A 57,671-nucleotide genomic window follows, 5' to 3' on the forward strand; every position below is an offset into this window, starting at 1 on the left:
ACACGTCGCGTGTCGCGGGGGTCGATGACGCCATGATCGATACACCGGCCCGAGGTGTAAAATGCATTCTCCTGTCGTGTGAAATGTGCTGTGATCGCTGCCTTTTGCGCAGTCAGTTTGGCTTCGTCGGGGTCGATCCCTTTGCGTTTAAGCCCTGCGCGCGCAACCAGTTCCATCGTCCCGGCGGCTTGCTCACCTCCCATCACGCCCGTTGCCGCATTGGGCCAGGCGAACAGGAAGTCCGGGTCATAGGCGTAGCCGCACATCCCGTAATTGCCGGCCCCGAAACTTGCCCCGACATAGAGCGTGATCTTGGGCACATCGACCGACGTAACGGCCTGGATCATCTTGGCCCCATGTTTGATCATGCCGCTTTGTTCATATAGGGTGCCGACCATGAACCCTGTGATATTATTGAGAAAGATAAGGGGAATATCGGCCTGACCACATAACTGTATAAATTGTGCGGCTTTGTTTGCGCCTGCAGGGTCCAGTGGCCCGTTGTTTCCAAGAATACCCACTGCGATACCATTGATTGCGGCCTGCAAACAGACAGTCGCCGAGCCATAGTCGGGTTTGAAATCCTCAAAGTCCGAGCCATCCACAATGCGGGCCACGACCTCGCGGACGTCATAGGGAACGCGATAATCGGTTGGAACAATGCCTGCGATCTCATCCACATCACAATTCGGTGGCTGCACTTCTTTGCTGCGACGCACAGGCAAGGATTTGTTCCAATCCAGCCGGGCCATCACGTTCCGCGCCATTTCGATACCGTGCGCATCATCCTCGGCCAGATAGTCGACCAGCCCGGATGTGGTGGCATGCATCTCGGACCCGCCCAGATCACGGTCATTGGCCTTTTCGCCCGTCGCCGCGTGAACCAAGGCGGCACCGGCCAAGGCGGCCATGCCGTTGTTCTTCACGCCAACGACATAGTCTGCAAGGCCGGGCATATAGGCCCCGCCGGCGGTTGACGGGCCGTGCAGCACTGCAATGTTGGGCAGTCCTGCGGCCGAATGGCGGGCCAGATTGCGGAACAGTTTGCCGCCATTGGCCCAGAATTCGACCTTGTATTCCATCAGGTTTGCACCGGCGCTTTCGACAAGATGCACAAAAGGCAGGTTCTGTTTCAATGCCATGTCTTGCGCGCTCAGGAAGGCCGCAGCTGACATCTCGACCATCGCGCCGGCCTTAATCCCTGAATCGTCGACGATGATCATGCAGCGCACGCCCGAGATGAAGCCGATGCCGATGACCAATGACGCGCCCGGAACCGATTGATCAGGATCGCATGTATCGACGCAGTAGCCCGCCAACCCGTGCAGTTGCAAAAAAGGCATTCCGGGATCCAACAGTTGGGCCAAACGGTCACGGGGTGTGATCTGCCCCCGGGCCTCCATCCGTTCGCGCCGTTTCTCTGACAGGGCGACAGGACGCGCTTCAAGCGCGCGCATCTCGTCGACAAGAGCCAGCATATCGCCCCGGTTCTTGGCAAAGCTGTCAGAATCGCGGACGACTTTACTGACAAAACCCATCAGCTTTCTCCTCGCTCGGGATATGAGGATAACTCTGCAGGAATCCTGATCGGTGTGGCCAGCAATATCTGGGCATAACTCTTGCCTTGCGCGTCGTTGCGCAACGAGGCTACGCCACCGCCACCCAGCGCATTGTGCAGCAGAATGTTCATGGAATGCGTTCCTGGAAGATAGAACCGTTCGACCCTGCCAGATAGGTGGTTAGAAAAAACATCTGCCAGCGTCGCTTCGGTCAGCGCCGCCCAAATGTAGGGCAAAAAGTTAGCATGACGTGCAATGACCCCAATGTTTGCGGCGTCGCCTTTGTCTCCAGATCTAGCCCAGGCCAAATCTTCCAAGGGGCATGTGATCCACTCGGTCACCTTTTCATCGGCTATTTCCGGGGCTTTTGCCGGGACAGGTTCCGGGTCTTGTGGGGACGTTTTCGGCGGATTGTATGCGATATCGTCCCCATCCATCGTTACGCAATAGGTCAGCGTGTTGTTTGGCACCAAGAAGGAAAACAGGGCAACGACTGGCGAGGGCTTTGGACGCCCTCCTCCGGTAAAGATGTGCAACCCCGGCGGTGCGGCCAGTGCGCACCCGGTCATTTCACGCAGGAATACGCCAACCGCGCGAGGGTCATCGTGTTTCACGGCTACCTTGAACGAGATCTCTTCGTAATCGCCGTCGCCAGGCCGACCTCCGAAGGTTTCAAACGACACCTCGCGATAGTCGGGGGTGCCCATCCGTTGCAGGACAGCGCGCGCGCGATCCAACCCCGCTTGGGCAAAAGTCTTCGCCTTTTGTCGTGCCTCACGCCCGTTGATCAGAATCGTCACGCCCGCGCGATAGCCATCCGCCCAGGTGGCGGACACTTTGAGTTGCCCGGTCGGCGCGCGGCCTTTTGCACCCGAAACGGTTACATGGTCTGGCTCGGATTGCTCAATCCTGACATTGGAAAAGTCGCAAATCACGTCAGGCAGAAAATAGGACTGCGGGTCGCCGATCTCATACAGCATCTGCTCGCAGGCCGAAGCTGGGGCCACACATCCCGTCGTGCCCTTCGGCTTGGTCAGAACCAACCCGCCATCTGCGCTTACCTCGACAATCGGATAGCCAATTTGGGCGATATCCCCCGCCATTTCCCAATCCGTGAAATTCCCGCCAGTGGCTTGGGGTCCACATTCCAGCAGATGCCCCGCAAGCGACCCGGCAGCCAGTAAGTTGTGGTCCTCGTGCCGCCATCCAAAATGATACATGCACGCGGCCAACGTAAGTGCGCTGTCGACGCAGCGGCCTGTGATGACGATGTCAGCCCCGGCGTGCAGCGCCGCCAATATCGGCCCTGCCCCAATATAAGCATTCACCGAGGCGATCTTTTCGGTCGGTGGCATCGGCGCACCGGAAAACATCTCAGTCCGATCGACAAACTCAGCAACACGTGGCAGCAGGTCGTCGCCTTCGACCACTGCGACTTTCACGTTCAATCCCAATTCAGCAGATTTGCGACGCAAAGCAACAGCACAGGCCACTGGGTTGACCCCACCCGCATTTGACAACACCTTGACGCCCTGCTCGGCGATCTGGGTTAAATTGTTGGCTATAACGTCAGAGACGAAATCCACCGCATATCCCTTTTGGGGGTCTTTAAGGCGGGCGCGGGCCATGATCGACATGGTGATTTCGGCCAGGTAGTCGTAGACCAGAAAGTCAATCTTTGGGGCCCGCAGCAATTGCTGTGTCGCATGAGGGGCATCCCCCCAAAAACCACTTGCTCCTCCGATCCGCAGAGAATGTGTCACGCCACGTCTCTCCCGCTTGGGAACGATCTGCAGTTTACAGACCAACTGTTCTGTTTTTATGATCCACTGACTGCATTGGTCAACGAAGATTTACCACTGCGACGCGACGGAAGATGATAGATAAGATGCCAAAGAAATCCTCGGTCCAGGATCAAAGGTCCCGGGATATGCAGGTCAAAATCTGCAATGCGACGGTCACCTGTCTGGATCAGCTCGGGTATGCCGAGACTACTTTTGCCAAGGTGCAGGCCAAGGCGGGCATTTCACGCGGGGCAATTACGCATCACTTCCCCACGAAACAGGCCCTGGTCGCAGCTACCGCGATGCGACTGCTGGGCAATGCGCAAAACCCGCTCTGGCCACATAATCGCGCCCCTCAGCCCGTCTATGATCTGATTATGTCCGCCTGGGCCAATATCGTAAATTCCGCAGGCGGACGTGCCATAGTCGAGATTCTGGTTGCTTGCCGAACCGACCCAGCACTGTTCGGAATGCTTGAACAGAGCCTAAGAGAATGGGACAAATCGAACCTGAGCCTGATCTCAGCCCGGTATGTCAGCGCAACAGGCAACCGTGACGACACTGAATTGTTGTGGAGCATCGCCCGGAATTTCCTGCGTGGTTTGTTGTTGCATGAGAAATTTGTTTCGTCGCCAGAATACCTTACGCAGATGATGGATCGCTTTGCTCGCATGATGGAAAGCCAGCTTCAGGTATTGCCCGAAAATGACGTCGAGGAGGTCGAATGACCCTGCCATCCCCTTTCATGACCCCTGAACGCGAAGCTTTCCGCGGGAATTTCCAGCGGTTTGTCGATGCCGAAATCAAACCTAATATTGAGCAATGGGAGGCGGATCGCAACGTCCCATGGGAACTGCATGCAGCAATTGCTGAGTTCGGAGTATATGGCTTTGGGATCGATGAGGAATATGGCGGCCTGGGTTTCGACAACGCCTTTATGCGCCATGATTATAGTGAAATCCTGTTTGGCTGTGGGGCATCTGGTATCGGAGCCGCCGTAGGGGGACGCACGATTTCAATCAGCCCAATTGCGAAATTCGCTTCCGAGGAGTTCAAACAGAAAGTGCTGCCCGAGATCATCTCGGGGCGCATGATGTCGGCCCTTGGGATCACCGAACCGGGCGCAGGGTCAGACGTTGCCAATATTCAAACAAGGGCCGAGTGCAAAGGCGGCAAATGGATTCTGAACGGGGAAAAGACCTATATCACTGGGGGGATGGATGCCGAATGGTTTGTGGTTGGTGCCCGCACTGGCGGCCCAGGATTGACCGGCATTTCGTTGTTCTTGGTCCCTCATGACGCGCCCGGATTCAACCGTACACCTTTGGGTGGCAAGATGGGCTGGCACAGTTCACAGCAAGCGACGCTGCATTTAGATGATTGCGAGCTGGATTCTACTGCGCTGTTGGGGCCTGAGAACAGGGGCTTCATCGCAATCATGAACAATTTCAACTTTGAACGGCTCGGCCTGACATCCGCTTCGTTGGGAATGATGAAACTATGCTACGATAGTGCGCTGGACTGGGCACGGGAACGCGAGACATTCGGCAAGCGACTGGTCGAACATCAGGTCATTGGCCACAAATTTGCAGAAATGTCCGCCCGGATTGATATGAATGAGGCATATATCGAGCGGATCTGCTGGGCGATCGAGCAGGGCCTGATGCCTGTCGCCGAAATTGCCAAGGCCAAAGTTCAGGCCACGACGTCGCTGCAATTTGTTGCTTCCGAGGCGATGCAGATCTTTGGCGGTGCCGCGTACATGCTGGGTAACCCTGTCGAGCGTGCCTGGCGCGAAATCAAAATAATGGCAATTGGCGGCGGATCCGAAGAGATATTGCGCGATCTGGCCGTGCGCCAGATGGGATTGGCCGGGCAATAGCGGCGACGTTACGGGTCCGCATGCGCGTACTATGAACGTGAAGAGGTCGCCGACAGGCCAGCCTTAGACAAATCCTTTTCCTGGCAATTGTCCGTAAATGATCAATGCACAATTGCGCCATCATTTATGACAATCTAAGTTGCGCCAAACTCAACACGCGAGGGAATTATGGATATTTGGTTCTATGTGGGGCTTGGCTTGTTGATATGGGCTATCAGAGATTTGGTATTTGGTTCGACCTACTTGTGGGAACGGGTTACCCGTGCCGAAAATCCGGGAACCTACTGGGTTTGTGTTTTGGTTTGGCTTGTCGTTGCGTTGGCTATTTTGGCCACGTCCCCAACGACCTACTACCTGTTCTCCTGACAACACGTTCCGAAAAGAAGGCCATGCAACCCGCCGTTCCTAGACATGGAGACCGGTGTTTTCACTATGGATGCAGTCACCTTATCGTTCGCTTCGCGAACGCACCCGACTGTTCGGGTGTCAAAATCCAGTCGGCTGTCCAGTATAGAACTTTATCGATTGCCTGAAAGCCCGCAAAGGCGATCCGGAATGGAAAATTCTCTAGAACGATATGGTGCGGGTGGAGGGACTTGAACCCCCACGCCTTGCGGCGCCAGAACCTAAATCTGGTGCGTCTACCAATTTCGCCACACCCGCAACCCAAGCACTCAGTGCCAGAATGTCGGCGTGAATAGCAAAGCTTGCTGCGGAGTGCGAGAGGTAAAATTGAGTTGTGCACAAGATTATTGATGACATCGGCGGAACATGCTTCTGAACTGACCGCCGTGCACATATGATGTGTGCTGGACGCCGCTGCCAAGCAGGATGCGGGTTATTCTCATATGTTGCTGTTCGCGACAGGAAAGCAGTCTGATTATTGGCGTTTTCCGAGCAGATAAAAAAGATTCCCAGGTCAAAATTTTTCAATTTCATTGTTTTGCATTTAGCAACATTCAGGTCCTTTTGGTGATAATTTGAAAACTATCTAACGTTGAGTAAGGTACCTCTCATTTAAGATTCTGCAATGGTGAGAATCCAAAGACAATTCCAACAAACACAAATTTTACAGACGTCCTCTGCGTAAATTATGTTGGGCTGGGTTCAAAAGAGATGGCTAATTTTCTTTTATTAACAATTTACTAAATCCGACCTCAAAAGTATCGCACATTTGCGCCGTTGCAAGTTTTGTCCTCTTGAATGCTGCAAACGGCAAATGGCGCTGTCTACATCGATGCCGAAAATACGCTCGTAAGTTGTGGTTGAAAAATACCACCGACCACAATTGCGACACAATTCAAACGCCAAAAAATCTTATTCGCGTCAAAATAAGACCGCCTTGAAAGTCACTTATGAGCAGAAGGAGTTAATGAGTCTTTTTTGCCTTCGGGCGCTGTACGAGTTTTTTCGCTCAACTCCAGTACAAGGGTCTGAAACGTGACCAATATGATGAACTCCGCTGCTGCCGAGCAAGAAGCCGTTGGCCTTGCGCGTGAAAGTTTTCTTGGTGAACTCAAATCCCTGAACCGCGACCATCCAAACACCGGGTTTGGCGTTTCATTGCGCACGCGCTCGGGGCGGCGATACTTGCTAGCCAACTCGCGTATGCCGCTGCCCGAAACCAAATCCGAGGGCTTTCCGACCGGGCGTCGTCTTGCCCGCCTTGAAAATAGCGAGCGCTTCAGCTCGATCGAAGTTTTGGCGGATTGCCACACCTTCGAGTCGATTTCGCCGGGCGCCGAAGCCGCTATCTTGGGCAATGCCCTGAATCTGATCGCCCGAATCGACACCATGACCAGCACGCCAACAGACACGTTGGCCGCGACCGGAACCGGAGGCTGAACATGGCGCGCAACGACCATCTTTTGTCAGTTGGCAATGAGGCACTGACGCCCATGACGTCAGCGATGAACTCGCTGACCGCACAGATTGATCAATTGACAGAGGTGGCGGATGCACGTTCGTCCGCGCGTCTTGCCACGCTCAAGACGCGGATGGAGAATTTCTCGGCCAGCGTTACGATGGTCGGGCAGGTCAAGGCTGGTAAGTCCTCGATCGTGAACATCCTGGCCGGGCGCCCTGCCCTGCTGCCGTCGGATGTAAACCCGTGGACATCGGTGGTGACCACACTGAACATCAACACCCGCACCGAAGGCGACAAACGCGCCAAATTTACCTTCTTTGAACAGGAAGAATGGGACAACCTGATGGTCGGCGGCGGCCGTCTGGGTGAGCTGGCAAACCGCGCTGGCGCCGATGACGAGATGGATGACATTCGCCGCCAGATCGGCGAGATGAAGGCTAAATCCGAATCCAGATTGGGCCAGCATTTCGACCTGATTCTGGGGCAGAGCCATCAATATGATTACTTCGACGAAGAGCTGATCCAGCGCTATGTCTGTCTGGGTGACGAAGATGACCCGGACATCAACCCCAAGACCGGGCGGTTCGCCGATGTGACGAAGTCGGCAGAACTGTATATGGACATTCCGCAATACCCGATTGCGTTGAAGCTGTGTGACACGCCGGGTGTCAACGATACTTTCATGGTCCGCGAGCAGATCACCCTGCGCAGCTTGCGCGGATCTGAGGTCTGCGTTGTTGTTCTGGCTGCCAGCCAGGCGCTTACAACCATGGACATGGCGCTGATGAGGATTATTGCCCAGTTTGAGAACCGGCAGATCATCCTGTTTGTGAACCGAATTGACGAACTGGCTGATCCGGTCAATCAGGTCCCGGAAATCCGTGACCGTATCCAGGACACGCTCAAGCAGAACAATATCGATGCCAGTACCAGCGTTGTCTTTGGCAGCGCATTGTGGGCTGAGGCCGCGTTGACGGGCAACCCCGAGATTCTGTCCGATGAATCCCGCGAGGCGTTGAACACGTTCTATCTGGCTGCCGGTTTTGGTGATCAGGCACCCTCGCTCGACAAAATCTGGGCGCTGTCCGGCCTGCCCGATTTGCTGTTGGCCATGAACGAACGCATCGCAGAAGGCGCAGGCACCCGTTTGCTAGATCGCGTCCGCCACCGCGCCCGCAATATCGCCAGCCAAATCCGCGCCACGGCCGTTGCCAAGACCCTTTCGGGCGGTGAAGGTCTTGTGCGTGATCTGGATGGTGTATCGCCAGAGGACGCGATCGCCACACTCTCGGATCAATACGATAAGAAAGTAGCTGAACTGACCGCATCCTTACGTGCGAAGGTGTTGGAGAGACTGAATTCGGCGGAAACCAACTTTGTCAAACGTGCAACGGATTCGCTGATTGCCCATCTTGAGCGGAACGGCGAACAAGGCACGTGGCAGTATGACCCGGCGGGTCTGCGGACCTTGCAAAAGGCCGCGTATTTCAGCTTTGCGCGGTCGATGCGCAAAGAAGCAGGTGCGCTGTACAATACGGCGGCCGCAGATATTGAGACACTGTATCAGAAGATACTGGGCAACCACCTGGGTGAGTTCAGTATCGAAGCACCCATTGTTCCGCGTGTCCCACCCCCACTCGGAATTGGACGAACAATCGCATTGGACTTGCAAAGCACCTGGTGGCGTCGCTGGTGGCAGCGCCGCAAAGGGTTCGAAGCCTATGCAGCCGACTATACGCGCCTGATCGCGTCCGAGGCGAATTCGATCACCAAGGACATCGAGGAAAATCAGGTTGCAGCCGTGTTGGAAAACGTTCGCGCGATCCTGTCGGATTTCATGCGCGAGCAGAAAGAGACGTTGCTTAGCATTTCGGCATCGGCCGAGAGTGACCCAAGCCGCAACGCAGCTCTGATGGCAGGACTGACACCACAGAAATCGCGTGACGATATTCTGGGCGACATCCTGAAAGATCTTAGTAACGAGGCAGCATAAGTAGCGATATGGCAAAAGACTCACAAACCCGTTTCGTCTCGCCCAAGGCATGGGAACGCATTGAGCAGTGGTCCCGCCGCAAGCCGATCTTTGCGCTTATGGGAGAGTTCAGCGCTGGCAAATCGACGCTGATTAACTTTCTGCTTCGGTCGCACACGCTGCCGACTCAGGTGACTGCCACGCAGTTGCCGCCCGTCTGGTTCAGCTGGGGCAAGCAATCTGCATATGTACAACGCCATGACGGCAAACGCGAAAACATCGAGCTAGATGCGTTGGAATCCGTCGGCGTCAATGACGCTCAATTCGTTCGTATTTTCCTTGAATCCGACATTCTCGAGGCGGTCGATCTGATAGACACGCCCGGCATTTCGGACCCCAAGATTTCAACCGATGTCTGGCGTCGCGCCGTGGGTCAAGCCAATGGGGTGCTGTGGTGCACACACGCCACCCAGGCCTGGCGTGAGACCGAACGGGCGACATGGGTCGCGCTGCCGGAACGGTTGCAACACAACTCGCTGTTGTTGGTCACCCGCGCGGATACCCTGGGCACGAAGGACCGTCAGAAGGTGTTGCGCCGTGTAAACCGCGAGGCCGGGCATCTGTTCAATCGATCGATTTTGTTCTCGGCCCGCGATGCTATTACCGCGCGCGACAAGAGTGGCGACGCCGAAATGTGGGGACGCAGTGGCGGCGGCAAGATGGTGGACAGCTTTCTTGAGATCACCGAACAGATCATGGACAACCGAGCAGACATGCTGGCGCGTTACCAGATCGACAACAGCCTTGCCCATATGCCCAGTGTGCAACCTATCCGCCCACGCAAACACGGCGAGAGCGCAGAGCAGCCTGCCCCGCTAAAGCTGGTCAATCCTGTTCAGGACGAAAATCTGCAGGACGAAGTCGTTACGAGCTTTCCGGTCCGTCCTGCTCGGGTCGAGGCACGCTCAGGCGACACTGAACGCGCACCCCGCATTGACGCGGATGAGGCCGAACGGTTGCGAGCTGAAATGACCGCGATCTCGGAAGAGACCACGCCCGAAACAGATCAGGACGAGCTACGCTCTTTCTTCCGGGAAACGCCAAGTCAGCCTCTGAATTTGGCGGATGTTGTCGAGATCCCTTCCGAAGAAAACGCGTTTCTTGAACTGGATGACGAGGATCTCGACGAAGAAGAGCCCCTGGAACTGGAAGCCGAAGTCGAAGCAGATCAATCGGACGTTGGCGCCGATGGTCAGGATCCTATTGTGGCGTCGCTTGGAGACAAGCTGGCCGACGTACCTGAAACTGTTGAGACCGACAAACCCGGCGCAGACGCGCAAAGCGCTGATGTGTCAGTGTCCTCCATCGCCGCCTTGCTCGCCGAGCAATCGAATGGTGCGGCGGATGAATTCGAACCGGAACCTGAAACCAGCGGCCTGATGGAAACACAGATCGTGCATATGCCGAACGGCACGTCGTCCGAGGCGGAGGCCGAGTCTGGATCGCTTGAGCAATTACTGAATGTGGAGGCCGGATCAACACTCAGCGCCTCGGCGATGTGGCGCGAGATCACAGCTGGTGAGGATCTTCCCGACGACTCGGAAGGCCTGAAAAAGGTTTTCATGGCCTTCCTGGAAGAGTTCGACAAGATCGCCGCTGAACACGGCGCCCGCGACGAAAAAAAAGACGTTTCAACGCTTCCGAAAGCCGGGAACAAGGGCGGGGCTGAATGGCATGTTTTATAACGTGAAACCAAGGTAGAAGGACGGGAAGCCCGATGTCTATCGAAGCCGCACTGAAATCTGCGATGGAAACGATACCCGACTGCGTCGCAGCCGGGTATGTCGACATGGAAACAGGGATGTTATTGGGGACCAGTGTCCGCGATCAAGAGGACGCCGAAGTGCTGGACAGTCTTGCGCTTGCAGTGGCGAACCTGTTTCAGGGCGGCGGCGTGGGTGCTTTTGAAGCCTTGCTGCGGAAATCGGGTAATGCTGATACCGAATATCCGGGATTTGGGGAAATCGCGGTGTTTTCAAAGGATCGGTTGAACATTTTCTTGCGGACGCAGGCCTATCCGGATCATGTGGTCTGCTACATCTGTCGCAACAGCGCGAATGTAGGATTGGCACTGACAAAATCGCATCTCAGTCTGGGGCCCGTCGCGGCCGCAGTTTAGACGGGACCAGAGGGGGTCACGGCATGATGGATACAAACATACTCGATTTGCTCGAGGACATTGGGCGATCATCGGTTGCCCGGCTGGAGCCAGCCGTCGCGCTTGCTGGTGACACTGCGCTTGAGCGTCGCGAAAAGGTGTTGCAGTCCATCCGTGGCACTGTTTTGCCGCGCCGGTTAGAGTTTACAGCTGCCAATGGCGATTGTCTCGCGATCGAGGTCAACAGCTCTCGGGTTACTGATGTCTTTCGTGTCCGATCCGGCGTTGCGCCTGATTTTGAGACCGAAGGACGCGATACGCTGGCGGGTCAATTGGCGCAACTGGTAACCGATATTGCTGCCGCGCCTGCACCGCTTAGCCTGATATCATTGCGGCCGGACGCCACGCTGGAAGCGGACGATGTCGGAATCACTTTTAGCGAAATCGCTAGTGCTTGCACGATGATCGAATTGCCAGCTGAACCCGTCATAGCGGTCGTTCCGGACACTGCCGAACCCGCAATTAATGTGGAACTAACAGACGAAGCCAGCGATTTGGCCAACCAGTTCTATTACGGCAGCCAACGTTTGGCCGTTGGTCGCATCCAGATCAAAGCCGAAGACGGGGAAGTGGTTCAGACTGACGGCGACTGTAGTAAAGATCAGCCATTTCATGCAGATCAAACTTTGCTGGCGCAGTTCGCGCGTGACCTGTCGGGCTGGGATGATGACGCGGCCGCTGCGCTGGATCATCCGCAACTGATCGTCATGCGTCCGTCCGGCGGTAAAGGTTCTGGTTTGGCCGTCCTGAATGACGGCAAGGAATTCTCCATGGTCGTTCACGAGGCGCGAAAGCTAGGCGCCATTGTGAATCTGTGGACATCTCTGACGGAGCGTTCCGAATGATAGCGCCCGTAATATTCAATTTTTCGACTAATTCAATCTGTGATTGCAAGTACCCAGGGTAACAGTATGAGTGAAAATAACCGTCGTGAGTTAATTCGAATCGCCGAAGACATGAACGGGGTCAGCAACGACGAGACCCGCCAGTTTATTTCGCGCATTGTAGGCGATCTTTCAAATCTGAAACCGTCAATTGCATTTGTCGGGCAGATCAAGGCTGGCAAGTCCCGCCTAATCAACGGGTTTACGGGACAGGCCGAATACCTGCCCTCGGATGTTAATCCGTGGACGACCGTGATCACCGACATGCATTTCGGTCACCCCTCGGGTCGGACCCAAGGGGCCGAATTTCATTTCTTCGATAACCGCCAGTGGCAGGCGCTGATCGCCGAGGGCGAAGAGCTGCGCAACATGTTCCCCGACGACGAGGACAGCTATAAGCGCGAGATGATCGAAGAGCAGGTCGACGCGATGAAAACCCGCGCCCAACTGCGATTAGGCGACAGCTATGAGCAGTTGCTGGGTCAGCATCACGATCTGGAACATCTGAACTCGGACGATCTGGCCCGTTATGTTTGTGCAGGTGACGATCCGACCGACAGCGAAGAATACGACCCCGGTTCAGATCGGGGACTGTACAGTGACATCACGCGCAAGGCCGAGGTCTACTTTGACATTGGCCATTTTCCGTTCCCGCTGACGGTCACGGATACGCCCGGCGTCAACGACCCGCTGCTGATCCGCGAAGAAATCTCGCGCCAATACCTCAAGGAATCCGATTTCTTTGTTGTTGTATTGTCCGCACATCAGGCGCTGTCCCGTGCGGATCTTAAGTTGTTCCGCCTGATGCAGGCGCTGGAACTGGGGCAGATCGTCGTCTTCATCAATCGCGTGGACGAACTGGGCGGCGGCGCTGAAGACGCTGGAAAAGTCCGGACGGACGTGTTGGATGGCCTGGAAAAAGCCCTGGGCAACTCGGACATTGATGTTCTGATGGGCAGCGCCCAATGGGCCCATTATGCCTTGACTGGTGACGATACCGGCGTGAACCACGATCACGTTCTGGCTTGGCTGCGCGCCCACCCCGAGCAGATGAAGCAATATCTGGACGGTGTAGAAGAGATCAAACAGGGCCCCGGCCCAATCAGCCGTGAGGGCGTTTTGCGCTTTGCCGCAATGATCGCCTCTGGTCTACCCGATCTGCGCCGCCACGTTACGCACGCCTTGACCCAAGGGCCCCGTGACGAACAGCTCAAGATGGCCTGGCAGCACCTTAACAGTTTTGCGCAAGGTGAGCTGGAACGGTCTAAGGCCCATCTGCGCGTAATTGACGACGAAAACTCCGCCGACATTACCGACGGCGACGAAAACGACAAAACATTGGCCGAGCTGCGCTCGCTGGTTTCGCAAAAAACCACACAGATCATTGACGATATGGATGATGTGTTGGCCAATCTTCGCGGCGTCATGGATGACACTGTATCCGAAGCCGTCTCCGCCGTTGTCCGCGGACCGAATGGCGATTCCCCTTTGTTGGCCAAGGGCGGTGACACTGAATTGAACTTTTCGCCGCTGCGGGATCGCATGCGCGAGCTGGTTCAGGGTGCAACACAGGTGGTGCGGCAGCGAATGCTCAGCGAACTTTACGCCGTCGACATGAACAGCAATGCCGCGCTTCGCGCCCTGCCCGGCTGGCAGGACCCGGCCGATAGTCGGATGAACACAAGTGCAGTTCGATGGTTCCGTCCGGATACCACTGCACTGACCCGGGGCATCACCGTGGAATTGCGCGTCAGCTGGTTGTCCCGGCTGATTTCGCGCAAAAGTGTGGTCGCTCGGGCCGAGCGGATGATCGTTCAGGAATTCGAAATGATCGGGGACGATCTGGTGGACACGGCGCGCGCCGATCTGCTTGAGCGTCTGAACACCGTTCTAGACCATTATATGGCATTGTTAGCCGGACATCTTGAACAACGGGTCGGAACCGGCCAAACCAATGTTCGTGCAGAAGCACAGGCAGCATTCGATCAGGCGCAACGTGTCGCAGATGATCTGGATGCGGTATTCGGCGGCAATAGCGCGGACAAGAAATTAGCAGAGGCTGCGGAATGATTGAATTTCCCGGAACCGAACAGGAAGTACGCAAGCTTGAACGCTTCCTGACCGCCACCGAAAACCTGCCGTCAGAGGCCGGTCTGGACAAGATGCGCGAGCGCGCCTTGTTCCATGCCGAACGGCTTTCGAATGCGGTCAATATCGGTTTTGCCGGGGAATTCGGGGCCGGGAAATCCAGCCTCGCAAACATGCTGGCCGGGGCGGACATTCTGCCCACGGGTCCGCAGCATCTGAAGCTGCCATTGGTTATCGTGGCCTATGCGGACGCACCGGAAACCACGGTTGGCTGGTGGGACAAAGAGCCCAAAGTCTATTCCGGCATTGCGCTGGAAAAAGCCGCGGCTGATAACCCTGATTTTATCTCGGTTGGGTTGAATACCCCTGCCCTGCAAGAGATCTCATTATTCGATCTGCCGGGAACCGGCGCCCTGGATGACACCTACAAGTCCACTCTGGACCTATTGTCCTATGTCGATTGTGCCATCTGGTGCACGAACGGAACCAATGCCTGGCGTGAGACTGAGCGCCACCTGTGGGCACAAGTTCCGCAAGAGTTGCGCTCGAACAGTTTGCTGGCCGTAACCCACGCGGATCTCCCTCCGGTTCGGGACGCGCTGGACCGTGTTCTGCACCGGTTGGAAAAAGAAAAAGGTAAATTCTTCCGGTCTGTCGTGCCCATTGGCACACCGGTCGCCGTCAAGGCTATGGCGCAAGAACCCGAGCCTGATTTTGATCTGTGGGAGACCTGTGGCGGTCAAAATCTGGCCGAACAGGTCCTGCAAGTCGCATCCGAGCGGCGTTTGAAGGATTTGGAAGCTGCCCAAAATGACATCGAGCAGGAGTTTCTTCCGTTTCTGGCCAGCCTGAACATCGCAGAAGCTGAACCAGCGCAGGTCGAAGCACCCTCAATTCATGCGACGCTGGAATCCGCCCTTCCCCCGCTTGAAAACCCGATCCTTGAAGACTGGCTGGCGGCAATTGCCAGCATCTATGACGACTTGCGCGAGACATCGGATATTGAACCCGCCGCATTCCTGAACAGTTGTCAGGAAATCGTCGAAGATTTTGCAGAGCGTCTGGAGCAAGGGGGCGAAATCGCCACTGAAGCCGACTGGATTCCCGGTGAGTTTGAAAAGGCCACTGATCTTCTTTTGCTGCTGCAATTCGAAAGCGGTGACGCGCCACTGAAGGATGCAATTAGCATCCTCGCCCAGCTCAGCGACAACCTCGCCTGGGCCGGCAGCCGCGTCGATTCCGTTCAGGCAAAAACCGGAACCTGACGCCTACCCGTTTTAATTGAGCCGCAATGCAGCGATTCGAAGCCCTCAGAATCGCGCGTTTATTGTTTCGGATTTAGTGACCAATCCGCAAAAAACAGGCACTCAGTCCGCAAGTATTGCCGCTAGAAAATCAACATTTAGATTTTCGTATGGGAAAGAGCACGATATATAGATTTTCTTTGCGCTGGGTTCTTAGTGAAGCCATCGGGCGGCCCCAATAAAGTCAAATTTGAAACGTCTAACGTACATGAGTGTCCTGCGGTTGTGTTTGGTTGTGAGTTCGCGGGCTGAAAGCCCAGTTAAGTAAGCCGCAAAACGATTAGAACGGGCGGAAAGAAATGAGCCACAACCAGGCCGTCGGCGCGACGCACGACGAACCGAAAATCGAAGGTCTTCAACCAGGCGCCAAGCTGTTGCGCGGGCAGTACGAGATCCTGCGTTTTATCAGCAATGGCGGATTTGGGATCACCTATCTCGCGCGGGACAGTCTGGAACGCGAAGTTGTGATAAAAGAGTGCTATCCCGGTGCCCTTTGCCGTCGTAACGGCGATATGGTTGAACCGGTCGAGCCGGACTACAAGGACGATCTGCGCGCAATCATCGACTTGTTTATCCTCGAAGCACGCAATCACGCTCGCTTGGTACACCCCAATATCGTCGACGTTCATCAGGTGTTCGAAGACAACGAGACCGCTTATATCGCGATGGATTTTATCCGTGGCTGCGATCTGCTGGACTACGTTGAAGATTCCAAAAACAAAGCTGGCCCGGACTTTATCGTTCAGGTCACTGAAAAAATGCTGTCGGCGGTGTCTTTCATCCACCAAAGCGGCATGCTGCACCGCGATATTTCGCCCGACAACATCCTGATCGACGAAAATGGTGATCCGGTACTGATCGACTTTGGCGCCGCGCGCGAACAGGCTGCGCACCAGTCCGCCGCGCTGATGACCCTCCGGGTTATCAAGGATGGTTATTCGCCGCATGAGTTTTATGTACGCGGCGCGGAACAAGGGCCAAGCAGTGACCTCTATGTTCTTGCGGCGACCCTGTATCACGCCATCAGCGGCGAACGTCCGATCGACGGTCAGACTCGCCTGAACGCATTCAACAACGGTCAGACGGACCCCTACACACCGCTGGCGGGGCGTATCGAAGGCTACCCCGACGGGTTCCTGGAAGCCATTGACAAGGCGATGGAAGTTCACGCGACGGATCGCCTGCAGACCGCATTAGATTGGCTACGCATGTTCCGCGGCCCCGGCGTGATGTTCGACAGCTTTGACTATCGGCCGGTGTCGGTGATCGTGGCGATGGACCAAAAAGACGAAGAAGAAGAGAAAGCCAGGATCAAGGCTGAAAGCGAAAACGCCGAAGCCGTTGTCACCGCATTGCTTGCCGGAAACACTGACATTGCACTGGGCAATGAGGACAAGAACGACGACGGGCTAGCCACGTTCACATCGAAGGATGAAGTTCCGGTCGCGGTGGATACCGTGGTCAAAAGCGGGTCCAGTGGTGCAGGCAAAATTGTTGCGGGTGTGGCCGTGGTCGCCGCTTTGGCGGCGGGCGGGTTCTTTCTGATGTCCGGAGAGGAAACTCCGGCCGAAGACACCGCATCGACGCAAACGCCCGTAGTAACGGAAACGGTGGAGGAAACCGCCGCAGTCGAAACATCCGAGCAGGAACCGGTCGAGCAAGTGACCGCAGCCGAAGTGGAGCCGGCATCAGAACCAACTGAGACCACGCAGGCCGAGGTCGCATCCACTCCAGAGCCTATCGAGCAGGCGCAAGAAGATCCGGTTGCCACGGAGCAGGAAGAAGCTGCGGCGACGGAAACGGCTGAAGCCGGGACCGTCGAGCCGACACCGCCTGTTCCGGCGGAACCGGTGAACCTCGCAGAACAGCAGATCGCATTCTCTCACTGGGACGTAGACATCCCGTTTCAGACATCACGCCGCCGGGCTTCGACCGGCAACGTGATTGCGATAACTGGTGTTGACCAGGATATGGACGCGTCAATTGTGGGTGAGTGGGTCACGCGCGGCGCCACGATCTTCACTCTGAACGGCAAGCCAGTGCAGGCAGATACGACTTTTGCTGCTCAGGTGTTGAACGATCTGAATGTGGACCCGGACGGCTACATCCGCGTTTCTGCCCGCTATCGCACATTGGGTGAAACCCGCCCTCAGAACGGATTGTTGGCACTGCCCGCAATGCACGTGATCGGCTTGGAAAATGGCTACGTTTTCACAATTCTGAACAAAGACGGTGCGGGTTGGACAACAGTTCTAAGCTCGGTTCCGCCAGAGGCAGCAGGCAGCTTGCAGGAAGGGGATGTCCTGGTCTCAGAGACAATTTCTGGCATTGGCATTGATGGCTCGGACAGCCTTGATGTTTTGTTGGCCAAACTCGTTTCCGAAGACCAGCCGCAGGCCCGTTTCAGCGTTTTGCGCAGTGGCGTCGAGACGGATGCTGACATGCCATTAGCGCAGGAGTGATCTGACCGGTTCGTATGTGATCTGCCAGTATGTATTTGCTGAGGGTAGCGCCAAATTCGGCAACCCTGACGGGAACCGGCCCGTCGCGGAAATAGAAAGTGACATTGTTGTCACAAATATCCGTGCCGTTGTGCAACCGCGCACAGAGGTAAGAAGCAGCCCCATAGGACCGTTGTCCTGTGCCAAGGAATAAAGGTGTCGACACCATGTTCAAATACAAAAGCCCTCTTAGCCGGCTTCTCGAAGGTGCCGGCAAACCGAAAGAGAACGAAGCCGAAGAAGCGGTAGCGCCCGAGGCGGAAAAGGCCGAACCAATCGCCGATTTCAATGCCCTGCGCGAAGCGCTGGCAGGCGGCAATATGTCCTCGGACAGCTACGAAGAAACCGATGAGTTGGTGCCCGAAGAGAAAATGCCGGAATTCTCTGAGGAAGACGTAGCAGATGCAACTGAGGCTGAAGATGATGTCGTCGTCGCTGAAGTTATCGCAGAAGTTCAGGACGTGGCAGACGAAGTACCCGCGCTCGAAGAAGAAACCGTGTTGACGCTGCACTCGGCAGTTGAGGAAGAAGTCGAAGAGATTGTCGAGCACGAGGTACTTGAAGTCGAGGAACCCGAGCCGGAACAGATCATCGAGGTAATCGCTGACGAACCCGCCGCAGAACCGGTGCCAGAACCACCGGTCGCCGAAGAACCACTGGCTGAAGTTGCACCGGTTCCGCAGCCCGCGGCTGCCGAAGATCGTCGTGGTCGCGTCAAGACAACCTTCCTGGGTTTCGAACGCGCCGACACGCATGTGCAGGACCTGATCGAGACAGCAGAACCTGCAGCCAAGACAGACAATGCCGAACAGTCTTTCCCGGTTGGTTGGCTGGTCATCACTGGTGGTCCGGGCCGGGGTGCGAGCGTAACACTGACCGAGGGCTTGATGCAGATTGGCCGCAACGACGATCAGGCCATTCAGCTCGACTTTGGAGACACTGGTATTTCCCGCAGCAACCATGCGGTGATTGCTTATGACCCCGAAGACCGCAAATGTTATCTGGGACACGGCGGCAAGGCCAACCTTGTGCGTCTGAACGGGAAGCCGGTTCTCAGCACCGTCCCACTGTCCAGCGGGGATCTGATCCGCATCAGCGAAACATCAGTCCGCTTTGCCGCCTTCTGTGACGATGGCTTTGACTGGCGGGATTCCTAATAGATGCTGGCGACACCGGCATATGATATTGCGCTGATCCTGGACAAGGGCCAGCGTGACACGCAGGAGGACGCGGTTGCTTCGCGCATGTTCGATGCGACGAATGCAAGCTATGTCGTCGTCGCTGACGGCATGGGCGGGCATGCGGCAGGTGAAGTCGCCTCGGACCTTGTGATCCAGGCCTGGCGTGACGCGTTAGATGCCGAGCTTGAAGGTTCAACGACACCCGAGTCCGCTTTGATCGACGCGTTGCCCCTTGCGGCAATGCAAGCCAATGCGTCCATTGCCGGTTATTCCGAGGAACAAGGTACTGGATTCAACATGGGCTCAACCATGTTGGGCACTTTGTTGTTGGGCCAGCGGCTGTTCTGGATTTCGATCGGCGACAGCCCGCTTTACCTGTTCCGGGACGGAGAGCTGTCGCAGATCAACGAAGATCACTCGATGGCTCCTATGATTGATGCACAATTGGCCGAAGGGACTTTGACCGAGGCCGAAGCTCTGGCGCATCCTGACCGTAACCAACTGACTTCGGTCATCATGGGTGCGGCAATTCCAAAGGTCGATTGCCCGGAAACCCCGCTGGACCTGACACCTTCGGATGTTTTGGTTCTGGGAAGCGACGGCCTCCAATATCTCAGCAACGCTGAAATTCGGTCCATTCTTCAATCCAATGCCAGCGGGCTTGCACAAGACATAGCCGGGGCGCTGCAGGCCGCGCTGAACGCTAAGGGCGACCCAGATCAGGACAACATCTCAATCGGTGTTGTCAAACTTACAAAAAACTAAACAAGGCAAAGCAACAGGACCCATGAGAAACCATCTGATCATATCAAGCCTGGCACTTGCTGCCGCTGCGGGTACCGCCTCGGCACAACAGGCATGCTCAACCTACGAAATTCAACGAGGCGACAGCCTGCGCGAGTTATCCATCGAAGTTTATTCGACCGAAGACTTTCGTATCATTTACGATGCAAACCGGGACTTGATCGGGAACAATCCGAACATCATTCGGGTAGGCGACGTTCTGACCATGCCTTGTTTGGAAGAGATCGGGCGTGCACCGGCCGCGCCGCAGACTGAAGCCGAAGCCATGGCCGCCGAAATGGCCGCCGAGCTGGTCAAGGCAGCCGAGAATCGCGCGGCGAAAGCCATCGCAGAGGCTGAAGCCCGCGTTGCCGAAGCCGAAGCTGAAGCCAAAAAGGCAAGCGAAGATGCAGTGATCGATGCAAAATCGGCTGCCAAGGATGAGATCGAATCCGCGCGGGCAGAAGCCGCAGCGCTGATCCGTAATGCAGACGCCGGCGAACGCCCAGAGATCCGCGACCGTCAGTTGTTGCTTATCACTGGCGGTAACTATGCGCCTTTCACCGACGAGGCCCTGCCCAATCGCGGGCTCTACACCTACCTTGTCGAGACAGCGATGCTGCGTGCCGCACCCGAGCAGGCTTATAAGATCCAGTTCGTCAATGACTGGTCATCGCATCTGGACCTGCTGATGCCGACACTGGCGTTCGATGCCACCTTCCCATGGTCGCGTCCGAACTGCGAGGCAGCAGAGACTTTGTCGGAAAAGGACCGTACGCGGTGCGAAACGTACGACTTCTCTAACCCGTTCTACGAAGTTGTGGACACGTTCTTTGCCCGCGAAGGATCGGGCTATGAGCAAACACTGACCTATGCTGACTTCGCCGGGACAACCATCTGTCGGCCGGAAGGCTGGTCGTTGTCACACATGGATGAGGTCGGGTTGTATGAACCGGCAATCTCGCTTGTGCGCCCGGTTTCACCTGATGACTGCTTTCACGCCGTTATGGACGGGACAGCCGACATCGTTGCAATCGAAGCTCATCTGGCGATCGAAGCTATCGGACGGCTGGGATACGAACACCGTATTATTGAAAACCCCAATCTGGCGGCGATCAAATCCCTTAACGTCATGACCCATAAAGATAATCCAGATGGCGAAGCGATCCTGGAGACGCTGAATCAAGGTCTGGCAATCATGCAGCAATCCGGCGAATGGCGCGACATCGTGTCAACCGCCCTACGCCATCAAATGGAAAACGGCTGAAACACTTTTAAGCCTTCTCAATTACTATCTCTGGAGAAAACAACTAATGCCTAAACTACCGCTCCATAACGTTGCGATGACCTCTGCTGCCGTCATCGCGTTAAGCGCCGGAGCCGCCGCCGCCCAGCAAGCCTGTACGAATTATACGGTACAGGATGGTGACACGATGGCCACCATTGCGATTGCTGCTTACGGTACGTCAAACTACCAGCCAATTTTCAACGCAAACCGGAACTCGATTAGCAACCCCAACGATCTGGCACCTGGTCTGGCGCTTGTGCTTCCGTGTGAGGACGGCAGCTTGCCGAACGGCCAAAGCGCACGCGAGATTATTGCTGAACAGCAAGAACGTTTTGCGAGCTCGACCCAAACAAGTTCGTTCAAAGCCCCAATCAAACTGGTTACGGGCAACGGCTGGGCTCCGTTCGCGGATGAGACCCTGAACGGCGGTGGTTTCATCACTCGATTGGGAACAACGGCTCTGCAACGGGCAGGCAATGCGCACGAGTATTCGATCAGCTTTGTCGATGACTGGAACTCGCATATCGAAACCCTGCTTCCGCTGGGCGCGTTTGACGTGTCGATGGCGTGGAACATGCCCGATTGCACCAACCGTAGTTACGAATGGTCCTGGGAAACAGAAATCCGCTGTACGCAATTCCACGCGTCAGCACCTGTGTACGACATCGTCTTGGGTTTCTACACACTTCCCCAAAGCGATTACGCCAGTGCTACAAGCTTTGAAAATCTGAAAGGTGCAACCGTCTGCCGTATGGAAGGTTGGTTCATCCACGACCTCGAACAAGAAGGTCTGCAACCAGAAAAAACCATCGATCTGCTGCAACCCGTTACCGCGCGGGAATGCTTGGATGCCGTCCTAACTGGCTCCGCGGATGTCGCGACCTTCGAAGTTCAGCTTTTTGCCGACGCAATGGCTGAAATGGGTCTCAACGAGAACGATCTCGTCGAAAACCCGTATGTCACGACACTTTCAGCCCTGCGGTTCATTACTCACCGGTCCAACCCAATGGGTAAACAATACTTGGCGATGCTGAACAAAGGCCTGAACGAAATGCGGGAGTCTGGCGAATGGTACGCCATCATCTCGGACACACTGAATGAGCACAATGAACGACTAATAGCCTCATCCGGCTAAGGATCCACTTTCCAAATTCCAACCCACGGGAGGAAAAACAATGCACAAACAAAAATTTAACACCAAGGTGATGACGGCGACTGCCGTCCTCACACTCACCGCAGGCGCAGCGGCAGCGCAGGAAGCCTGTTCAAACTACACGGTCTCGGACGGTGACACGATGGCCACCATCGCGATCGCTGCCTACGGAACGTCGAACTATCAGCCCATCTTCAACGCAAACCGTAACATCATCACCAACCCGAACGACCTTGCGCCAGGTCTGGTTCTGGCCCTGCCCTGTGAAGATGGCAGCCTGCCAAACGGTCAATCCGCGCAGGAGCTGATCGCTGCGGAAGAGCAACGTGCAGCAAGCGTCAAGCGTTCGAATGTCTATGCCCCGCCGATCAAAATGGTTGCGGGTAACGGCTGGGAACCCTTTACCAGTGAAGCACTGGGCGGCGGCGGCATCATGACCCGTCTGGCTACGACCAGTCTTCAACGTGCCGGCAACAGCCGCGACTACTCGGTCAGTTTTGTCGATGACTGGAGCTCGCATCTGGACACATTGTTGCCGCTTGGCGCGTTCGATATTTCGATCGCATGGACCGTTCCGGATTGTACGAACCGCACATACGAATGGTCGTCAGAAACCGAAGCGCGTTGTACGCAATTTGTGGCTTCTGTCCCTGTATACGACATCGTAGGCGGCTTCTTCACATTGCCGGAAAGCGACTACGCCAGCGCGACCAAATTCGAGGACTTCGTAGGTTCTACCATTTGCCGCATGTCAGGCTGGAGCATGGTTGTTCTGGAAGAAGTCGGATTGAACCGCGAAAACACAACTGTGGTCCAACCCAACTCGGCCCGCGAATGTCTTGATGCTGTTTTGACCGGCACGGCGGATGTCGCCGCGTTTGAGGTCGATCTGTTCGCTTCGACCATGAACGACATGGGACTGACTTCGTCTGATCTGGTTGAAAACCCATATGTTTCGACCTTGTCCTCGATGAGCTTCCTTGCGCACCGCACCAACCCGTTTGCTCGCGAATATATCGCGATGATGAACAAGGGCCTGAACGAAATGCGTGAGTCGGGCGAATGGTACGCGATTATCTCGGACACCCTTCGCGAACAAAACGAAAAGCTGAACGCAGCATCTAACTGATCATTCGACTTTTCACGCGAATTGGGCCGGTCATTTGACCGGCCCTTTTTCGTTTAAAACAGGCGGTTTAGCTATAGGTTGAACCCAAATTTCCCAAAAGTACGGGAATCCCCTAATTTCCAAAACTCGTGGATTAGTTAACGTGAATTCAACTACACCGGTGAGGCTTCGGCCTGACCACTCACTCAAAAAAGGGCCGACTTTGGGGGTCGGCCCTTTTTTCTATTGATCTCATCAATCCGAAAATACCCACGCCGCAAAACGTGGGTACTGTTTATCAGCCGATGATTGCGTTCAGTGTCGCGCTGGGGCGCATTACCGCTGCGGTCTTGGCAGGATCGGTGTGATAATATCCACCAAGATCCGCGGCAGCACCCTGAGCGGTCGCCAGCTCAGACAGGATCTGATCTTCTTTATCCGCCAGCTCTTTTGCAATCGGCGTGAATTCTGCTGCCAATTCAGCATCACCCGATTGCGCGGCCAGAGCCTCAGCCCAATAGCGTGCGAACCAATAGTGGCTGTCACGGTTATCTGGCTGCCCAACTTTACGGCTGGGCGATTTATTGTTGTCCAGGATGCCTTGCGTGGCCGCTTCGGCCGCGGCACCCAGAACACCCGCTTTGGCGTTGCCATTATTGTCGGCTAGGAAGTTCAGCGATTCACCCAAGGCACAGAACTCACCCATCGAGTCCCAGCGCAGGTGGTTTTCCTCAACCAATTGCTGCACGTGTTTCGGAGCGGACCCACCCGCGCCGGTTTCGAACAGACCACCGCCATTCATCAGCTTCACAATCGACAGCATCTTGGCCGATGTTCCCAGTTCCAGGATCGGGAACAGGTCAGTCAGGTAGTCGCGCAACACGTTGCCCGTGATAGCGATGCTGTCCTTACCTGCCGTGATGGTTTCCAACGACTGGCGGGTCGCCTCGCGCGGAGCCATGATCAGGAACTTGTCGGCTACGCCAGCTGCCTCGAGTGCCGGTTTGACGTATTTGATCAGCTCCGCGTCATGGGCGCGGTTTGCGTCCAGCCAGAAGATCGCTTCGGATCCAGTCAAACGCTGCCGGTCCATGGCCAGCTGGATCCAGTTTTCGATAGGAGCTTTCTTCACAGTGCAGGCACGCCAAATGTCGCCCTTTTCAACGTCATGCGAATGCAGCGTCTCGCCATTGGCCAAAACGATACGGATGGCACCGTCGGCCGGCGCTTGGAACGTTGTTGGGTGCGAACCGTATTCTTCCGCTTTTTGCGCCATCAGGCCGACGTTGGCTACAGCACCGACAGTTGCAGGGTTCAGCGCGCCATTGGCTTTGAAAAACTTGATGCTCTCATCATAAACTGATGCATAGCAACGGTCGGGAATCACACAATTGGCGTCGCCCTTGGCACCGGCCTCGTTCCAGCCTTTTCCGCCCGCCCGGATTATGGCGGGCATCGAGGCGTCGATGATCACGTCTGACGGCACGTGCAGGTTAGTAATGCCTTTGTCACTGTCGACCATATACATGGACGGGCGATCACCTTTGATCGCTTCGATGGCAGCCACAATATCGGCATTGCCCTGAACACGTTCCAGCAAATCGCCCAGACCAGAATTAGGGTTCACACCCAATGCGTCCAGTTCAGCGCTGAACTTTTCGAATACCGGGGCTAGCCAGGCTTTGACAGCAAAGCCAAAGATGATCGGGTCCGAGACCTTCATCATCGTGGCTTTCATGTGCAGTGAGAACATGGTGCCGTCTTTCTTGGTGTCCTCAATCGCATCTGTCAGGAAGGATGACAGCGCCTTGACGGACATGAAAGTGGCGTCAGCAACTGTGCCCTCGGCCAGCGGCCAGGCGTCTTTCAGGATAGTGACGCTGCCGTCTTTGCCGACGAACTCGATCTTGGCATCACCCGCCTGAGTGGCGGTAATGGTGGCTGACTTCTCGTTAGCGTAGAAATCATTGCCAGACATCGACGACACTTTGGTTTTACTGTCCGACGCCCACTCCCCCATCGAATGCGGGTTCTTCTGAGCATAGTTCTTCACCGCACGCGCCGCGCGACGATCCGAGTTACCTTCGCGCAGTACCGGGTTCACAGCCGAGCCTTTGATCGCGTCGTAACGCGCACGGATCGCCTTTTCCTCGTCAGTCGAGGGTTCTTCGGGGTAGTTCGGAATGTCATAGCCTTGCGACTGCAACTCTTCGATTGCCGCCACCAACTGCGGGACCGACGCCGAGATGTTGGGAAGTTTGATGACGTTCGCATCCGGAGTTTTCACTAACTCGCCCAGAGCTGCGAGATCATCGGTGATGCGTTGCGCGTCAGTCAGGTTCTCGGGGAACGTTGCCAGAATACGACCCGCCAGTGAAATGTCCTTGGTTCCGACACTGACACCCGCCGCAGAGGCGAATTTGCGAATGATGGGCAGAAACGATGCGCTGGCCAGTTCGGGCGCTTCGTCTACAATGGTATACAATATGTCGAAGTTTGAGTTATCTGCCATATTCTTTTACCTTTTTTAAGCCTTTCGGGGCGTGCGATCCTAGAGTGTGCCACAAACGGGTGGCTAATGATGGGCGTGTTCAACCTACCGCCCAACGGTGACTCTGTGTTGACAAGGTCTCCCATAAATCACGATTGGCTTGGGATCAATCGTCTAAACGGGGCGCAAATTGCCACGGGTATGAGAATGTGGATAGAGGTTTTAGCTAAAACTACTGAGCACCGGTTGTGAGGGTCATTACTGGCGCTACTTTTTCCGGCAGCCCGTACGCCATGAAGCCGCTTTGTTTTTCAAGTTGACCGAGGTAATCTGCGATTGCGGCGTTCAAATGCTCAACAGAACCGGCGTCCGCCTCGCGCGGAACCGAGATTCCGAATCCTCGCATAACTAGTATCAAAATGTAGCGCCCATTCTCTCCGGTTTCCTCAAGGAAACCTTGGAGTACGGACATGGCGAGGTCCGGCCTGCCAAAGGCAGCAAGCAACGTGTAGCGGTGCAACCACTCTTCATCTTGACCCAAGGCATACCAATTCGAAACTTTGCGAAACCATCGCTTAGGGAAAACCAACTTAGCAAAGTCTCGCTGTACAGCGTAATCTGCATATTCGTTCACAAATTCAATGCCTTTGTCTTCGTCGCCGATTTTCAGATGTATCATGGCTGGCATAAACAACTCGTATTTTTCGCCAGGCTCCAGCCGAGCGAGCGTCGCAGATGCCGTAAGAGCGCTTTCATGATCTCCTGCGACATTCAGATCGTAGAGCAAACGAGCACTATACACCCATGTTTGATCGGGCCAACGCTGTTCGGCTTGTGCAAGAAACTGTTCGACCGCGTCATGTCCATTTACGTCGTAGTGAGCATTGATCAGTACTGTTCCCGCATCCCCATTGCTCGGGTCGAGTTCCAGAACCTTCTCCAACCCATGAATGGCGGCTAGAGTGTTTCCCTGGCCCCTGTCGAACTGAGCTTTGTGAAACAAAGCGTCAGTGCTGCTTGGGGCAAGCAACAAAGCTTTTTCATACGCTGCTTCAGCAGATTGGACATCGCCTGCCGCGTAATAGGCAATAGCACGCCACAAAGTCGACTGCGGGTCGTTCGGAAATAGAGCCAATGCGCTGGTATAATCCAGAATTGCCTTTTCGTACTGTTTGCCGCTGTAGTACGCCCAACCACGAGATCTCAGCAATGTGTTCCGGTTTTCTGGGGTAACGTCTTCGCCATTCATCAAAGTTGTGCAGGCCGCAATCACATGTGCCGTGCCGCCTTTGTTGCCAAGGCATGACTGGGCCAGCTGCGTGTAATTTGGTCCGGATTTTGATGGTGAATTGAAGGACAGCAACAACGTGGCGATCACAATAACCAGGGCGGCAAGACGAATGTGCATTACACCTCCAATCTGTTCAAATCACTCACCTTAAAGTGGCAATCCAGAACCTATACTCAAGGAAACGGGTCGCCAAATTTGCGTAATGAAACGGAAAAGACACAAGCGCAATCGCAGAAGTTGATCAAACGCCCCAAGTGTCACTCAACCGATACCCACCCGGCCAAGGGTCGTCTGGATCAAGCATGTGCTGATGGGTTCCGGTGATCCATCCGCGCCCGCTGATTTCTGGAATGATAGCGGGTTGGGCACCAACTTGCGTTTCCCGAACAATTCTCCCGGTAAAGCGCGAGCCAATGATCGAGACGGCCTCGAGGGTTTGCCCAACCGTCATCTGCCCTTTGGCCGCCATTAACGCCATGCGCGCAGATACTGCTGTGCCAGTGGGCGAGCGATCCACCTTCCCGGGCTGGATGGCAACGGCAGATTTACCGCGCCAACCAGTCGGCGTCTTTTCAAGCGGGCCACAAAAAGCGCAAAAGGAAATGTGGGTCCAATCTGGGTTCTCGGGATGCGAGAACCCCAGTTGGGCATTGGCGGCATTCGTAATTGTAACGCCGGTCCGGGCGATTTCACGCGCTTCGTCTTGGGTTATATCAAACCCCAGCTTAGCGGCATCTACAACCACGAAACTGTCGCCTCCAAAAGCCGTATCAACAGTCAGCGTGCCCAAACCCGGAACCTCTAACGGGACAGAGAGCTTACCCGCAAAACTGGGGAGGTTCTGCACGTGGATCCGTTCTGCCTTACCGCCCCGGCATTCAGCGCGCACGCGAACCAGGCCTCCGGGCGCTTCAAGCGTCAGAATTGTCTCGGGTTCTTGCATTGCTATGATCCCGCTATCCAGCAAAACCGTCGCAACACAGATTGAGTTTGAGCCGGACATGGGTGGAGTGTCCTCGGGCTCCATAATGATAAAGGCGGCATCGGCATCCGGATGTTTGGGCGGAACCAGAAGATTGATATGACGAAACACACCGCCTCGCGGTTCGTTCAGTACGAAATTTCGTAACGTTTGATTGTTGGCGATATGCGTCCGTTGCTCCCAGATCGTGTCACCGGGCGGCGGAGAGACCCCGCCAACGATGACGTCGCCAACCTCGCCTTCGGCATGGGCCGACACAACATGAATGGTCTTAGTGCTGCGCATATCCCCTCCTCAAAATCGGGTGGCGGCGTAAGGCGACAATGATATTGGTGGGTCTTGCCCATCGACCAGCGCCCCGACGAGTTCCGCAGTTCCCGCAGATTGGGTCAGGCCCAAATGCCCGTGCCCGAATGCGTAAACGACATCCGCCGATTTACGAGACGGGCCGATCACCGGAATGCCGTCCGGCAACGATGGACGATACCCCATCCATTGCGTGCCACTTTCGGTTTTTAGTCCAGGCAGGAACGCCGCCGCCTTTTCCAACAAAATATCGGCGCGCTTGTAGTTTGGCGGTAAGGTTAACCCGCCCAGTTCGACGGCCCCCCCTACACGCACGCCACCATTTATTTTGCTGGCAACAAAGCCGTGGCGCGAGAATGTTAGGTGCATACGCAAATCAAATGCGCCTTCCGGCAAAGTCGTATTGTATCCACGCTCGGTTTCCAGTGGAATGCGATCGCCCAATGTTTGCACGATGTGATGAGACCAAGCACCTGCGGCAACCACCACCCTGCTCGCTTCGATTGTTCCGTCCGCGCATGCGACCCGCACACCATTTTCCTGCGGTGACAGGGTTCGGATATCTTTCCGTTCAATCCGACCGCCGCGACCCTGAAAGACCTCAGCAAGGTGTTCGACCCATCGTTTTGGATCAACAGTGTTCAGCCAGTTCGGCGTAAATCCGGCATGGGTGAACCGAGGGCTGAGTCCCGGCTGCATCTCGGCAATTGCGGCCGGGCTTTCAAGCAGTTCAAATTCGATCCCGTGTTCGCGCCGCAATTTCCATGTCGGCAAACTGGCGCGATATTCAGCCTCGCTTTCATACAACTGCATCTGCCCATCGCGTTGCAGCAAGTGCTCGCCATCGACGGTAGATATCAGTTGATCAAGCGCAGTTTTGGAAAACGCCATCAAACTGGCTTGTGCACCAAACAAGTTTTCATAGCGGTCCGGTCGGCTGGCGCGCCAAAACCGGTACATCCACGGCGCAATTTTCAAGGCGTAGGCCGGCGGGATAGATAGTGGGCCCAACGGATCCAACAACCACTTCGGTGCTTTGCGCATGATGCCGGGCGTGGCCAGTGGTTCGACCTCAGAAAAGGCAAACGCCCCGGCGTTACCGGCTGATGTTTCAGCCGCGATGCCCTTGCGATCCAAGACAAGCACGGAATGGCCCCGTCGTTGCAGTTCGAGCGCGGTCGTAATCCCAATTACTCCGGCGCCGATGACAACGACTTGTAAGGTCATGTTTCGATCCCGGCTCTGAAAGGATCGTTATCGTTGAACAACAACGTCGCTTCGGCCATGACGAATGCTTGTCCGGTGATCGAGGGGATAACACCCCCGTTTAGCCCGGGCTGGTAGGACAGCCGATAGGAACTGCCAATCACGCTTTGTTGGATGATCTCCTGACTCGGCGCTAAGCGCCCGTCCGCCGCCAGACAGGCCAGTCGGGCCGAGCTGCCCGTTCCGCACGGTGAGCGGTCATAATTGTCATCGGGGCACAGAACGAAATTGCGACTGTAAACTGACGGATCTGGTGAATCATCTTGAAAGATAACGTGGTCAATTGGTTCGCCTTTTTCGCCGCCAACCCCGCGCGTGATCGAAGCCTCTCGGATGGCGACCGTCATATCCGTCAGTTGGCGAATATTGGCAGGCTCGACCGGGATCGGGCTGGGATCAACGATGAAGAACCAGTTGCCGCCATATGCAACGTCGCCTGTGACATGGCCATAGCCCGCGACATCCAGTGTAACGGCCTGATGAATTCTGCGGCTTTCAACGTTGATCACGGTTGCGGTGTTTGCATCGTGCAACTTGACCGTCACCACCCCGGCAGGCGTTTCGATCCGGTGTTGGCCCACGTCGATTCGTCCCAGATGAGCCAATGTGACCGCCAGACCGATGGTTCCGTGCCCACACATGCCCAAAACGGCATCGACATCGAAATAGATCACACCAGTCACGCATGTCGGATCAACCGGCTCGACCAGTAACGCAGCGACCATGGCTGGCTGGCCGCGCGGCTCTAACATGACAGAGCGATAGAACGCCTCATGCTCTGTCGCCAGCCGCTGTGCTCGTTCCGCCAACGGCCCAGAGCCTAGATCGGGCGCGCCATCCAGTATGACACGCGTCGGTTCGCCGCCTGTGTGACTGTCGATCACGTGCATTCAGCGATCACCCCACCCTGTTTCGACCAATCGGCATACCAAATCTGGAACAGATCATATTGCTGTTCGCAATAGTTACGTTGTGCATCCGTCAACTCATCCGTTTCGTTAAAGTGCAATCGGTATTCCTGTTCCCCGTTCAGGACCAACAAGTGCTTGTAATACAGCACCAGATCCGGGCCTTCGTCAAAGCTGGAAAGTACTTGAATCGCCTCGGTCAGTTCCAGTGCGCGCTTGCGGGCCTCAGCATGGCCTTGCGCCGCTTTTTTGGACAAAGCAGCCAGCAACAGCGCTTCGCGCGGCAAGGCTGTGCCAATCCCGGTGATCGACCCGGTTGCGCCGCAGTTTACGAAACCGTGGAAGACCTCGGTATCAACACCCACCATCAGGGTTACCTGATCGTCCTGACTGGTAATGTTCTCGGCCGCATATCGCAGGTCGTCTTTGCCGCCGAATTCCTTGAAGCCAATCAGATTTGAATGTTCTGTGCGCAGAGCAAAGAACAGGTCAGCCCGCGTAGCAAAGCCATAATACGGGCTGTTGTAGATGATCGCCGGAACATCGGGGGCGGCTGACAAAATCGCTTTGAAGTGGTTCCTCTGCGCGGCAGGTGAACTGCCGCGAGACAGAACGCGTGGAATGACCATCAGGCCAACGGCGCCTACCTTTTGTGCATGGGCTGCATGGGCCACGGCGGATTTGGTGTTGATGGCTCCGGTCCCGACCACAACGGGCAAACCCGCGTCGACCAAACGCTCGACACCTTCCATCCGCTGTGCATCGGTCAACAAGGGCCAATCCCCCATCGAGCCGCAGTAGACCACCGCGGACATACCCGCGTCGATCATCTGCTTTCCTTTGTGCACCAACGCATCAAAGTCAGGCGTCCGGTCGGGTTTGCATGGTGTCATCAGAGCGGGCATCGTGCCGGTGAACACATTGGTCGACATTGGTAAATTCCTCGATGGCTGGGCGGTTACACACGCTTTTAGAATCGCCATAACGGATATTGGATACAAAATCCAGAAAAATTGAAAACGCGCCGGATCGATGATCGGGCGCGCTCAAATTACAAAATGGATTTTTCAGCGAAGGCGGTGACCTGTTTCGGGATCGAACAGCATCGCGCGTTCCGGTCGCACTGACAGCCCGATGCGTTCACCCTGTTTGCTGCGCTGATCTTCTCGTTCCTCGACAATCAGCTTATCGCCATTGGGCGTCAGCAGATACGTATAGCTGACACCGCCAAGCGCTTCGGTCAGATCAACCGTGCAAGTATCGCCTGCCCGATCCACTGCGATGTGTTCCGGACGTATGCCAAGGGTCACTTTACTCATCCCTGCCGGTACGTTTACAGGCACATCCAGCGGCTCGCTGAGAGCCGGGTGCGAAACCTTTCCATCGACGATGTCGCAATCAAGGAAATTCATGGCTGGTGACCCGATAAACCCCGCTACAAACCGATTGTCTGGGTCCCGATACAAATCCATCGGCGCGCCGACCTGTTCGATCCGGCCATCGCGCAGCACAACGATCTTGTCGGCCATAGTCATCGCCTCGACCTGATCGTGAGTTACATAAATCATGGTCGCGCCAATTTCATTGTGCAGCCGCGCAATTTCAACCCGCATTTCGACCCGCAATTCAGCATCAAGGTTGGACAAGGGCTCGTCGAACAAAAACACTTCGGGCCCCCGCACGATGGCACGCCCGATGGCGACCCGCTGGCGTTGACCGCCAGACAGGGCTTTGGGTTTGCGCTTAAGGTATTGATCCAACTTGAGGATGTTCGAAGCGTCTTGCACTTTCTTGTTGATCTCGGACTTTTCCACGCCATTCATGCGCAAGCCAAAACCCATATTCTCAGCCACAGTCATGTGTGGATAAAGGGCGTAGGTCTGGAACACCATGGCCACGCCACGCTTGGCCGGGTCCATATGGGTCACTTCGCGGGCACCTATATGGATTTGCCCTTCGGTTGTTTCCTCAAGGCCCGCGATCATCCGCAGCAAAGTGGATTTACCACAGCCCGACGGGCCAACGAAGACACAGAACTCTCCATCTTCGATTTCCAGATCAATGCCGTGAATAACCTGCGTCTCGCCATACCGCTTGATCGCCTGGTTTAGAGTCACACCTGTCATGTTGCTTGCATCCTGTCTGTGTCGGCGCTTGGGCGGGTCTCGGGGAACCGCCAGGCCTGTGCTTCGGCTCCGATTTGTTCGGCCACACGGCGAACACGGGGAACCCAGGTTTCCAATTGGTCGAAATTCATCCGTTCGGTCGATCCGGTCACGGAAATCGCCCCCAACATCCGCCCGCCCGAGGTGAGGATAGGACAGGCAATGCAGATGATGCCGGGCTCATGCTCTTCGTCATCGACGGCATAGCCACGGTTGCGGATCAGGTCGAGATCGGCACGCAACGCCGCCTCCGAGGTCAGTGTCTTGTCGGTAAAGCGGTGGTAGCTTTGCTGAGACACGGCGCGGTCCAGCGCGGCCTCATCCAAAAACGCCATCATGGCCTTACCGACGCCAGTGCAATAGGCCGGGCCGACCTTGCCAGCCTGCGAATACATCTCAATCGGCTGGGCCGCATTGCGTTTATCCACGTACAGCACCTGATTTGAATCAAGCTGTGCCAAATGCACCGTTTCCCCGGTTTCCCGGCTCAATGCATCCAGAAAAGGACGCGCAATTGGCGCGAGCGAGCTTTGTGTCCACGCTGCATGAGCCAGCCGAACCAATCGCAAACCAGGCGTATATGTCTGTCGGTCCGGATCATACGACAGCATTCCCTGATTGGTCAGCGTTTGCAGAAACCGATACAGGGTCGCCTTGGGGAAATTGCTGCTTTCCAACAGCTCTGCGAATCGAACCGGGCGCGCGAATGCAGCCACCTGATCCAGCACATCACATGCTTTTCCTATTGTTCCGTCACCAGCCACGGATGCCTGTTCTCCTCCAATTAACCCATCGCAATCGGCACGAGGGTCTTGACAAGACTAACCGAGTTGATGTGTAGTTTTCAATATATAAAACACAGTTTCACTATTTGGAACTGAAAAAGTATAAAATGGAAGCTAAGGGAGGAAACCATGCATTCCATGTACAAGCGCACTGCCGCCGTTTTGGCAGCCAGTGTCGCACTTGCCGCACCTGTCGCCGCCGAACTGACCGGCGAGCTGCGAATCTTTCTCGATACCTCCAACCCGGCGCCGCGCGCGACGATGGAGGCAATGATCGACCGTTTTGCGGAACAGCATCCGGGACTGGAGATCGAAACAACAGTAATCGACCGCGAGGCGTACAAGACCCAGATCCGCAACTTCCTGACTGCGGATACGCCGGACGTGGCGACGTGGTATGCGGCAAACCGCATGAAGCCCTACGTCGAGGCAGGCCTGTTCGAAGATGTATCGGACTTGTGGGCCGAACCTGAGATCGCCGAAAATCTGGCGTCGACCAAGGGTGCTATGACCATCGACGGCAAGCAGTGGGGTGTACCCTACACCTACTATCAGTGGGGTGTTTACTATCGCAAAGACATCTTTGACGAGCTGGGCCTGACCGAGCCAACGACTTGGGAAGAAGAGCTGGCAAACTGCCAGAAGATCGTCGATTCGGGTCGCGCCTGCTATACGATCGGCACCAAGTTCCTGTGGACTGCTGGCGGTTGGTTCGACTACCTGAACATGCGCACCAACGGGTTTGACTTCCACAACCAACTTGCCAATGGCGAAATCAGCTGGGAAGACGACCGGGTCAAGCAGACCTTCGCCAACTGGAAACAGCTGATCGACATGGGCGCGTTCGTCGACAACCATCAGACGTACAGCTGGCAAGAGGCCCTGCCCTTCATGGTGAACGGCGAAGCCGCCGCTTACCTGATGGGTAACTTTGCAGTTGCGCCGCTGCGCGAAGCGGGACTGACCGACGACCAATTGGACTTCTATCAGTTCGTTTCTATCAACCCGGATGTAGAATTGGCGGAAGATGCGCCAACTGATACTTTCCACATCCCGGCCAACGCATCGAATAAAGAAGCCGCGCGTGAGTTCCTGCGCTTTGCCGTTTCCGCAGACGAGCAAACTCAGATCAACAACGGCGCAAACCTGGGCCAGCTGCCTGTGAACGCTCAATCGTCTGTTGATGAAGACAAGTTCCTGCAGCAAGGATTTGAGATGCTGTCCGCCAACAGCCCCGGTGGCGTCGCCCAGTTCTGGGATCGTGATGCACCTGCGGAAATGGCGAAGGTGTCGATGGAAGGGTTCCAGGAATTCATGGTCAAGCCGGACAATGCTGACCGTATCCTGTCCAAACTGGAACGCGCACGTCAGCGTATCTACGAAAACTAAACCGGTCGGGCCGGGCTTTTGCCCGGCCTGCACCACTTCGTGCGTAAGGCGGGTGCATACCCGGCTTACTCCATTGATCCAAAACCGAGTGAGCGCATGTCAGCCGTCGATGTCCCTGAACAGGAAAGCTGGTTCCACAGAAATCAACAGCGCATAGCGCCGTGGCTATTTTTGGCCCCGGGTCTGCTGTTCTTCATGGTCTATGTGATCATTCCGGTGTTCCAATCCTTCAACTTGTCCTTGTACGAATGGGATGGGCTTGGCGCAGCGGAATATGTGGGTTTTCGCAACTACGAAGACCTGTATTGGGAATTGGCCGATCGCGACGCGTTTTACATATCGCTGAAGAACAACCTGATCTGGTTGATCATGTACCTGCTAGCAATCCCGGCTGGTCTTTTCATTGCTCTGTTCCTGAATCAAACCGTCTGGGGCATTCGGCTCTATAAGTCGCTGTTTTTCTTCCCCTTTGTCATATCTCAGGTCGTCGTCGGACTCGTTTTCACGTGGTTCTATGATCCGACTTTCGGCCTGTTGAACGAATTCCTAGGCTTCTTCGGCTTCGGCCCGCTGAATGTTCTAGGGGATGAGCGTTTCGTCACCTACGGCATCATCTTTGCCGGACTCTGGCCGCAAACAGCCTACTGCATGATCCTGTATCTCACTGGCCTGAACGCTGTGGATCCTGAACAGATCGAGGCCGGACGTCTGGACGGTGCAAAAGGCGGGCGGATGCTGTGGCACATCATCCTGCCTCAACTACGCCCAGCCACCTTCATTGCTTTCGTTGTCACCATCATCGGCGCGCTTCGGTCATTCGACTTGATCTCGATCATGACCCAGGGTGGCCCGTTCGGTTCGTCCCGTGTGCTTGCCTATTACATGTTCGAAGTCGCGCTGTCAGAATACGGCTTCCGCATGGGATATGGCGCCGCCATCGCGGTGATCCTGTTCCTGATCATGCTGTGCTTCATCGCCTATTTCCTGTGGTCGATGTACCGCGAAGAAAGGGGGCATTAAGATGTTTCCCAAACCCATCGAAAAACAACCCCGCGGGGCTCAGATCACCTACCAGGCGATGCTGCCCCTGGCACTGCTGCTGTGGCTCGGCCCCCTGTTGGCGGTAGCGCTGTTCTCGGTCAAGCCAGCAGCCGACTTTACCAACGCAAACTACTGGGGGATGCCGTCCAGCTTTGAGGGTGCCTACAACTATGGGCAGGTATTCTTCAACTCGGACATGCCACGCTATTTGCTGAACTCGTTCATGATCACCATTCCAACAGTGATCGGTGCCGTTGCGCTTAGTTGCATGACCGGGTTTGCACTGGGGATCTATAAATTCCGCTCAAACATCTGGATCTTTTTCATGTTTGTTGCGGGCAACTTCGTCCCGTTCCAGATTCTAATGGTTCCGGTGCGCGACCTGACGTTGGAGTTGGGTCTCTACAACACCAAAACCGGCCTCGTCTTGTTCCACATTGCTTTCCAAACAGGCTTTTGCACGTTGTTCATGCGCAACTTTATCCGCGCCCTGCCCTTCGAACTGATCGAGGCGGCTCGCGTTGAAGGCATCAGTGAATGGCGCATTTTCTGGTACGTGGTCCTACCGCTGATGAAACCGGCGATCGCGGCCCTCAGTGTGTTGATTTTCACCTTCATCTGGAACGACTACTTCTGGGCTGTTGTCCTGACACAGGGTGCGGAAAGCCAACCCGTGACAGCAGGTATAACCAGTTTTAATGCCCAATTTCGGGCGGCCTATCAACTAATGAGTGCCGGTTCCATCGTCGCGGCTCTGCCGCCGGTGGCCATGTTCTTCCTCATGCAGAAACACTTCATCGCAGGTTTGACCCTCGGTGCCGTAAAATAACGTCAAACCAAAGGTTTGCCACATGACCAAGATCACCTTTATCGGGGCAGGCTCCACGATCTTCATGCAGAATATCGTGGGCGACGCCCTGCTGACACCTGCACTGGCCGACAGCCATTTTGCGCTGATGGACATCGATCCCGTGCGCCTTGCCGAAAGCGAGGCCGTCGCCAGGGCGATGATCCGCTCTGTCGGAACAGGGGCATCTGTCTCTACGCATACCGATCGGCGCGCCGCGCTTGAAGGCGCCGATTTCGTCATCACCGCCTTCCAGGTCGGCGGCTACAAACCCTGCACGGTGACGGATTTCGAGATCCCCAAACAATACGGCCTGCGCCAGACCATCGCTGACACCCTGGGCGTCGGCGGCATCATGCGAGGCCTGCGCACGGTTCCTGTGTTGTGGGACGTTGCACAAGACATGATGCAGCTCTGCCCAAACGCAACGCTGCTGCAATACGTGAACCCGATGGCGATCAACACATGGGCGCTGGCAGAACGTTTCCCGGCGCTGAAACATGTCGGCCTGTGTCACTCTGTCCAAAACACCGTTGAAGAACTTGCTCACGATCTGGACCTGCCCAAGGACGAGTTCCGCTACAAGGTGGCAGGCGTTAACCACGTGGCCTTTTTCCTGAGGCTGGAACACGAAGGGCGCGACCTCTACCCGGCGTTGCGGCAAGGGTATGCCGGCGGGCAAATTCCCAAACCACCGCTTTTGATGCCACGATGCCCCAACAAGGTGCGGTATGAGGTGATGGAACATCTGGGCTATTTCTGCACGGAAAGTTCAGAACACTTGGCGGAGTACGTTCCATGGTTCATCAAAGATGGCCGCCAGGACCTGATTGAGCAGTTCGGCATCCCGCTGGATGAATACCCAACCCGCTGCGAAGAACAGATCGCCAGTTGGAAAGAACAGGCCAAAACCCTGACCGACGGGCGTGATATTGAAGTGATCCGAAGCCATGAATTCGCCGCTGACCTGATGAATGCGATCGTGACGGATACGCCCTACGTGGCGTATGGGAACCTGCCCAATACTGGACAGATCCCTCAACTCCCCCTTGGCGCGGCTGTCGAAACACCTTGCCTTGTCGACACTAACGGTGTCCAACCTTCGGTCGTCACCGACATTCCACCGCAGCTGATCGCGTTAATGCGCAGCCAGATCAACGTGCAGGAACTGACTGTGCGGGCATTGGTTGAGCAGAACCCCGAGTACATTTACCACGCCGCTATGATGGACCCGCATACGGCCGCTGAACTGGACCTGCGTCAGATCCGCAGCTTGGTTAGTGACCTGTTGGTGGCACATGCCGATTGGTTGCCAGATTGGTGCAAACCCGCCAAGGCGGCCTGATCCCAATTTTAGAAGGCTGAAAAACAATGACAAAAAAACGCCGCTCTCAGCATTGGTATGGCAAGCTGGACAAGGATGGCTTTATCCACAGATCTTGGATGAAGAACCAAGGCTTTCCCGATCACGCCTTCGATGGTCGTCCGATCATTGGCATCTGCAACACCTGGTCGGAACTGACCCCCTGCAACTCGGGCCTGCGGGATCTGGCCGAAGGCGTCAAACGTGGCGTGTGGGAGGCCGGAGGATTTCCGGTCGAATTCCCGGTGATGTCACTGGGTGAAACCCAGATGAAGCCAACTGCCATGCTGTTCCGCAACCTGCTGGCAATGGATGTCGAGGAATCTATTCGCGCCTATGGCATCGACGGCGTGGTGTTGCTGGGTGGGTGTGACAAGACCACGCCGGGGCAACTGATGGGGGCCGCTTCGGTCGATCTGCCCTCGATCGTAGTCAGCTCTGGCCCGATGTTGAACGGGAAGTACCAGGGAAAAGACATTGGTTCGGGCACGGATGTTTGGAAATTCTCAGAAGCTGTACGCGCTGGTGAGATGACACTGAAGGACTTCATGAACGCCGAATCCGGTATGTCACGCAGCGCCGGGGTCTGCATGACCATGGGCACCGCCTCGACCATGGCGTCGCTGGTCGAAGCGATGGGCATGTCCCTCCCGACCAACGCCGCCCTACCCGCAGTTGATGCCCGCCGGATGGCTCTAGCGCACCTGACCGGCAAACGGATTGTCGAGATGGTCGATGAAGACCTTAAACCTTCGGACATCCTGACCAAGGAAGCGTTCGAAAATGCCATTCTGGCCAATGCAGCCGTTGGCGGCTCGACCAATGCAGTGGTGCATTTACTCGCGCTGGCGGGCCGCGTGGGCGTAGACTTGACGCTAAAAGACTTTGAAATCGGGTCGGAAATCCCGCTGCTGGTGAACTGTATGCCCTCCGGGAAATACCTGATGGAGGATTTCTGCTATTCGGGCGGTGTGCCCGTGGTTCTGAACGAGTTGAAACCCTTCCTGCGCCCTGCAAAAACCGTTCTGAACAAAGATATCTCGGCGCATTTTGAAGGGGCAGAATGCTTTAACCCCGACGTCATCCGCCCCTTCGACGATCCGGTGAAACCCGCCGCGGGATTGCGCGTGCTGCGCGGGAACCTCGCGCCCAACGGGGCCATTGTAAAACCCTCGGCCGCGACGGATGCACTACTGGAAACAGAAGCCGAAGCCTACGTTTTTGAGAGCATCGAGGACTTGAAAGCCAATATTGACCGGGATGATCTACCAGTAACGTCTGAAACCATTCTGGTCCTGAAGGGCTGCGGCCCAAAGGGCTATCCCGGCATGCCCGAGGTCGGCAACATGCCGATCCCGGCCAAACTGGTGAAGGAAGGCGTCCGCGACATGATCCGCATATCCGACGCCCGCATGTCCGGTACCGCATATGGCACGGTGATCCTGCACGTCAGTCCCGAGGCGCAAGCCGGAGGCACCTTGGCCCTTGTCAAAACCGGGGATCGTATCCGCGTGTCTGCCAGCAAGGGCGAATTGGAACTGCTGGTCGATGAAAAGGAACTGGAATCCCGCCGCACCGCGTGGCAACCGGAAGATCCGCACTACACACGCGGTTACGCGAAACTCTATATCGACCACGTGCTGCAAGCCGATCAGGGCGCGGACCTAGACTTCCTCGTCGGCAAAGACACCCGCCTTGTGACCAGAGAGAGCCACTGATGGACCATCCAGCCACTTTTCACGATCTAAACGGCGCCTCGGTCTATATTACCGGCGGCGGCTCAGGTGTAGGGGCCGCACTGACAGACGGTTTTTTGGCCCAGGGCGCAAACGTTGCCTTTATCGGCCGCTCGGACGCCAGCGCATTCGTTGAGGAAATGCGAGACAAACATGGCCGCGCGCCGCTGTTCATGCAGGGCGACATGACGGATACCGAATTGCTGCACGCCACTATGCAAAAGGCTGCCGAGGCACATGGACCTTTGGATGTGTTGGTCAACAACGCCGCTAACGACAAGCGTCACTCGCTTGAGGAAACCACCGCCGAGTTCTGGGACTGGATGATTGAGGTGAACCTCAAGGCCTACTACTTCGCCTGTCAGGAGGCTGCGCGCCAAATGACTGGCAAAGGGGGGTCAATCGTCAACTTCAGCTCGATCAGCTACATGATGGGGAATGCGGGGTACCCTATCTATACGACGTCGAATGCCGGGATTACCGGAATGACGCGATCTTTGGCACGCGAATTGGGGCCGCAAAAAATTCGTATCAATGCGCTGGCTCCCGGATGGGTTTTGACGCAAAAGCAACTTGATATGTGGGCCACACCGGATGACCTAGCAGCGCATTTGAAGCGCCAGTGCCTGAAAGAACACCTGACGCCCGAAGACATGATCGCACCGACATTGTTCCTGGCCTCGGATGCCAGCCGCGCGATGACCGGACAGTGCATGGCCGTCGATGGCGGCGTTGTAGTAACGGGGTAAGGCCATGAATGCAGAGTGGATAGCCGTCGACTGGGGAACATCCCAACTGCGGGCCTGGGCCATGCAGGGCGACACCGTACTGGCGCAATCCCAGTCTGATCGGGGAATGGCCCGGCTGAGCAGAGATGCGTTTCAATCTGCCTTGCTTGACCTGATCGCCGACTGGCTGGGTCCTGAACCTGTCGACGTTGTGGCCTGCGGTATGGTCGGTGCACGGCAAGGTTGGGTTGAAGCACCCTACTCGGCCGTCCCGTCAGCGCCGCTGCCGGATGCGCCTATACGGGTACCCGGTACAGATGCCCGGATACGCGCATTCGTGGTGCCTGGTCTCAAACAGAACGCACCGCCAGACGTTATGCGCGGCGAGGAAACTCAAATATCTGGCTTTCTGGCATCCCGCCCGAACTGGGACGGGGTTCTCTGCCTCCCCGGGACGCATTCAAAATGGGTTCAGATCAGCGCAGGAGAAGTAGTGAGCTTTCGAACGTTCATGACAGGTGAGATGTTTGAACTGCTCTCCGAGCAATCAGTGCTGAAGCATTCGGTCGGTGACGGCTGGGACGCCGACGCCTTCGCAGAAGCTACGGCAGACGCGTTGTCCAAACCCGAACAATTGGCCGCGCGCCTGTTCGGACTGCGAGCGGCGGATTTGTTGCACAATCAGGACAAGGGGACAGCCCGAGCCAAGTTATCCGGGCTTTTGATCGGGGCCGAGTTGGGCGCAACACGCCCCTACTGGTTGGGGCAGCAGCTGGCAATCATCGGCGCTGAAGGGATATCCCAAATCTACGCACGTGCGCTGCAACTGCAGGGCGCTTTCGTGGACACAGCTAACGCAACTCAATGCACATTGGCAGGTCTGGCACAGGCCCGCAAACTAACGAGGCAAACCGCATGAGCCGCCCCATCATCGCCATTTTGCGTGGCTTGCAACCGGCAGAAGCCGTCAATGTAGGCCATGCTCTGATCGAATCTGGTATCGACAAGATCGAGGTGCCGTTGAATTCGCCTGACCCGCTGAACAGCATTGAATCGTTGGCCAGCTCATTCGGCGATCAAGCATTGATCGGCGCTGGTACGGTTCTGACCCCCGAGCAGGTAGAGGCCGTTTCGCAAGTTGGCGGAAAGCTGATCGTTTCCCCGAATTATGACGCCGAGGTCATTGTGCGTTCTGTCGCGCTTAACATGCAAAGCTGGCCGGGCGTCTATACCCCGACCGAGGCGTTTGCTGCGCTTAAGGCTGGCGCGACGGGATTGAAATTGTTCCCGGGTGTCACCGCCGGACCAAGTGGTTTGGCCGCACTGCGACCTGTATTGCCATCGGGTACTTTGGTCTATGCCGTTGGTGGCGCTGGACCTGAGAACTTCGCCGAATGGATCAAGGCTGGAGCAGACGGGTTTGGCATCGGATCGGCCCTGTTCAAACCGGGGATGTCCGTCGCGGAAATTGCCGGTCAGGCCGAGCGGATCGTCGCTGCCTATGACGAGGCGGCTGGATGAGCTTTGTTTTTGATGATCGCCCTTGTGAGCTTGGCGAAGGACCCCTGTGGCATCCTGAACGCAAGCAACTGTTCTGGTTCGACATCATCAACAAAAGATTGATGACGCAGACCGGGGTTGAGCAACACAGCTGGCAGTTTTCGGAACATGTCTCAGCAGCAGGTTGGGTTGACCGGGATACAATAGTGATGGCCTCGGAAACCGGTCTGTGGCGGTTTGGTTTGAACAGTGGTCAAAAAGACCTGATCGTCTCGCTTGAGGCGAACAACCCGGTCACCCGCTCCAATGACGGGCGCGCAGACCCGTGGGGCGGGTTCTGGATTGGGACGATGGGTAAAAACGCCGAACAAGAGGCGGGCGCGATCTATCGGTACTGGCAGGGCGAACTACGCCTGCTTGTGCCCGAGGTCACAATCTCGAACGCGATCTGTTTTTCCTCAGACAGGTCCTGCGTCTATTACACAGATACAGTCACACAACAGGTTAGGCGCTGCTCGCTGGAGCCTGAGACGGGGTGGCCCGAAGGCAATAGCACGGTGTTTCTCGATTTTCGCGCTGATGACCTTTTTCCCGATGGCGCTGTGGTCGACGCAGAAGGCAATATCTGGATCGCCCAATGGGGGGCAAACCGTGTCGCTTGCTATGACCCGAACGGGCGGTTTCGGCATGCCGTTTCGTTTCAGGCCGCACATACATCTTGTCCCGCCTTTGGCGGCGACGATCTGACAACGCTGTTTTGCACCACTGCCCGTCAGGGGTTGGACGCAGACACTGTTGAAACACAACCAACCAATGGCATGACCTTTGGCGCATTGGACGCGGGCACAGGCCAGGCAGAACACAGAGTCCTTCTATGAAACCAGAACTTGGTGTTTGCTATTACCCGGAACATTGGCCCGAGGCCATGTGGGCCGAAGACGCGGCTCGAATGGTTGAAACTGGCATAAGCTGGGTCCGGATCGGTGAGTTTGCCTGGAGCCGAATGGAGCCGGTTCCTGGCGATCTGCAGTTGGATTGGCTGGACCGTGCAATCGAAACGCTTGGGGCGGCTGGGCTCAAGGTTGTGCTGGGGACGCCCACTGCGACGCCTCCGCGGTGGATGCTTGAGAAACACCCAGACATGCTGGCAGTGGATGTTCTGGGGAATACACGAAAATTCGGCTCACGCAGGCATTATTGTTTTAGCCACCCGGGTTATGTCCAGGAATCCGTCCGCATTGCCCGGATCATGGGCGAGCGCTATGGACGAAACCCGCATATTGCGGCATGGCAAATCGACAATGAATATGGCTGTCACGATACGACCGTCAGCTACGGCCTCGCCGCTCTGCATGCCTTTCGGCATTGGCTAAAGGATCAATACGGCAACATTGACGCACTAAACGAGGCATGGGGCAACATATTCTGGGCGATGGAGTATCGTGATTTCGACCAGATTGATCTGCCCAATATGACAGTGACCGAACCCAACCCGGCACACGTTCTGGCGTTCCGGCGTTTCAGTTCGGATCAAGTCGTTGCGTACAACAAAGCCCAGGCAGATGTACTGCGCGCATTGACCGATGCGCCTTTGTTGCACAACTACATGGGCCGAGTGCTGGATTTCGACCATTTCAAGGTTGGCGAAGATTTGGACATCGCCACATGGGACAGCTATCCAATCGGCTTCCTCTCTGACCGGCTCGAGGCGGATGAAGCGCACAAAACCGCCTTTCTTCAGCAGGGCGACCCGGACATGCAGGCATTTCACCATGACCTGTATCGCGCGGTCGGCCGTGGGCGTTGGTGGGTGATGGAGCAGCAACCCGGCCCGGTGAATTGGGCGCCATACAATCCGGCGCCACTACCCGGAATGGTTAAGCTTTGGTCGCTTGAGGCAGTGGCGCACGGCGCCGAGGTTGTCAGCTATTTCCGCTGGCGGCAGGCGCCGTTTGCGCAAGAGCAAATGCATGCGGGGCTGCTGACACCCAACAACCACCCTGCCCCGGCCCTGACCGAGGCAAAGCAGACTTCGGACGCGTTGTCAGAAATAGGCAACGTTGTGCAGACACAGGCCCAGGTGGCCATCCTGTTCGACTACGCCTCGGATTGGGCTTGGTCGACACAGCCTCAGGGCGCTGGATTTGACTATTTCCGTCTGGTTTTCTCGGCGTATCGCGCCTTGCGGCGGGCGGGCTTGTCTGTGGACTTCGTGTCCTCAACCAACATTCCGCGTGTTGGCTACAAGTTCATCCTTGCTCCGGGGATAGCCACCGTGAGCGACAATTTGGAACGTCAATTGGTGGAGGCCTGTGATCTGCTCATCATGGGTCCACGCAGCGGGGCGATCACACATGATTTCCAGATTCCCCGGGCACGACCCGGTCTGAACGGTCTGAAATGCGACGTCAATTTGGTCGAGACACTGCCGCCTAACATCCGCCGTGGCGTTGAAGGCGGCGGAGCGGTGCAACATTGGATCGACAGGGTTTCGGGGGCTGCCCCCAATTTGCTGACATTTGCAGATGGCACCCCTGCGCTTTTGGGTGAAAATCGTCTTTGGTATCTGGCAGGTTTCCCGGATGACACATTGTGGGACCGGGTCGTTGAAATGGCCGCGCGCAAAACCGAGGTGACCCTATATCCGATGCCCAAAGGGTTGCGCCGTCGCGAGACGGCCACGCATGTTTTCCTAATAAACTACAATGCGCAACCGGTCGCATGGAACGGTGACGTCGTTGACGCCTGTGACGTTGCTGTCACGCAGAAAGATGCGCCCGAAGAGGAATAACCTCTCCGGACGCACGTTTAGGATTTAACTTCGAAACCTACTGGTCAGTCTGCAGGCTGTTGGGATCGAACACGCCCCCGAAGCCACCGTTGTTTGAAGGCGGAGTTTCAGTATCTGAACTCTCCTCCTCGGCGTCCCCACCAAGAGTATTAGGCGCGAAGACATTGCCAAAACCACTGTTGTTGGATGGTTTCGGTGTGGATTGCTGCGCACCACCTTGTTCGGCTTCTTCGGCCTCACGTTTCTTACGCTGTTCTTCGCGCTGCTTGCGCAGCTCTTGAATGCGTTGTTCCGCTTCCAGGCGTTTCTGCTCTTTCACATTGGCGATGCATTGGCCGGGGTTGTAGGCCGTTGCGGTGCCAACGACAGTGATCGTCGCAACCGCAAACACAACCAGCAGGACAGCCGCCATGTTGCCAGCAAAGAAGCTGGGCAGCTTAATCTTGCCGGCCAGCTCCTCAACTGTGGCGCTCTTGCGGGCTGCGGCCACCAGTTCCTGACGCTTCAGCTTGGCTTCGTTCAACAAGGCAAAGAACACTGTCAACGCCACGATGATGAAGGCCAGAGCCGAAATGGCGGGTGTAATGCCGTAGCGCACCTTTTGGGCCAGTTCGATCGTAAGCGTCGGGTATTCACCAAAGGTGAAAGTGGTCGTGTTGTAGTTCTCGAACGAAGCGAGGAACGCCAGCACAGCAGCCGACGCGATCGCGGGACGCATGAAGGGCAACAGGATCTTGCGGAAAGCCTGAGCATGCGTTGCACCAAGGTCCAACGCCGCTTCGGTCAATGCCACATCGTAACGCTGCAGGCGCGCCACCAGAACCAACATGCAATAGCTTGCAATAAAGGTGGATTGGCCGATTACCGTCAGGAAGATACCGTTAGACAGGAAGCTATCTGCACCCAGTCCCAGCATCCGGTTGATCCGATCCCAGAACACCAAAGTCGAGATGCCAAGAACAACACCCGGGATCAGGATCGGAGCGATTATGATCGTATAGTAGGTCGCCCGCAACTTAGGCCAGATCTGGGTCAGCATCAGCGCACCGGCCAGACCCATCGCCACCGACAGAATAACCGTTCCGGCACCAATGATCAGCGAGTTCTTGATGCCGTTCAGGATACGCTGATCCTGAAACAGCTCGCCGAACCACTGGAAGGTCAGACACTCCCACGGCGTCATGCGCGGGAAGGCCGACGAATTGAAGGCCGTGACCGACATGATTACCAGTGGGCCCAGCAGGTACAGGAAGAAGATGACCAGATAGACCCAGATGCTTACACGAAGGAAGGAATTATTCATTTCCCGATATCCCCCATGTTCACCTTGAACAGGCGCATCATCGCCAGCACGAACAGGATACAGGTCACCAGAAGAACGATGGCGTAAGCCGCACCTTGCGGCCAGTCATTGTTGTCATTGAATTGCTGGTAAATCAGCTGCGTGAACCACAGGCTGGACGGTCCGCCTAGGATTTGCGGCGCGGCCAGCGCACCGGCACTTAGCATGAACACCATGGTACAGCCCGAGCTGATGCCCGGTTTGGCGTAAGGAATGACCACACGCCAGTGGATCCGCCACCATGGCGCACCTAGATCGCGCGCAGCCTCGATCTGGTTTTTGTCCAGACTTTCGATCACGTTGTACATCGGGAAGATCATCAGCAGGATGTAAGCGTAACCCAGACCGGCATAGAGCGCGATGTCATTGCGAATAAAGTCAAATGGCGTATCCCAGATGCCCAGCCCCACGAACAGGGTATTCAAAACACCGGTCTCACCAAAGATTATCCGCAGGGCAAAGGCTCGCAAAATCTCGTTGATCCAGTATGGGATGATCAGCATGATCGCGAAGATGCGAATGTGGTTGCCTTTGGACTGACCCAGATAATAGGCAATCGGATAGCAGAGGATCAGGTTGAAGATCGTCACACAGACCGCGGCCAGCAGCGTGCGGAAAAAGACCCTCAGGTCGACTGCATTATAGGACTGACTACCGCCTTCAGGGCCATAGATCAGGTATTTGTAGTTCTCCAGCGTATAGACGTCCTTGGGTCCGCCAATCTCGGGCGGTGGCAGGTTCGGACGGAAGGAAAAATCCAGCATCGACAGCTGGGGCAGAATGATCAGGCCAATGGTCCAGAACAGGACAAGACCCAATATTGCGGCGCCCATGCCGATGCCGTTTCGGTTAAAGAATTCTTTCAGGAAGCCTGGCATAGTCGGCCCCCTTATTCCGCGGCCAATTCACCCGCCGGAACCAGAACCGCATTGCGGGTCTCATATTCCAACGTGATGTTTTGGCCTGTGTGGTCATCGAAGGATTGGCCGAGGTTTGGCAAGGACACCTTTATCTCTTTTCCGCCGTCACCTTCGGTAAAGATGTTAAAGACGTTACCTTCGAATTCTTCGTGGTTCACCCGCGCGGTGACAAAGTGATCGCCTGACGCACCATCGGAGGCGATCGCAAAAGCCTCGGGGCGAATGAACATCATGGCGTCATCACCCACTGCCAGCTTTCCTTGGTTGGCGGTCGAGATGCGTGCAACCAATTCACCAGACCGGTTCGTTGAAATCAGCGCTTCGTTCCCCATAATCTGTTTAATTTTGCCGCGGAATACGTTGTTTTCACCTACGAAAGAGGCCGCGAATGCAGTGTTGGGATCATTATAAATGGTCTTGCCATCAGCGATTTGATCGATCACACCAGCCCGCATGACCGCGATATTGTCTGACATGGTCAGGGCTTCGCCCTGGTCGTGGGTGATATAGATGAAGGTGATGCCGACGCGTTTTTGAATCTCACGCAGCTCGGTGCGCATATGCTGGCGCAATTTGAGGTCGAGCGCGGACAACGGTTCATCCAGCAACAGTACATCCGGTTCCGCACATAGCGCGCGAGCGATGGCAACCCGTTGGCGCTGACCACCGGACAGCTCGCTTGGCAGTTTGTCACCCTGGTCGGGCAGCGCGATCATGTCCAGCAGCTCATCGGCACGTTTTCGGCGCTCTTTGGCGCTTGCGCCGCTGATCTCCAATGAGAAGGTGATATTTTCCCACACTTTCATCAGCGGGAACAACGCGAGGTTCTGAAAAATCAAGGCGGTCGGGCGTTTGTTCGGGCCGATGCCCCGCATATCCTTGCCACCGATCAGAACTTTGCCTTCGCTTGGTTCCAGAAAGCCCGAAACGGCCCGCAGGATCGTTGTTTTGCCGCACCCCGAGGGACCGAGAAACGAAAAGAAATCGCCCCCGTTGATGTTCACGTTTGCATCCCTCACGGCAACAAAATCACCGAAACGGATCCACAGGTTCTCAAGATCTACACCGACCCCTGCACTCATTTTTGGTATCTCCGTCAGGTGCGGCCCGTGACCACACCGAAATAGCGTCCGTCACGCCATTGTGGCATGCGGGTTGATAGCCCTCCGCACAGTGGCGGAGGGCACCTTGTCAAAGCAATCAGGCGCTTTTGAACTTGTTGACGAACTCGGTCCGAGTTTCGGCATACCACGGAGCCTCAGCAGGCCATGGGTTCAGGTTTGCCAGCGAGTCGCCCGGATAGGCCTCGGCGAAGTTCTTCTTGTAAGTGTCGCCCGCATATTGGTCGGCACCCAGAACTGGCGAGTTGTAGCCATGGCTATCGATGGCGACACCAGCAGGCTTGGCCTGATAGGCAAAATCGATGAAGGCATAAACCTGATCGATGTTCTGCGCACCGGTCGGCATCGACATACCGTCGACCCATGCCATCGCACCTTCGACCGGAGCCTGATAGTGCACCGGCTCACCAGCCGATTTCAGCGCCAGCGGCGGACCATCCCAGGTCTGGCCAACAATGACGCCTTCGTTCAACAGGCCGTTTTTCTGGGTGTCGGCATCGTTCCAGATCAGCTTGATCCGGTTCTTCCGCTCGACGCACCAGTCGGTGATCTGACCCCAGACCTTGCGCATGGTGTCTTCGTCGCCGTACGCGGCCCACACAGAGCCAGGCTCCATCTCTCCGGAGGCTTCCATATACAGACCGGCACCCAGCATCATCGAGTGCGCGCGGCCCATGGTCTTGCCTGCGTTTGCTTCGGACCAGACGTCCCCATAAGACGGGGCGTCGCCCTCGGGCAGCCACAGGTCGGTGCGGTAGGCAATGCCTTCTGTACCCCAGATATGCGGCAGCCAGTGCACGCCACTGTCAGCAAAGTTCCAGGCGTCGGTGCCGATCTGCGCCATCGCGGGGTTCACCAGATCAATCGGAACCTTGTTCATATCGAAGGGCTGCAACAGTTCCAGAGGCCCCCACTGCAGCGAGCGGTTGTTCGTCGGTGATACGATGTCAAAGCCTTGGCCCTTGGTGGCCTTCATCTTGTTGATGATTTCTTCGTTCGACCCGATACCGGTATAGTTCACCTTGATTCCGGTCAGAGTTTCAAACTCTTGCAGGAATGCTGGCGGCAGATAGTCCGACCACATCAGAATGTTGATTTCACCCGAAGATGCCAGCGCGCTTTTGCTGTAAAGCGGTGCTGCCAGTGCTGCTGCGCCCGCGCCTTTCAGGACCGAGCGTCTGGAAACGGTTTTCCGTTCAGCCATATTTTAGTTCTCCCGTTATTGGACTGTGTTGTTTTGTTATTATGGGTGCCACGCTAGAACTTTGCGGGGGCATTGTCAGGCCAAAAGTGACGGATTGGGAATTTCGTATGTCCAGATTGCGATTTAATCTAGCAAATATGGCTAGTTACCCCCTAGGACCGCAGTCACATATTGAGACCGAAGTAGCCTATTTCTGCAACGTTTCTTAAGAAAATGACACAGCTGCCCGTTCGGCCCGGGACCAGATTTTGGGCCGCAATCCAATAGGGGAAAAGCGGGTTCTGTTATGCCAGGCCGAAAGAAATCACGCCAAAAACAGTCGTAAACAGCATGCTTTTGGCAACGCAAACAGATCCCGGGACTTGCTGCAGTGGGGCGCAGACAACGTTCCAAGCCGTATGAAAAGGGGCATTCGCGTACTGCATCGCACCCGTCGATCCATCAGGTTTGGGTTACAGTTATTTTCTCATAGACAGGCCCTGGTGAAAAAGGTGAACCTTGCCCGGATCTGCTGAAACGGCAACCGTTTGGCCCCGCATGTTTTTTTGGACGCCCGGCAGTTTTGCGATTGTGGCGTCCTCCCCGTCTTTTGCCGCAAAATACAGCAGTGTGACTTCGCCAAGGGCTTCGGTAAAATCCACAATCCCTTCCATAATCGGATTGCTTTCAACGGGGTGAAAGTCTTCGGGGCGCACTCCGATATTTACCTGTTTACCCTCGTCAGCTGCATCGGTTGGGATGCTGGTCACCGCCGTCCCACCACCATCCAGTTTTACGACGGTGCGCTCACCAGCCTGCGTGATGACCCCCGGCAAAAGGTTCATTGCGGGCGAGCCAATGAACTGGGCGACAAATTCATTGTCAGGCGTTTCATATAGTTCGAGAGGGGTGCCAACCTGTGCGATCCCCTTGTTGGCCAGGACGACAATTCGTGTGGCCAATGTCATCGCTTCGACCTGATCGTGGGTGACATAGACCATCGTGCTGTCGGGCATTGCCTCTTTCAGACGCGCGATTTCGATGCGAGTCGCGACGCGCAGCGCTGCGTCAAGATTGGAAAGCGGTTCATCGAACAGATAGACCTTTGGATCGCGCACGATCGCCCGACCGATTGCAACCCGTTGCCGCTGACCACCGGAAAGGGCCTTGGGAAGGCGGTCCAGAAACGGTTCCAGCTGTAGGATACGAGCGGCGCGGTCAACGGCTGCATCAACCTCGGTTGACGGCATCTTGGCAATCTTCAACGCAAAAGCCATATTTTCGCGCACCGTCATGTGCGGATACAGGGCATAGCTTTGGAAAACCATCGCAATGCCCCTTTGCGCGGGCGGCACGTCGTTCATCACTTGGCCTTCGATCTCAAGCGTTCCGCCAGTGATCTTTTCAAGCCCTGCAATCATGCGCAGCAACGTGGATTTACCGCAACCCGACGGCCCGACAAATACAATTAATTCACCGCGTTCGATGTCGAGGTTAATGTTCTTTAGGACATCGACATTGCCATACGTTTTAGCGACATCCGTGAGATTGAGTTCAGACATGACTTACCCCTGTACCCGAGCCATCAAACAGAATTGGGCCGCACCGAGGGTTATTGTCCCCGCCCCTGCGACGCCGCCCAACTCCTCCCCGATAACCTGCCAGTTACCGTCGGGCAGTGTGACTTCCGCGCTGTCAGATCCCAGATTGAATACACAAAAGACCTGCTGGGCATCGTCCTCACGCAGGAAGCTCAGGATCGAGCCCGACTGGGTCATGTCGAGCTGCTGCCCTAACATCAGTGCAGAATACGCGTGGCGCAACGCAATCGCGCGGCGATAGTGATGCAGCATCGAGTTTGGCTGTTGCTCTAAACGGTCTACCGCTTGCTCGGCCTGAGTTTGGCTGACGGGCAACCAGGGGGCACCAGTACTGAACCCGGACTGTTCGTCCTGCGCAGCCCAAACCATCGGAGTGCGGCATCCATCACGGCCCTTGAACTCCGGCCAGAATTCTATGCCGTAAGGGTCCTGCAGATGTTCAAATGGTACGTCCGCCTCGGGCAGGCCAAGTTCTTCGCCTTGGTACAAACATGCTGATCCGCGCAGGCACATCATCAGCACTGCATGTTGACGGATGGCCGCGTCGTCCAGACCCCACCGCGACGCGTGGCGCTGAACATCATGGTTTGAGAACGCCCAGCAAGGCCATGCATCGCCAGCCTTTTCTTCCAACTGATCAAACACCTGCTTGGCGTATGCGGCGGTCAAAGCGCGCTTTTCGAGAAACTCAAAGGCATAGCACATATGCATGCGTTTATCGCCGCTGGTGTACTCGCCCATGATCTCAAGACCGCGCTGAGCGTCGCCAACCTCACCCAAACAAGCGCGGCCTTCGTATTCGTCCGTAAGTGCGCGCAACCGCTCGAGGAAGGCGATGTTTTCAGGCTGGCTTTTGGAATAGAGGTGATCCTGATGGTTATAGGGGTTCACCAACGGCGCGATCGAGGCATTGCGCTGATCCATCGGCAGACCAGGATTGTCGCGCAGTTGTTTGTCATGGAAGTAGAAGTTAATCGTGTCCAGACGGAAACCATCCACGCCCAAGTCCAGCCAGAACCGCGCCACATCCAGCAATGCATCCTGCACGTCCGGGCAATGGAAGTTCAGATCTGGCTGCGACGTCAGAAAGTTGTGCAGATAATATTGCAGGCGTCGGGAATCCCACTGCCATGCGGACCCACCAAAAATCGACAGCCAGTTGTTTGGCGGCGTGCCGTCGGGCTTGGGATCAGCCCAAACATACCAATCGGACTTGGCATTTTCGCGATTGGATCGGCTCTCCTTGAACCATAGGTGCTGATCCGACGTGTGCGACAACACGAGGTCGATCATCACCTTCAGCCCAACTGAATGCGCCTGATCCAGGAGATACTTAAAGTCCTCCATGCTGCCAAACATCGGATCAACATCACGGTAGTCGCTGACATCGTATCCAAAGTCCTTCATCGGCGATTTGAAGAATGGCGAGATCCAGATGGCATCGACGCCAAGCGAAGCGATGTAACCAAGCCTTTGGGTGATACCCCTGAGGTCTCCGATACCATCGCCGTTGCTGTCTTGAAAGCTGCGCGGATAGATCTGGTATATCACTCCGCCCCGCCACCAATCGGCGGACGCTTTGGTTGCTTTATGTAGTTCTACGGTGTTCTGCACGTTCATCAGACGCCTCTACTTGACGGACCCGGCCAACAGACCGCGGACCAGATATTTTTGCATTGCGAAGAAAACAATCAGCGGGACGATGATCGAAACAAAGGCCGCTGTGGCAAGGATTTCCCAATTCCCACCGCGCGTGCCTAAAAGCTCAACGATGCGGTTGGTCATGACAGTGGTCTGTCCGGATGCGTCGATCAGGAACACCTTGGCGACCAGCAAGTCATTCCACGTCCAGAGAAACTGGAAGATCGCAAAAGACGCCAACGCTGGAAAGCTGAGCGGCAAGATCAACTTGGTAAAGATCTGAAACTCGGTCGCGCCATCGACCCGCGCGTTTTCGATCAGATCGCGGGGCAGACCCGCCATGTAGTTACGCAAAAGATAAATCGCCAGCGGCAACCCGAACCCGGTGTGTGCCATCCAAACCCCCAGATATCCTTTGCCAATCCCGATATTTAGGTGGAATTTCAGCAACGGGATCAGGGCCAGTTGCAGCGGGACAACCAACAGGCCAACGACAGCCGCAATAATCAAAGCGCGCCCGGGGAAATCCATCCAAGCCAGCGCGTAGGCTGCAAAAGCCGCCACGAGAATCGGAATGATCGTTGCCGGTATCGTCACGGTCAACGTGTTGAAAAATGCGCGTCCCATACTGTCGGTGCTGTCTTCTGCCAGAAGAACCTTGTGATAATTGTCTAAAGTAAACTCAGGCGGCAATTCTGCAGTTACAAAAACACGCGATCCGCGGCTGCCGGTGAACTCGTCCGGGTTCTCCATGCGGTAATTCCCTGCGGCATCTACGGTGATTGTGCCGCCCTTTCGCAGCTCAGCTGTTTCGCCGGGGGCAAAGGCATCAATCGCGCGAGAGCTGATCCCCCATTTTGAGATTGTCGCCTTCGTCCCTTCGTCAAACAGATTGCCTTCGATCACGTACAGCCCGTTTTCGAGTACCTGGGTATCCGGGGCAGCGCTGCGCAGTGTCAGGTTCTGCTCGGACGGAAACAGCGACCGCCACCAGCCGCTGGTTGCGATTTGATCCGCTGTCCGAAAAGACGAGATCAAAAGACCCAGAGTTGGCACAACCCACAGCACCACCAAAAAGAGGACCGAGGCATGGACGACCCAGCGAAGGGCGGGTTTGGTTCCTGCAATATCGCTCATGACCCTACTCCATCTCTTTCCGCGCGTTGCGCACATTCCAGACAAGGATTGGAGCCACTAAGAGCATGATCACCATGGCCGAAGCCGACCCGACGCCCCAGTCGTTGGCGCGGAACAGCTTGTCATACATGTAGTTGGCCAAGACCTGCGTTTCCCACTGGCCATTGGTCATTGCAAAAACGATGTCAAAGACCTTGAGGACGGTGATCGTAATCGTGGTCCAGACGACAAGGATAGTGGTTTTGATCTGCGGCACTTTGATCCGGAAAAATATCTGAAACGGATTAGCCCCATCCAGAATTGCGGCCTCAATCGTTTCCTCGGGGATTCCGCGCAGGGCGGCCGATAGGATAACCATGGCAAAACCGGTTTGGATCCAGATGAGGACAACCATCAGCAAAAAGCTGTTCCAGAACGGTATCGTCAGCCACGTCTGCGGCTCGGTCCCGCCAAAGAAAATATAGAGCGCATTGAGCATGCCAATCTGATCTTGTTCAGCCGGACGAGTGTCATAGACCAGCTTCCAGATAACCGATGCGCCCACGAACGAGATCGCCATTGGCATAAAGATCAGCGACTTGGCGAGATTGCCCCAACGAATGCGGTCAGTCAGCTGTGCCACCAACAGGCCAAAGGCCGTCGACATTGCAGGCACAATGATCAGCCAGAACATGTTGTTGCGCATCGCTTCCCAAAACTTGGGCTCTTTGGCCATCTGGATATAGTTGTCCAGCCCAACCCATTTGTAGCCGCCGCCCGGGACACGATCAGTCAGTGACAGGCGCAGGGTTTCGACAACCGGATAGGCCAGATACAAGCCCAAAGCAGCCAGCGCTGGGAACAGAAACAACCAAGGCCGGATCATGTTCGCGCGGTTGATATTGCGGCCAGCATTCGGCCCCCGAGGCGGGAAAAGAACTCTGTCCAGAAACTGATTGGATAGATAGAAATAGCCCACGCAACCTGACACGCCGATGGCGATGGTCAGCAGGCCTTGAAATGCCGGATGCATGCCGCTCTCCCTTGCGACGATGGGTTCGGGCAACCCGACAGAGCGGGTTGCCCAATCTCAGACGCTTTAGTCCAGCGCGTCCCACGAGGACTGGATTTCGTCGGCGACGTCCTGGGCAGGTGTTCCGCCCGTATAGTCGACCATTCCAGTCCAGAAGGTGCCTGCACCCACGCCGCCCGGCATCAGGTCGGAACCGTCAAACCGGAAGGTGGTGGCCCCCAGAAGAATGTCGTTCATCTTCTTCAGCGTTGGGTCTGAGAAGACCGAGGTATCGACGCCTTTGTGCGGCGTCAGGAACCCGGTCAGAGCCATCCAGGCTTCGTGCGCCTCGGGCGTTTCCAGGTATTTCATCAGCGCATGCGCGCCTGGGCTGTCATTGGTAATGGCCCAAACTGTGCCGGCCCCAAGGACCGGGCTGCCGAGGTCTTTGCCTTCATAGGCCGGGAAGTAGAAGAAGTCAGCATCCTCGCCCACAACCGTACCTTCGGGGAAGAAGGCGGGAATGAACGAGGCCTGACGGTGCATGTAACACTGCGGAGGCGAGCTGAACATACCCTTCGGGCTGTCGCGGAAGTCAGTTGTCGCGACCGCACCGGCTCCGCCGGCCACGTAATCATCGTTGCGCGCAAACGCTCCGAATTCTTCAATCGCGGCGACAACCTTAGGATCGTTAAATTTCAATTCGTTGGCGACCCAGGCGTCATAATCTTCGGGCGGCAACGTGCGCAGCATCATGTCTTCAACCCAGTCAGTCGCTGGCCAACCGGTCGCTCCGCCGGACCCCAGCCCGATGCACCATGGCGTTTCACCATCTGCAACGATCTGATCGGTCAGCGCCTTCAGTTCTTCCATTGTGGTCGGGATTTCATAGCCGGCGTCTTCGAAGTTCTCCGGCACAAACCAAACCAGCGACTTCACGTCGACCTTGTAGAAAAACCCATACAGATGGTCCTGCCCGTCCGGGCCCTGATAGGTTCCCAGATCCACCCACGACTGACCGGCCGCATAGTTGTCGCGAATCCAATCCGCAGTTCCTTCACTCAGGGGCGTCAGGAATCCCGCCTTGGCCATATCTGATGCCAGACCGGGTTGGGGAAACACTGCTACGTTGGGCGCCGATCCGGCTTCGGCATCAATTCTGATCTGCTGCTCAAAGCTGTCCGAGCCGACATAGCTGTACTCATGCCCGGTCGCTGCGGCAAAGCCGTCCAAAACCTTTTCGACATTTTCCTGATCAGGCCCCAGCCACGGGCCAAACACGGTGACCTTGTCGGCATACGCCGCGCCCGCCATCAGGGCGAACGCGGCCGCGCCTGCATAAAGCGAGTGTTTCATGAAGTTTCCTCCCAACTTTGCTCGCGCCTTTGAGACTCATTTTCAAAGCGCTTTGGATGACGCACTTTATCCGCTAACATTCAATTTTTGTCAATAATCTGTTTACTGATGCCCATATTATTAATATTCAGGGCTGTGTCAGAAAGATGTGGCAGTCGGGCGGGAAGCGCCTGCAAATCTGCAAATGATCAAATTTGAAGGCGCTTTGAGGCGAAGATGAATCTAAAGCAGCTCTCAGAAATCCTTGGTTTATCTCAAACCACTGTCAGTCGCGCGCTGAATGGTTACCCCGAGGTGAACGAGGATACGCGCCTGCGCGTCCAAGCCGCCGCTGCCAAGCACGGCTATCGGCCGAACAGCCGGGCCAAGGGATTGGCAACAGGGCGCTCGATGGTGATTGGGCACGTGATTCCCTCCTCATCCCAGCATGAAATGGTAAACCCGATTTTTGGTGATTTTGTCGCCGGTGCTGCACGCAAGTATTCGGATCATGGATATGACATGATGTTCACTAATGCAGATGACACCTCGATCGAGGAAGCTTATCGCAGTCTTTTCCAGCGTGGCGCGGTCGATGGTATTGTTTTGCAAGGCCCCAAAGTCAACGAACACCGGATCGAGGTCCTGACCAGAATGGGCGTGCCCTTTATCGTTCATGGCAGATCAACCGGGGTAGACGTGCCCTATGACTGGATCGACGTGAACAACAAAAGTTCGTTCCTGCGCGCCACCCGGTTTCTGATCGACCTTGGGCATCGCCGCATTGCCCTGATCAACGGGCTTGAGGATATGGATTTCGCTCAACGTCGCCGCGACGGATATCTTGAAGCCCTGCATGAGGCAGGTTTGCCCTCAAACCCGGAATTGATGCGCAGCGCCGAGATGACCGAGGTTTATGGCCACCATGAAACCCGCGATATGCTTCGCCTGGATGACCCGCCTACGGCCATCCTGACAGCCTCCATGATTTCCGCTATCGGAGTGCGTCGCGCGCTTAACGAAGCGGGGTTGAAGATGGGTAAGGATGTCTCGGTCATCGCCCATGACGACGACTTATCTTACCTCAAGAACGGTCAGGACGTACCGATTTTCACCGCTACAAGATCGTCTGTACGTAGGGCCGGAGAAATGGCGGCTGAAATGCTGATCGAACGCATCAAATCTCCGGAAGAACCGGTGAAAACTAGATTGCTGGAGGCCGAACTGGTAGTTGGCGGC

45 protein-coding genes and 1 tRNA gene (2 of these 46 only partly in view) are annotated in these 57,671 nt (G+C 55.9%); 26 read left to right on the forward strand and 20 right to left on the reverse strand.

The annotated features are described in order from the left end of the window. Both AC2FIO_RS12220 and AC2FIO_RS12225 read right to left on the reverse strand, forming a co-directional pair. On the reverse strand, window positions 1–1,538 hold the 5' portion of the coding sequence (locus AC2FIO_RS12220; protein WP_496697909.1) for an acyl-CoA carboxylase subunit beta. It extends 82 nt beyond the left edge of the window; 1,538 of the gene's 1,620 nt are visible here — the first part of the coding sequence; its start codon is at window positions 1,536–1,538; its stop codon lies beyond the left edge, outside the window. Then, window positions 1,538–3,322 (reverse strand): acyclic terpene utilization AtuA family protein, encoded by a 1,785-nt coding sequence (locus tag AC2FIO_RS12225; RefSeq protein WP_496697911.1) that lies wholly within the window; start codon window positions 3,320–3,322, stop codon window positions 1,538–1,540. Before AC2FIO_RS12225 ends, AC2FIO_RS12220 begins: the two co-directional genes overlap by 1 nt. 125 nt (window positions 3,323–3,447) lie before the next feature. Here AC2FIO_RS12225 and AC2FIO_RS12230 point away from each other — a divergent pair, with 125 nt between their 5' ends. Together AC2FIO_RS12230 and AC2FIO_RS12235 are read left to right on the forward strand one after the other, a co-directional pair. Continuing rightward, the gene (locus tag AC2FIO_RS12230; protein WP_282169543.1) at window positions 3,448–4,071 is read left to right on the forward strand and encodes a TetR/AcrR family transcriptional regulator; all 624 of its coding nucleotides are present in this window, start codon (window positions 3,448–3,450) and stop codon (window positions 4,069–4,071) included. Further along, on the forward strand, window positions 4,068–5,225 hold the full coding sequence (locus AC2FIO_RS12235) for an acyl-CoA dehydrogenase family protein (protein WP_282169544.1): 1,158 nt from the start codon (window positions 4,068–4,070) through the stop codon (window positions 5,223–5,225). The genes AC2FIO_RS12230 and AC2FIO_RS12235 overlap by 4 nt, the downstream gene beginning before the upstream one ends. Before the next feature lie 578 nt (window positions 5,226–5,803). Here AC2FIO_RS12235 and AC2FIO_RS12240 read toward each other — a convergent pair. Then, window positions 5,804–5,888, reverse strand: a tRNA-Leu gene (locus AC2FIO_RS12240). A 786-nt stretch (window positions 5,889–6,674) separates the two neighbouring features. On the opposite strand from AC2FIO_RS12240, the gene AC2FIO_RS12245 reads away from it, so the two are divergent. From AC2FIO_RS12245 to AC2FIO_RS12305, 13 genes are all read left to right on the forward strand, one after another. Next, on the forward strand, window positions 6,675–7,070 hold the full coding sequence (locus AC2FIO_RS12245) for a hypothetical protein (protein WP_174822482.1): 396 nt from the start codon (window positions 6,675–6,677) through the stop codon (window positions 7,068–7,070). A gap of 2 nt (window positions 7,071–7,072) precedes the next feature. After that, complete coding sequence (locus AC2FIO_RS12250) at window positions 7,073–9,085, forward strand: dynamin family protein (RefSeq protein ID WP_496697914.1); 2,013 nt, start codon at window positions 7,073–7,075, stop codon at window positions 9,083–9,085. 8 nt (window positions 9,086–9,093) lie between these two features. Further along, a complete protein-coding gene (locus tag AC2FIO_RS12255) occupies window positions 9,094–10,809 on the forward strand; it encodes a dynamin family protein (RefSeq protein ID WP_496697915.1) in 1,716 nt (571 codons plus the stop codon). Window positions 10,810–10,841: 32 nt separating this feature from the next. Further along, window positions 10,842–11,243: a hypothetical protein gene (locus AC2FIO_RS12260; RefSeq protein ID WP_496697917.1), complete on the forward strand. Its 402-nt coding sequence runs from the start codon at window positions 10,842–10,844 to the stop codon at window positions 11,241–11,243. A 23-nt stretch (window positions 11,244–11,266) separates the two neighbouring features. Continuing rightward, a complete protein-coding gene (locus AC2FIO_RS12265) occupies window positions 11,267–12,127 on the forward strand; it encodes a hypothetical protein (protein WP_496697918.1) in 861 nt (286 codons plus the stop codon). Window positions 12,128–12,193: 66 nt separating this feature from the next. Next, on the forward strand, window positions 12,194–14,236 hold the full coding sequence (locus AC2FIO_RS12270; protein ID WP_496697920.1) for a dynamin family protein: 2,043 nt from the start codon (window positions 12,194–12,196) through the stop codon (window positions 14,234–14,236). Then, window positions 14,233–15,519, forward strand: coding sequence for a dynamin family protein (locus AC2FIO_RS12275; RefSeq protein WP_108859664.1), 1,287 nt, complete (start codon window positions 14,233–14,235; stop codon window positions 15,517–15,519). The genes AC2FIO_RS12270 and AC2FIO_RS12275 overlap by 4 nt, the downstream gene beginning before the upstream one ends. 338 nt (window positions 15,520–15,857) lie before the next feature. Further along, a complete protein-coding gene (locus AC2FIO_RS12280) occupies window positions 15,858–18,020 on the forward strand; it encodes a serine/threonine protein kinase (protein WP_496697922.1) in 2,163 nt (720 codons plus the stop codon). 206 nt (window positions 18,021–18,226) lie between these two features. Beyond that, window positions 18,227–19,216 (forward strand): FHA domain-containing protein, encoded by a 990-nt coding sequence (locus AC2FIO_RS12285; RefSeq protein WP_496697924.1) that lies wholly within the window; start codon window positions 18,227–18,229, stop codon window positions 19,214–19,216. Between the two features lie 3 nt (window positions 19,217–19,219). Next, window positions 19,220–20,005 (forward strand): PP2C family protein-serine/threonine phosphatase, encoded by a 786-nt coding sequence (locus tag AC2FIO_RS12290; RefSeq protein ID WP_282169552.1) that lies wholly within the window; start codon window positions 19,220–19,222, stop codon window positions 20,003–20,005. A 22-nt stretch (window positions 20,006–20,027) separates the two neighbouring features. Next, the gene (locus tag AC2FIO_RS12295) at window positions 20,028–21,290 is read left to right on the forward strand and encodes a substrate-binding periplasmic protein (RefSeq protein ID WP_496697926.1); all 1,263 of its coding nucleotides are present in this window, start codon (window positions 20,028–20,030) and stop codon (window positions 21,288–21,290) included. Window positions 21,291–21,336: 46 nt separating this feature from the next. Then, the gene (locus AC2FIO_RS12300; RefSeq protein ID WP_496697928.1) at window positions 21,337–22,446 is read left to right on the forward strand and encodes a peptidoglycan-binding protein LysM; all 1,110 of its coding nucleotides are present in this window, start codon (window positions 21,337–21,339) and stop codon (window positions 22,444–22,446) included. A 40-nt stretch (window positions 22,447–22,486) separates the two neighbouring features. Then, entirely contained in the window at window positions 22,487–23,593 is a 1,107-nt protein-coding gene (locus AC2FIO_RS12305; protein WP_496697930.1) for a peptidoglycan-binding protein LysM, read from the forward strand. Between the two features lie 277 nt (window positions 23,594–23,870). Here the strand turns inward: AC2FIO_RS12305 and AC2FIO_RS12310 are convergent, their stop codons facing one another. The 8 genes from AC2FIO_RS12310 to AC2FIO_RS12345 all read right to left on the reverse strand — a co-directional run bounded on the left by AC2FIO_RS12310 (window position 23,871) and on the right by AC2FIO_RS12345 (window position 33,745). Then, window positions 23,871–26,084: an NADP-dependent isocitrate dehydrogenase gene (locus AC2FIO_RS12310; protein WP_496697932.1), complete on the reverse strand. Its 2,214-nt coding sequence runs from the start codon at window positions 26,082–26,084 to the stop codon at window positions 23,871–23,873. A 211-nt stretch (window positions 26,085–26,295) separates the two neighbouring features. After that, window positions 26,296–27,471: a tetratricopeptide repeat protein gene (locus AC2FIO_RS12315; RefSeq protein WP_496697934.1), complete on the reverse strand. Its 1,176-nt coding sequence runs from the start codon at window positions 27,469–27,471 to the stop codon at window positions 26,296–26,298. 124 nt (window positions 27,472–27,595) lie between these two features. Further along, window positions 27,596–28,621 carry a trans-3-hydroxy-L-proline dehydratase gene (locus tag AC2FIO_RS12320; RefSeq protein WP_496697936.1) on the reverse strand — a complete coding sequence of 342 codons (1,026 nt, stop codon included), beginning with the start codon at window positions 28,619–28,621 and terminating at the stop codon, window positions 27,596–27,598. A gap of 9 nt (window positions 28,622–28,630) precedes the next feature. After that, on the reverse strand, window positions 28,631–29,869 hold the full coding sequence (locus AC2FIO_RS12325) for an NAD(P)/FAD-dependent oxidoreductase (RefSeq protein WP_496697938.1): 1,239 nt from the start codon (window positions 29,867–29,869) through the stop codon (window positions 28,631–28,633). Further along, window positions 29,866–30,798: a 4-hydroxyproline epimerase gene (locus tag AC2FIO_RS12330; protein WP_496697940.1), complete on the reverse strand. Its 933-nt coding sequence runs from the start codon at window positions 30,796–30,798 to the stop codon at window positions 29,866–29,868. The genes AC2FIO_RS12325 and AC2FIO_RS12330 overlap by 4 nt, the downstream gene beginning before the upstream one ends. After that, window positions 30,789–31,748, reverse strand: a complete 960-nt coding sequence (locus AC2FIO_RS12335; RefSeq protein ID WP_282119363.1) for a dihydrodipicolinate synthase family protein — start codon at window positions 31,746–31,748, stop codon at window positions 30,789–30,791. Before AC2FIO_RS12335 ends, AC2FIO_RS12330 begins: the two co-directional genes overlap by 10 nt. Before the next feature lie 135 nt (window positions 31,749–31,883). Next, window positions 31,884–32,942, reverse strand: coding sequence for an ABC transporter ATP-binding protein (locus AC2FIO_RS12340; protein ID WP_496697943.1), 1,059 nt, complete (start codon window positions 32,940–32,942; stop codon window positions 31,884–31,886). After that, window positions 32,939–33,745, reverse strand: coding sequence for an IclR family transcriptional regulator (locus tag AC2FIO_RS12345; RefSeq protein ID WP_496697944.1), 807 nt, complete (start codon window positions 33,743–33,745; stop codon window positions 32,939–32,941). The genes AC2FIO_RS12340 and AC2FIO_RS12345 overlap by 4 nt, the downstream gene beginning before the upstream one ends. 150 nt (window positions 33,746–33,895) lie before the next feature. Between AC2FIO_RS12345 and AC2FIO_RS12350 the strand changes: the two genes are divergently transcribed. The 10 genes from AC2FIO_RS12350 (at window position 33,896) to AC2FIO_RS12395 (ending at window position 45,161) form a co-directional block, all read left to right on the forward strand. Next, window positions 33,896–35,155, forward strand: a complete 1,260-nt coding sequence (locus AC2FIO_RS12350) for an ABC transporter substrate-binding protein (protein WP_496697946.1) — start codon at window positions 33,896–33,898, stop codon at window positions 35,153–35,155. A 96-nt stretch (window positions 35,156–35,251) separates the two neighbouring features. Then, complete coding sequence (locus AC2FIO_RS12355; RefSeq protein ID WP_058271993.1) at window positions 35,252–36,175, forward strand: carbohydrate ABC transporter permease; 924 nt, start codon at window positions 35,252–35,254, stop codon at window positions 36,173–36,175. A 1-nt stretch (window position 36,176) separates the two neighbouring features. Further along, the gene (locus tag AC2FIO_RS12360) at window positions 36,177–37,025 is read left to right on the forward strand and encodes a carbohydrate ABC transporter permease (RefSeq protein WP_058271994.1); all 849 of its coding nucleotides are present in this window, start codon (window positions 36,177–36,179) and stop codon (window positions 37,023–37,025) included. A 22-nt stretch (window positions 37,026–37,047) separates the two neighbouring features. Further along, the gene (locus AC2FIO_RS12365; protein WP_496697949.1) at window positions 37,048–38,388 is read left to right on the forward strand and encodes an alpha-glucosidase/alpha-galactosidase; all 1,341 of its coding nucleotides are present in this window, start codon (window positions 37,048–37,050) and stop codon (window positions 38,386–38,388) included. Between the two features lie 26 nt (window positions 38,389–38,414). Continuing rightward, window positions 38,415–40,124 (forward strand): IlvD/Edd family dehydratase, encoded by a 1,710-nt coding sequence (locus AC2FIO_RS12370; RefSeq protein ID WP_496697951.1) that lies wholly within the window; start codon window positions 38,415–38,417, stop codon window positions 40,122–40,124. Continuing rightward, window positions 40,124–40,891, forward strand: coding sequence for an SDR family NAD(P)-dependent oxidoreductase (locus tag AC2FIO_RS12375; RefSeq protein WP_496697953.1), 768 nt, complete (start codon window positions 40,124–40,126; stop codon window positions 40,889–40,891). Before AC2FIO_RS12370 ends, AC2FIO_RS12375 begins: the two co-directional genes overlap by 1 nt. Window positions 40,892–40,895: 4 nt before the next feature. Continuing rightward, entirely contained in the window at window positions 40,896–41,789 is an 894-nt protein-coding gene (locus AC2FIO_RS12380; protein ID WP_496697955.1) for a 2-dehydro-3-deoxygalactonokinase, read from the forward strand. Further along, window positions 41,786–42,391: a 2-dehydro-3-deoxy-6-phosphogalactonate aldolase gene (locus AC2FIO_RS12385; protein WP_282119356.1), complete on the forward strand. Its 606-nt coding sequence runs from the start codon at window positions 41,786–41,788 to the stop codon at window positions 42,389–42,391. The genes AC2FIO_RS12380 and AC2FIO_RS12385 overlap by 4 nt, the downstream gene beginning before the upstream one ends. After that, window positions 42,388–43,248 (forward strand): SMP-30/gluconolactonase/LRE family protein, encoded by an 861-nt coding sequence (locus AC2FIO_RS12390; RefSeq protein ID WP_496697957.1) that lies wholly within the window; start codon window positions 42,388–42,390, stop codon window positions 43,246–43,248. The genes AC2FIO_RS12385 and AC2FIO_RS12390 overlap by 4 nt, the downstream gene beginning before the upstream one ends. Further along, a complete protein-coding gene (locus AC2FIO_RS12395) occupies window positions 43,245–45,161 on the forward strand; it encodes a beta-galactosidase (protein ID WP_496697959.1) in 1,917 nt (638 codons plus the stop codon). The genes AC2FIO_RS12390 and AC2FIO_RS12395 overlap by 4 nt, the downstream gene beginning before the upstream one ends. A 37-nt stretch (window positions 45,162–45,198) precedes the next feature. Here the strand turns inward: AC2FIO_RS12395 and AC2FIO_RS12400 are convergent, their stop codons facing one another. The 9 genes from AC2FIO_RS12400 to AC2FIO_RS12440 all read right to left on the reverse strand — a co-directional run bounded on the left by AC2FIO_RS12400 (window position 45,199) and on the right by AC2FIO_RS12440 (window position 56,453). Next, window positions 45,199–46,464, reverse strand: coding sequence for an ABC transporter permease subunit (locus AC2FIO_RS12400; protein ID WP_282151988.1), 1,266 nt, complete (start codon window positions 46,462–46,464; stop codon window positions 45,199–45,201). Beyond that, window positions 46,461–47,381 carry an ABC transporter permease gene (locus tag AC2FIO_RS12405; protein ID WP_058272003.1) on the reverse strand — a complete coding sequence of 307 codons (921 nt, stop codon included), beginning with the start codon at window positions 47,379–47,381 and terminating at the stop codon, window positions 46,461–46,463. Before AC2FIO_RS12405 ends, AC2FIO_RS12400 begins: the two co-directional genes overlap by 4 nt. An 11-nt stretch (window positions 47,382–47,392) precedes the next feature. After that, window positions 47,393–48,505 carry an ABC transporter ATP-binding protein gene (locus AC2FIO_RS12410; RefSeq protein WP_058272004.1) on the reverse strand — a complete coding sequence of 371 codons (1,113 nt, stop codon included), beginning with the start codon at window positions 48,503–48,505 and terminating at the stop codon, window positions 47,393–47,395. A gap of 118 nt (window positions 48,506–48,623) precedes the next feature. Then, on the reverse strand, window positions 48,624–49,748 hold the full coding sequence (locus AC2FIO_RS12415) for an extracellular solute-binding protein (protein WP_108859641.1): 1,125 nt from the start codon (window positions 49,746–49,748) through the stop codon (window positions 48,624–48,626). Window positions 49,749–50,206: 458 nt separating this feature from the next. Beyond that, on the reverse strand, window positions 50,207–51,289 hold the full coding sequence (locus AC2FIO_RS12420; RefSeq protein ID WP_496697963.1) for an ABC transporter ATP-binding protein: 1,083 nt from the start codon (window positions 51,287–51,289) through the stop codon (window positions 50,207–50,209). Window positions 51,290–51,292: 3 nt separating this feature from the next. Continuing rightward, on the reverse strand, window positions 51,293–52,948 hold the full coding sequence (locus AC2FIO_RS12425; RefSeq protein ID WP_496697965.1) for an alpha-glucosidase: 1,656 nt from the start codon (window positions 52,946–52,948) through the stop codon (window positions 51,293–51,295). A 9-nt stretch (window positions 52,949–52,957) separates the two neighbouring features. After that, window positions 52,958–54,106, reverse strand: a complete 1,149-nt coding sequence (locus AC2FIO_RS12430; protein ID WP_496697966.1) for a carbohydrate ABC transporter permease — start codon at window positions 54,104–54,106, stop codon at window positions 52,958–52,960. A gap of 4 nt (window positions 54,107–54,110) precedes the next feature. After that, a complete protein-coding gene (locus tag AC2FIO_RS12435) occupies window positions 54,111–55,118 on the reverse strand; it encodes a carbohydrate ABC transporter permease (protein WP_170418733.1) in 1,008 nt (335 codons plus the stop codon). Between the two features lie 66 nt (window positions 55,119–55,184). Continuing rightward, a complete protein-coding gene (locus AC2FIO_RS12440; protein WP_496697968.1) occupies window positions 55,185–56,453 on the reverse strand; it encodes an ABC transporter substrate-binding protein in 1,269 nt (422 codons plus the stop codon). Window positions 56,454–56,669: 216 nt separating this feature from the next. On the opposite strand from AC2FIO_RS12440, the gene AC2FIO_RS12445 reads away from it, so the two are divergent. Further along, on the forward strand, window positions 56,670–57,671 hold the 5' portion of the coding sequence (locus AC2FIO_RS12445) for a LacI family DNA-binding transcriptional regulator (protein WP_496697970.1). The gene runs 30 nt beyond the window's last position; 1,002 of the gene's 1,032 nt are visible here — the first part of the coding sequence; it begins with the start codon at window positions 56,670–56,672; its stop codon lies beyond the right edge, outside the window.

The sequence above is a fragment of the Ruegeria sp. CDSB086 genome, from assembly GCF_059611065.1.

What these genes read in the sequence shown, in the direction of transcription:
- AC2FIO_RS12230 (WP_282169543.1), top strand. Translation starts at nt 3,448, where the DNA reads ATGCCAAAGAAATCCTCGGTCCAGGATCAAAGGTCCCGGGATATGCAG.
- AC2FIO_RS12235 (WP_282169544.1), top strand. Translation starts at nt 4,068, where the DNA reads ATGACCCTGCCATCCCCTTTCATGACCCCTGAACGCGAAGCTTTCCGC.
- AC2FIO_RS12245 (WP_174822482.1), top strand. Translation starts at nt 6,675, where the DNA reads ATGATGAACTCCGCTGCTGCCGAGCAAGAAGCCGTTGGCCTTGCGCGT.
- AC2FIO_RS12250 (WP_496697914.1), top strand. Translation starts at nt 7,073, where the DNA reads ATGGCGCGCAACGACCATCTTTTGTCAGTTGGCAATGAGGCACTGACG.
- AC2FIO_RS12255 (WP_496697915.1), top strand. Translation starts at nt 9,094, where the DNA reads ATGGCAAAAGACTCACAAACCCGTTTCGTCTCGCCCAAGGCATGGGAA.
- AC2FIO_RS12260 (WP_496697917.1), top strand. Translation starts at nt 10,842, where the DNA reads ATGTCTATCGAAGCCGCACTGAAATCTGCGATGGAAACGATACCCGAC.
- AC2FIO_RS12265 (WP_496697918.1), top strand. Translation starts at nt 11,267, where the DNA reads ATGATGGATACAAACATACTCGATTTGCTCGAGGACATTGGGCGATCA.
- AC2FIO_RS12270 (WP_496697920.1), top strand. Translation starts at nt 12,194, where the DNA reads ATGAGTGAAAATAACCGTCGTGAGTTAATTCGAATCGCCGAAGACATG.
- AC2FIO_RS12275 (WP_108859664.1), top strand. Translation starts at nt 14,233, where the DNA reads ATGATTGAATTTCCCGGAACCGAACAGGAAGTACGCAAGCTTGAACGC.
- AC2FIO_RS12280 (WP_496697922.1), top strand. Translation starts at nt 15,858, where the DNA reads ATGAGCCACAACCAGGCCGTCGGCGCGACGCACGACGAACCGAAAATC.
- AC2FIO_RS12285 (WP_496697924.1), top strand. Translation starts at nt 18,227, where the DNA reads ATGTTCAAATACAAAAGCCCTCTTAGCCGGCTTCTCGAAGGTGCCGGC.
- AC2FIO_RS12290 (WP_282169552.1), top strand. Translation starts at nt 19,220, where the DNA reads ATGCTGGCGACACCGGCATATGATATTGCGCTGATCCTGGACAAGGGC.
- AC2FIO_RS12295 (WP_496697926.1), top strand. Translation starts at nt 20,028, where the DNA reads ATGAGAAACCATCTGATCATATCAAGCCTGGCACTTGCTGCCGCTGCG.
- AC2FIO_RS12300 (WP_496697928.1), top strand. Translation starts at nt 21,337, where the DNA reads ATGCCTAAACTACCGCTCCATAACGTTGCGATGACCTCTGCTGCCGTC.
- AC2FIO_RS12305 (WP_496697930.1), top strand. Translation starts at nt 22,487, where the DNA reads ATGCACAAACAAAAATTTAACACCAAGGTGATGACGGCGACTGCCGTC.
- AC2FIO_RS12310 (WP_496697932.1), bottom strand. Translation starts at nt 26,084, where the DNA reads ATGGCAGATAACTCAAACTTCGACATATTGTATACCATTGTAGACGAA.
- AC2FIO_RS12315 (WP_496697934.1), bottom strand. Translation starts at nt 27,471, where the DNA reads ATGCACATTCGTCTTGCCGCCCTGGTTATTGTGATCGCCACGTTGTTG.
- AC2FIO_RS12320 (WP_496697936.1), bottom strand. Translation starts at nt 28,621, where the DNA reads ATGCGCAGCACTAAGACCATTCATGTTGTGTCGGCCCATGCCGAAGGC.
- AC2FIO_RS12325 (WP_496697938.1), bottom strand. Translation starts at nt 29,869, where the DNA reads ATGACCTTACAAGTCGTTGTCATCGGCGCCGGAGTAATTGGGATTACG.
- AC2FIO_RS12330 (WP_496697940.1), bottom strand. Translation starts at nt 30,798, where the DNA reads ATGCACGTGATCGACAGTCACACAGGCGGCGAACCGACGCGTGTCATA.
- AC2FIO_RS12335 (WP_282119363.1), bottom strand. Translation starts at nt 31,748, where the DNA reads ATGTCGACCAATGTGTTCACCGGCACGATGCCCGCTCTGATGACACCA.
- AC2FIO_RS12340 (WP_496697943.1), bottom strand. Translation starts at nt 32,942, where the DNA reads ATGACAGGTGTGACTCTAAACCAGGCGATCAAGCGGTATGGCGAGACG.
- AC2FIO_RS12350 (WP_496697946.1), top strand. Translation starts at nt 33,896, where the DNA reads ATGCATTCCATGTACAAGCGCACTGCCGCCGTTTTGGCAGCCAGTGTC.
- AC2FIO_RS12355 (WP_058271993.1), top strand. Translation starts at nt 35,252, where the DNA reads ATGTCAGCCGTCGATGTCCCTGAACAGGAAAGCTGGTTCCACAGAAAT.
- AC2FIO_RS12360 (WP_058271994.1), top strand. Translation starts at nt 36,177, where the DNA reads ATGTTTCCCAAACCCATCGAAAAACAACCCCGCGGGGCTCAGATCACC.
- AC2FIO_RS12365 (WP_496697949.1), top strand. Translation starts at nt 37,048, where the DNA reads ATGACCAAGATCACCTTTATCGGGGCAGGCTCCACGATCTTCATGCAG.
- AC2FIO_RS12370 (WP_496697951.1), top strand. Translation starts at nt 38,415, where the DNA reads ATGACAAAAAAACGCCGCTCTCAGCATTGGTATGGCAAGCTGGACAAG.
- AC2FIO_RS12375 (WP_496697953.1), top strand. Translation starts at nt 40,124, where the DNA reads ATGGACCATCCAGCCACTTTTCACGATCTAAACGGCGCCTCGGTCTAT.
- AC2FIO_RS12380 (WP_496697955.1), top strand. Translation starts at nt 40,896, where the DNA reads ATGAATGCAGAGTGGATAGCCGTCGACTGGGGAACATCCCAACTGCGG.
- AC2FIO_RS12385 (WP_282119356.1), top strand. Translation starts at nt 41,786, where the DNA reads ATGAGCCGCCCCATCATCGCCATTTTGCGTGGCTTGCAACCGGCAGAA.
- AC2FIO_RS12390 (WP_496697957.1), top strand. Translation starts at nt 42,388, where the DNA reads ATGAGCTTTGTTTTTGATGATCGCCCTTGTGAGCTTGGCGAAGGACCC.
- AC2FIO_RS12395 (WP_496697959.1), top strand. Translation starts at nt 43,245, where the DNA reads ATGAAACCAGAACTTGGTGTTTGCTATTACCCGGAACATTGGCCCGAG.
- AC2FIO_RS12400 (WP_282151988.1), bottom strand. Translation starts at nt 46,464, where the DNA reads ATGAATAATTCCTTCCTTCGTGTAAGCATCTGGGTCTATCTGGTCATC.
- AC2FIO_RS12405 (WP_058272003.1), bottom strand. Translation starts at nt 47,381, where the DNA reads ATGCCAGGCTTCCTGAAAGAATTCTTTAACCGAAACGGCATCGGCATG.
- AC2FIO_RS12410 (WP_058272004.1), bottom strand. Translation starts at nt 48,505, where the DNA reads ATGAGTGCAGGGGTCGGTGTAGATCTTGAGAACCTGTGGATCCGTTTC.
- AC2FIO_RS12415 (WP_108859641.1), bottom strand. Translation starts at nt 49,748, where the DNA reads ATGGCTGAACGGAAAACCGTTTCCAGACGCTCGGTCCTGAAAGGCGCG.
- AC2FIO_RS12420 (WP_496697963.1), bottom strand. Translation starts at nt 51,289, where the DNA reads ATGTCTGAACTCAATCTCACGGATGTCGCTAAAACGTATGGCAATGTC.
- AC2FIO_RS12425 (WP_496697965.1), bottom strand. Translation starts at nt 52,948, where the DNA reads ATGAACGTGCAGAACACCGTAGAACTACATAAAGCAACCAAAGCGTCC.
- AC2FIO_RS12430 (WP_496697966.1), bottom strand. Translation starts at nt 54,106, where the DNA reads ATGAGCGATATTGCAGGAACCAAACCCGCCCTTCGCTGGGTCGTCCAT.
- AC2FIO_RS12435 (WP_170418733.1), bottom strand. Translation starts at nt 55,118, where the DNA reads ATGCATCCGGCATTTCAAGGCCTGCTGACCATCGCCATCGGCGTGTCA.
- AC2FIO_RS12440 (WP_496697968.1), bottom strand. Translation starts at nt 56,453, where the DNA reads ATGAAACACTCGCTTTATGCAGGCGCGGCCGCGTTCGCCCTGATGGCG.